Consider the following 48,334-nt stretch of genomic DNA (forward strand, 5'->3'; position numbering starts at 1 on the left):
TCACCACATCGCCTATCCAGCGAAACCCGCCTGCCTCAGCGGGCCGAAGAACTTACCGGATCAACCCGGGAAGATCAAGACCCCGCATCAGCGGCGTGGGGGGCTTTTATGCGGGGTCCGGGGGGCGGTCAACCCCCCTTTCGCCAAGAAAGGAACCATTCCGCAAAGCGAGGGATCCCGACCTCGATCGGCGTCCGCGGTTCGTAGCCGCACAGCGCATGGATCGCCTCGATATCCGCGAAGGTTTCCTCGACATCCGTGGCCGGGCGGGGCGCATCGACCACCACGGCCCTGCGGCCCAACGCCTCCTCCAGCACGGCGACGAAGCGGCGGACCTCCACGCTCCGGTGGTTGCCGATATTCAGGACCCGCGGCGCCTTCGCCGGCGCCGGATGGTCCAGGCACCCCACGACCCCCGCCACGATGTCCGCGACGAAGGTGAAATCCCGCTTCAGCCGCCCGCCGTCATAGAGAGTGATCGGCCGCCCCTCGAGAATCGCCTCGGAAAACAGCCAGGGACCCATGTCCGGTCGCCCCCAGGGCCCATAGACGGTGAAGAACCGCAGTCCGGTCTGCGGCAGGCCGAACAGGTGCCCGTAGGATTCGCTGATCAGCTCCCCCGCCCGCTTGGTCGCCGCATAGAGCGACACCGGATGGTCCACCCGGTCCGCTTCCGCGAAGGGCAGCTTGCGGTTCCCGCCATAGACCGAGGAGGAGGAGGCATAGACGAGGTGCTCAAGCCGCGGCAGCCGCCGGGCGAGCTCCAGCATCACCAGGTGCCCCATCACATTCGCCTCGACATAGGCGAAGGGGTCCACCAACGAGTACCGGACCCCCGGCTGGGCCGCGAGATGCACGATCCGCGTGACGTCGGAATGCGCCTCGGCCAGCGGCAGCATCGCCTCCCGGTCGGCGATATCCGCGTGCAGGAAGGTGAAGCCGGGCCGCCCCTCCAGCCGCGCCAGCCGGGCCCGCTTCAGCCGGACGTCATAGTAGGCGTTCAGACTATCCACGCCGATCACGCGCTCCCCGCGCGCGAGCAACGATTCGGCGACATGCATGCCGATGAACCCGGCCGCGCCGGTCAGCAGCACGCTCACGCCCGCACCAGCCTGTCCTCGAGGAGTTCCATGACGGCGTGCCCCAGGGCGATGTGCGCCTCCTGGATCCGCGCCGTCACCGGACTGGGCACCACCAGCGCATGGTCACAGAGTGCCCGGGCGGGCCCACCGTCGCCGCCAAGCAGGCCGACCGTGGCGATGCCCATCCCCCGCGCCGTCTCCAGCGCCCGCAGGACATTGGGCGACTTCCCGCTCGTGGTGATGCCGAACAGCACGTCCCCCGCGCGGCCGAGGCCCGAAAGGGGCCGGGCGAAGACCTCGTCGAACCCGTAGTCGTTGCCCCCCGCGGTCAGCGCCGTGGGGTCGAGCGTCAGGGCGATCGCCGGCCAGGATGGCCGCTCGACACTGGAACGCAGGCGGATCAGAAGTTCCGTCGCGAGGTGCTGCGCGTCTGCCGCGCTGCCGCCATTGCCGCAGAAGAACAGCCGTCCTCCACCGCGAATCGTCGTCTCGCAGGCATCCACCACCCGGATGACGGGAGCGGCGAAGTCGGTCCCGAGGCGGCGCCGCAACGCGGCGCCCTCCTCCATCATCGCCGCGAAGCGTGCAGGCTCGTCCACCTCAGCAATCCGCCGTGACGCCGTTCGCACGGATCGCGCCCGCCGGCCGGCCGGGCCACGCCCCCTGCGCGCGCAGGCCCCTCGGGATGGCAGGCCCTGCCGCACCCACGGCAAGCAATATGCGTCGGTTCATGTAGGCTTGGTCCCCCCTGGGGTCCTGTTCCTGCCCTTTACGGGCCCTAGACCGCAGATCGCACGGGCCTCCGCCCCGCTCAAGCCCGCGCGGCCGCAGCCTCGGCGAAGCCGCCCCGGATCGCCTGGGCCAGCGTCTCCACCACCGGGCCACCTGTCTGGCCTCGCAGCAGGATGATCGAGAAATCCGGCAGCGGCGGCAGGCCGTCCTCCGATCCCAGGAAGCGTAGCCCCGGCGGCAGCGGGCCGGGCAGCCCAATGGTCACCGCAAGCCCCGCCAATGTCGGCGCCAGCGTGCCCGTCTGCGAAGTGCTGGTATAGGCGACACGCCAGGGAATCCCGGCCTCGTCCAGCGCGCGGACGGCGGCACGACGCCAGACGCAGCGCGGCTGCGCCGTCGCCAGGGGCAGCGGCGACCGGCGATGCGCCGCATGCGTGGCGGAGCCGATCCAGCGCAGCCCGGCCTGCCACAGCGGCAGCCCGACAGCCTCCGACGGCTCGTTGCCGCCCGACAGCAGCGTCAGGTCGATCTCGTCCCGGTCCAGCCTCTCAACGAGCTCGTTGGAGGGGGCGCAGGTGACGACCACCTCGACGGCCGGATGCACCTCCGCGAAGCGAGCCAGGATCCCCGGCAGCCAGCGCAGCGCATAGTCGTCGGGCGTGCCGAGCCGCACCGTCCCGGCGACCGCCGGGGTGCGGAAGCTGACAAAGATCTCGTCATGCACGGCGAGCAGACGGCGCGCCCGTTCCAGCAGCCAGGCGCCGTGCGGCGTCGTCTCAACCCCCCTCGGCCCGCGGAGCAGCAGCGGTTGGCCGAGCGTCTCCTCGAGGCGACGGATCTGCATGGAGACGGCGGACTGGGTGCGCCCGACCACCTGGGCGGCGCGGGTGAAGGACCCGCCCTCGGCGATCAGGACGAAGGAACGGAGCAGATCGGGATCGATGCCCGGGGGAATGGCCAACATCGGGGCGCCCTCCGAGCCCTATTCATCAACCTTTGTGATGTTTAACGTCAATCGATTTCGTTTTCCTGATGCTGCGGTTTCAGTGATGGTCCGCCCTGGCGCAACCAGGAGGACCGCCGCCATGACGACCCGCAGCCTTCCCGCTTCCCACGATTTCCCGGCCGCCAAGGCGCCGAGCGCCGGCTGGTGCGCGTGGCTGCGCCGTACCCTGCAGGCCGTCGAGAGCCGACGCCACCTTGCCGAGATGGATGCCCGCATGCTGGCCGACATCGGCATCAGCCGGGCCGAGGCGCTGCAGGAGGCCGGCCGCGCACCCTGGGACCACGCGCCGCGCCGGGACTGACCCGGCGCGAACGCAAGACGCGGCATCCCAGGATGGCGCAGCATGGCCGGGGTCTTTCCGGAACCGCGCCATGCCCGATCCGATCAGCGCCGATTTTTGGGCCGTCCCGACCGAGGATCTACTCTCCCAACTCTCGGCCAGCCGCGAGGGACTGACACAAGGCGAGGCGCGACAGCGCCTCGCCACCGCCGGCCGCAATGCTCCCGGGCTGCCCGTGGGGCGGCGCATCGCCGCCCGCATCGCCACCCGCCTGATGGAACCGCTGGTTGCCATCCTGATCGTGGCAGCGGCCGTCTCCGGCGCAACGGGAGACTGGGCGAGCTTCGCCATCATCCTTTGCATCGTCACCGCCTCCGTCACCCTCGACGTGACGCAGGAACACCGCGCCGAGACGGCCGCCGAAGCCCTGCGCCGCTCGGTCGCCCTGCGCGCCAGGGTGTTGCGCGACGGCCAGCCTGCCGAGATCCCGGCCGAGGAAGTGGTCCCCGGCGACATCGTCGACCTCGCCGCCGGCGACCTGGTCCCGGCCGACGGCATCGTGCTGGCAGCCCGCGCTGCGCAGGTGAACGAGGCACTGCTGACCGGCGAGCCCTACCCGGTCGAAAAGCGCCCCGGGCCGAACACGGCGGAGACCCTGGCCGAAGCGGCATCAGCGCTGTTCGGCGGGACCTCGATGGTAGCCGGCGAGGCGCGCATGCTGGTGGTCGCGACCGGTGCGCGGGCGCGATTCGGCGGGATCGCCGCGGCGCTGCGGGCCGAGGCGCCGCCCTCGGCCTTCCAGCGTGGGCTGCATGATTTCGGCGTGCTGATCCTGCGCCTGACCGGCTTCCTGGTGCTGTTCGTGCTGCTGACACACTTGGCCTTCGGGCGGCCGGCGCTCGAATCCTTCCTGTTCGCGGTCGCGCTGGCGGTCGGGCTGACGCCCGAACTGCTGCCGATGGTGATGACCGTCACCCTTTCCCGCGGGGCGCTGCGCATGGCGGAGCGCCGGGTCGTGGTGAAGCGCCTGTCCGCCGTCCATGACCTCGGCGCGATGGACGTGCTGTGCACGGACAAGACCGGGACGCTGACCGAAGCGCGGATCGAACTCGTCGGCCATCCGGGCCTCGACGGGACGGACGACCCGCACGTGCGGGACCTCGCGGCGATCAATGCGGGGCTCGGCACCGGGGTGCGCGGTCCGCTGGACGCCGCCATCGTCGCCGCGGCCGCACCTGCGCCGGGCTGGCAGCACGTCGCCGACGTCCCCTTCACCTTCGACCGCCGCCGCAACTCGGTCCTGGCCGGGCAGGACGGGCGGCGCCTGTTGGTGGTGAAGGGCGCGGCGGAGGAGATCCTGCCGCATTGCATCGCCGCCGGCGCGCCGGGAACGGCGGCCGTGCCGCTCGATGCCGGGCTGCGGGAACGGCTCGCCGCGCTAGAGGAGGCGAAGGCCGCCGAAGGACTGCGCTGCCTCGCCATCGCCTGGCGCGAGATGCCGCCGGAGACCGATTCCGCCTCCGTCGAGGACGAGACCGACCTCGTCTTCGCGGGCTACTGCGTCTTCGTGGACCCACCCAAGGCCGGCGCGGCGGAAGCCGTCGCCCGGCTGACCCGGCTCGGCGTGCGGGTGAAGATCGTCTCCGGCGATGCGCCGGCGGTGGTGCGCCACCTGGTGACGACGCTCGGCCTCAAGACACGCGGGATGCTGACGGGGGTGGAGATCGCCCGGCTCTCGGACGCCGCCCTCGCCGCCCAGGTGCTGCACACGGACCTCTTCGCCCGCGTCGCGCCGGAGCAGAAGACGCGGATCATCCGCGCGCTGAAGGCACGCGGGCACCGGGTCGGCTTCCTGGGGGACGGCATTAACGACGCGCCGGCGATCCACGCCGCCGATGCCGGCATCTCGGTGGAAGGGGCGACCGACGTCGCACAGGCGGCGGCCGACCTGATCCTGCTCGACCACGACCTCGGCGTGCTGGCCGACGGCGTCGAGGAAGGGCGGCGCACCCATGCGAACATCATGAAGTACGTCCGCATGGGCACCTCCTCGAATTTCGGGAACATGCTGTCCATGGCGGCGGCCTCGCTGGTGATCCCCTTCCTGCCGCTGACGCCAATCCAGGTGCTGCTCAACAACCTGCTCTACGACCTCAGCGAGACCGGCATTCCCTTCGACGACGTCGACGCAGCCGACACGACGCGGCCACATGCCTGGGACATGGCGGGGGTGGTGCGCTTCACGCTGGTGCTGGGGCCGCTCTCCTCGCTCTTCGACATGGCGACCTTCGCCATCCTGATCTGGGGCTTCGCGGCACCGGCGGACGAGTTCCGCACCGCCTGGTTCGTGGAATCCATGGCGACGCAGATCCTGGTGATCTTCCTGATCCGCAGTGCCGCGCCGGTATGGCGGACGCGGCCGCACGCCATCCTGGCGGCGACATCCCTCGGGGCGCTGGTGGTGGCGCTGCTGCTGGCGCTGACGCCAGCGGGTGCGATCTTCGGCTTCGCGCCGCTGTCCGGGCCGTTGCTCGCGGCCATGGCGGGGCTGGTGGTGCTCTACCTGGTCGCGGCCGAGGTGCTGAAGCGCTTCGCGATGGCGCCGCCGCACCGGCGGCGGCGCAACCATCGGCGGGTCAGCGCGTCGTGACGGGCTGGCGCTCCAGTTCCGCGACCCGCGCCCGCAGCGAGGCCATTTCGGCCCGCATCGCGGCGAGCTGCTCGCCCACGGGGTCGTCCTCGGGGTGGGTGATGCCGTAGCCGACCGTCGGTTCCGCGCAGACCGAGCCGACCGGCGGCCGCGCCGGGATGCCGACCACGGTGCAGTTCGGGGCCACGTCCTTGGTCACCACGGCATTGGCGCCGACCCGCGCCCCGTCGCCGACGGTGATCGGCCCGAGCACCTGCGCCCCCGCGCCGATCGCGACGTTGTTGCCGATGGTCGGGTGCCGCTTGCCGGGCTGGCCGGACAGGCCGCCCAGGGTGACGCCGTGATAGATCAGCACGTCGTCGCCGATCTCCGCCGTCTCTCCGACCACGACGCCCATGCCGTGGTCGATGAATAGACGGCGCCCGATGCGCGCGCCGGGATGGATCTCGATGCCGGTCAGGAAGCGGCCGATATGCGAGACGAAGCGTGCGAAGCCCCTCAGCCCCATGCCCCACAGCGCATGCGCCATGCGGTGCCACAGCACGGCATGCAGCCCAGCATAGCAGAGGATCGCCTCGGGCCAGGACGGCCGCGCCGGATCGCGGGTGCGGATGGTGCGGGCGAGCTCGATGACTTCCATGGATGCCCCCGAAGCGTCAGGCGAGCCAGGGCGGCACGGGCAGGCCCTTGCCGCGCAGGAATTCCGGATTGAACAGCTTGGACTGGTAGCGGGCGGCGCCGTCGCAGAGCAGCGTCACCACCCGATGCCCCGGCCCGAGCGCCTTCGCCACCCTGATCGCCGCCGCGACGTTGATGCCCGCCGAGCCGCCGACCGAGATCCCCTCATGAATCTGCAGGTCGTAGACCTGTTCGAGCGCTTCCTCGTCCGTCACCTGCACGGCGTCGTCGATCAGCGCGCGGTCGGGTTCGAGGTTGCCAGGCACGCGCGCGGCCTGGCCGATGCCCTCGGTGATCGAATTGCCTTCCGCCTTCAGCGTGCCGGTCTTCACCCAGGAATAGAGCGCGCTGCCCATCGGGTCAGCCAGCACGATGCGCACGCCGGGCTTCTTCGCCTTCAGCGCCCGCGCCACGCCGGCCAGCGAGCCGCCCGTGCCGCAGGAACAGGTGAAGGCATCGATGCGGCCATCGGTCTGCGCCCAGATCTCGGGACCGGTCGTCGCCTCGTGCGCCGCGCGATTCGCCGGATTGTCGAACTGGTTGGCGTGGACGGCGCCGAGTTCCTCAGCGAGCCGCCGGCTGAAATGGACGTAGTTGCCAGGATCGGAATAGGGCTTCGCCGGCACCAGCCGCAGATCGGCACCGATCATGCGGAGGAAGTCGATCTTCTCCTTGCTCTGCGTCTCCGGCATCACGATCACGGCGCGGTAGCCGCGCGCATTGGCGACCAGGGTGATGCCGATGCCGGTATTGCCGGCCGTGCCCTCCACGATCGTGCCCGGCTTGCCCGGCGTCAGCAGGCCACGCTTCTCGGCATCGAGAATGATGCCGAGTCCCGCCCGGTCCTTCACCGAACCGCCGGGATTCATGAACTCCGCCTTGCCGAGGATCTCGCAGCCCGTCGCCTCGCTGGCCCGGCGCAGGCGGATCAGCGGGGTGTTGCCGACCGCCCCCTCGAAGCCGTCCACGATGCCGGTGGCGGGGGGCATGACTGCGTCCATGGGCTGGCTTCCTTGCGTTCCGGGGCATGATGGTCGGGTGCCGGCGGCAGCGGGACAAGGGGCGGGAAATCCTTTCTCCTGAGAGCGTTACCCGTGGAATTCCATGCCCGTGCAGGCGCTTTTCGTGCGAAGCCCTCCGCACGCCTTGACCTTTGGGCAGGCAATACGAGAACATAATGCGAACATCAGCGGCCCTCCCCAGGCCATGTCCGCACCCCCGATCCCCGCCCCGCTCGACCGCCCCGCCCTGATCTCCGCGCTGCGTGCCCGCATCGCGCGCATGGAGCGCGCCGGCGCGGCCGAAGCCCTGGCCGCGCGCGGGGAGGATGCCGTCCCCCTCACCCAGGCCATCGATTCCGCCCTGCCCTGGGGCGGCCTTCCGCGCGCGGCCCTGCACGAGATCCTCGCCGCCGAACCTGGTGCCGCCGCCGGCTTCGCGGCGCTGGTCCTGGCGCGCGCCGGGGGCACCGTCCTCTGGATCGCGCCGGAGCCGGACGCCTGGCCGCCGGGACTCGCCCGCTTTGGCCTCTCACCCGCGCGACTCGTGCTGGTGCGGGCACCACGCGAGCAGGACGCGCTCTGGGCGATGGAGGAAACCCTCCGCTGCCCGGCTGTCGGCGCCGCGCTGCTGGTGGCCGGCGAACTCGACCTCACCGCCGCCCGCCGGCTGCAATTGGCGGCCGAGGCCGGGGGCGTGCTCGGCCTGCTGCTGCGGCCGGACGAGGACAGCGCCGCCCCGACCGCGGCCCTGACCCGCTGGCGAATCGGCGCCGCGCCGACCGAGAGCCAAAGCCCGCACGAGATCGGCGACCCGGCCTGGAACCTGGAACTGCTGCGCTGCAGAGGCGGGCGGCCGGCCTCCTGGCGCGCCGCCTGGCACGCGGACGGGCTGGTGACGGAAGACGGCGCGGCACGGGCCACGCCGGCGCGGAGGCGGGCATGAGGCAGCGTTGCTGCAGGCCGCCGCGGATGGGGATGCCGCCGGGGGGCCAGCCCCCCGAGCCCCCCGCCGGGAGGCAGAAGCCTCCCGGACCCTCGATTCCTTTGGGGCGAGGAGAGGGAGGGGCATGGCACGCCCTTCCCGAAGGTCACGCTCACACGCCCCTCCCTCTCCTCGCCCCATTGATCGCGGGGTCCGGGGAGGCCGCCGCCTCCCCGGCGAGGGTCCAGGGGGCAGCGCCCCCTGGCCGCGCCCCCCAACCGCAGCGCCGCACCCTCGCCATCCTTCTGCCCCGCTTCCACGTGGAGCGCCTGCGCCTTCCCGGCCCTGTCGCCGTCTGGGCGCAGCGTGGCCCGCGCCGGCTGGTGCTGGCGGTCAACGCCGAGGCCGAGGCGGAGGGGCTGGAGGCGGGCCAGGCGCTCGCCGACGCGCAGGCGATCCTGCCCGAGGTCATGCTGGTGCCGGGGGACCCGGCCGGCGATGCCGCCGCGCTGGAACGGCTGGCGCTGTGGGCGCTGCGCTTCACGCCGTTGGTGGGGAAAGTGGGCGAGGACGGCCTGGTGCTCGACATCACCGGCGTCGAGCACCTCTTCGGCGGCGAGGTCGCCTTGCGCGAGGAGGTGCTGACCCGGCTGGCGCGCATGGGCCTGTCGGCTGTTGGTGCGGTCGCCAGCACGGCGGGCACGGCGGTGGCGCTGGTGCGGGCCGGATGGAGTGGGGTGGTGCCCTCGGGACAGGAGGCGGCGACCATCGCCCCCCTGTCACTCGCCGCGCTGCATCTGGAACCGGCGCTGACGGCCATCCTGCAAGGGCTCGGCCTGCGGGATGTCGGCAGTGTCGATGCCCAGCCGCGCCCCGCGCTGGTGCGACGCTTCGGCACCGGCCTGGCGCGGGCGCTGGATGAAGCCCTGGGCCGCGCCTCGCGCCCGATCACGCCCATCCGCCCCCCGCCGGAGATGGCCGTGGCGCGGGACTTCGCCGATCCGGTGGTGACGCGGGAGGGGATCGAGGCGGCCCTCGCCGGATTGCTGGAGGATCTGTGCCGCGCCCTGCGCGAGGCCGGGCGTGGCGCGCGGCGGATGCTGCTGCGGGCGCATCGCGCCGATGGCGACGTGCAGGAGATCGCGATCGGCACCGGCCTGGCGACACGGGAACCGAAGCACCTCGCGCGCCTGTTTCACGAAAAACTGGAATGTCTGGCGCCGGATTGCGGCTTCGAGCGGATCACGCTGGAAGCGGCGCGAACGGACCCGTTGACCGGCGTGCAGGACGGGCTGGGCACCGCCGGCCACACGGCGCGGCGGGAGGAACTGGCCCAACTGCTCGACCGTCTCTCGCAACGGCTGGCGGTGTGGCGCCTGGCGCCAAGGCCCTCCCATTGGCCGGAACGGGCGGCGCGCCGGGTCGGCGCCTTCGAGGAAGTGGAAGAACCGGAAGGCTGGGCCACCCGCCCGCGCCCGGTCCGGCTGCTGCGCCGCCCTCTATATATAAGTGCCGTGGCGCTGCTGCCCGACGCCCCGCCCTCCCTGTTGCGAATCGGACGGGAAACGCTGCGGGTGGTCCATGCCGAGGGGCCGGAGCGCTTCGAACCGGAATGGTGGCGCGACCGGCCGGACCGCAAGCTGCGCGACTACTACCGGGTGGAACTGGCCTCCGGCGCGCGCCTCTGGGTCTGCCGCGTCGGACTGGCCGAACCGGGAGAGGCCGCCCGCTGGGTCCTGCACGGCCATCTGCCATGACCGGCTTCGCCGAGCTCGGCGCGCTGACCAACTTCTCCTTCCTGGAAGGGGCGTCGCATCCGCACGAGATCGTCGGGACTGCGAAGGCGCTCGGCCATGCGGCGGTCGGCGTGACGGATCGCAATTCCTTCGCCGGCGTGGTGCGGGCGCATGTGGCGGCGAAGGAACAGGGGCTGCGCTTCGTCCCCGGCGTGCGGCTCTGCCTGGCGGATGGGTTCGACTACCTCGCCTGGCCGACCGATCGCGCCGCCTGGGGACGGCTGACGCGGCTGCTCTCGGCCGGGCGGATGGCCGCGCCGAAAGGCGAGTGCCGGATCGACCGCGACGCGCTGGTCACTCATGCGGAAGGCTGCGTGATGGCCCTGGCCGTCCCCGACGATATCGGCACGGATTTCGCGGCCCGGCTGCGTGCCGATGCGGCGGCGCTGCGTCCGCATCTCGCGCTGCCGCTGTTCTGCGCCGTCGCGCATCGCTTCCGCGGCGATGATCGCAGGCGACTCGATGCGCTGGCGCGGCTCGGGCCGCCGCTGCTCGCCGCCGGCGGCACGCGCTACCACGCGCCGGAACGGCGCCGCCTGGCCGACGTGCTCACGGCGATCAGGCTCCGCACGACGATCGATGCACTCGGCTTCGCGGCGGAGGCGAATGCCGAGGCGCATATGAAGCCGCCGGCCGAGATGCTGCGCCTCTTCCAGGGTCATGAGGACGCCATCGCGAACACGCAGCGCGTCGTGCAGGCATGCCGCTTCAGCCTCGACAGCCTGCGCTACGAATATCCGAAGGAGGTCCTCGATACCGGCCGCACGGCGCAAGAAACGCTGGAAGCACGCGTTGAACGGGCGCTCGCGGAACGCTGGCCGCAGGGGCCCTCGGCGAAGCTGCGCCGTCTGCTCGATGAGGAACTCGCGCTGATCGCGCAGCTCGACTACGCACCCTACTTCCTGACGGTGCACGAGATCGTCCGCTTCGCGGAGAGCAAGGGCATCCTCTTCCAGGGGCGCGGCTCGGCGGCGAATTCGGCGGTCTGCTACGTACTCGGCATCACCGCGGCGGATGTCGAGACGCACGACCTGCTCTTCGCCCGCTTCCTCTCGACCGCGCGCAACGAACCGCCCGACATCGACGTGGATTTCGAACACGAGCGGCGCGAGGAAGTGATCCAGCACATCTACGAACGCTATGGCCGCGACCGCGCCGCACTCTGCGCCACGCTCGCCCGCTACCGGCCGCGCAGCGCGATCCGGGAAGTCGGCAAGGCGCTCGGCCTGACCGAGGACATCACCGCCGGCCTGGCCAAATCCGTCTGGGGCCCACGCGGCGATCGTGACATGACGGAGATCGCCGCCGAGAAAGGGCTGGATGCGGCGGGTGATCCGCGGCTCGCCATGGCGCTGGAACTGGCGGACGAGATCCAGGATTTCCCGCGCCATCTCTCCACCCATGTCGGCGGCTTCGTCATCACCGAGGGGCCGCTCGTGGAACTCGCCGTCGTCGCCAATGCGGCGATGGAGAACCGCACCACGCTGGAATGGGACAAGGACGACATCGAGGCGCTGCGCATGCTGAAGGTGGATGTGCTCGGCCTCGGCATGCTGACCTGCCTGCGGCGCGGCTTCGGGCTGATCGAGCAGCACCACGGCACCCGCATCGGGCTGCGGGACATGACGCTGGACGACCCGCGCATCTACGACATGCTGTGCAAGGCCGACGCCATCGGTGTCTTCCAGGTGGAAAGCCGCGCGCAGATGAACATGCTGCCGCGCCTCAAGCCGCGGAAGTTCTACGACCTGGTGGTGGAGGTGGCGATTGTCCGCCCGGGGCCGATCCAGGGCGACATGGTGCATCCCTATCTGCGTCGCCGTGACGGAATCGAGAAGGCGGACATCCCCTCCCCGGCCAATGGCGACCCGGCCGAGTTGAAGGCTGTCCTGCAGCACACCTTCGGCGTGCCTCTGTTCCAGGAACAGGCGATGCGCATCGCCATCGTCGCCGCCGGCTTCACCCCGACGGAGGCGGATGCGCTGCGCCGCTCCATGGCGACCTTCCGCAACGAGGGGAAGGTGGCGGCGTTCCAGCAGAAGTTCATCACCGGCATGCTCCGGCGCGGCTATCCGCGGGACTTCGCCGAACGTTGCTTCCAGCAGATCGAGGGCTTCGGCAGCTACGGCTTCCCGGAAAGCCACGCCATGTCCTTCGCCTTGCTGGTCTATGCGAGCGCCTGGGTGAAGTGCCATCACCCTGCGGTCTTCGCCTGCGCGCTGCTCAACAGCCAGCCCATGGGCTTCTACGCGCCGGCGCAGATCGTGCGCGACGCGAAGGCGCATGGCGTCGCCGTGCGCGCGGTGGACGTGACCGCGAGCAACTGGGATTGCACGTTGGAAGCCGATCCGCGCAGTGCGGAAGGACTGGCACTGCGGCTCGGCCTGCGGCTCGTCACGGGCCTTGGCGAAGCAGAGGCGAAACGCATCATGGAGGCGCGGGCCGAGGCCCCCTTCGCTTCCATCGCGGACCTCACGCAACGGGCTCGGCTCGACCGTCAGGCGTTGGAGTCCTTGGCGCAGGCGGATGCCTTCCACGGCCTGGGCCGCGACCGCCGTGCTGCCCTGTGGGATGCGGCGGCGCTGTCGGGCCCGTCGCCGCCGCTCGCCGCGCATGATGGCGCCGAAGCCGCCCCCCGGCTGCCGCGCGCGACGGCCGGGGAGCAGACGGTGCTCGACTATGCCGCCACGGGGCTGACGCTGCGCGCCCATCCGCTGGCGCTGCTGCGACCGCAACTGGATGCGATGGGCCTCGCGAATACGCGCGCGCTGGCCACGGCGCGCCGAGGGCAAGGACTGCGCCTGCCTGGCCTCGTGCTGGTGCGTCAGCGCCCGGGCAGCGCCAAGGGTGTCGTCTTCTTCACCGTGGAGGATGAGCACGGGATCGCCAACCTCATCATGTATCCCGACATCGCCGAGCGCTTCCGCGCCACGGTCGTCGCCGCCCGCCTGATCGTCGCCGAAGGGACGGTGGAACGGCACGACGCTTCCGCCGTGCCCGTCATCCACCTGCTGGTCACACGGGCGAGCGACCATTCCCACCTGCTGGGCGACCTGCACCGGATCGACGCCGCGCGCTGGGAAGGCGCCATGGCCAGGGCGGATGAGGTACGGCACCCGGATTACCGAGGCCAGGCCCGCCCCCGGTTGCGCCTTCCGCCGAGCCGGGATTTCCATTGACGCGCGCAGTTATTGCGATTCATTCTCATTTGCCATAGCCCTGCGAAGCCGCAAGAGGAGCCCCGATGACCACGAGCGGACTTCCGGATTGGCCATGGGTCCATGCCGAGGCCGACACCCTGCCGCAGGCCGAGCGCCTGCTGCTGGACGCCCTGCGCGCCTGGCATGGAGCGGCCCGCGCCGGCCTGCCGCCCGAGCCAGCCGCAAGACTGGTCCTGGCAGCAGAGGATGCCGCCGCCGCGGCACCACCGCTGGACGCCTTGCTGCGAGCCGCGCCCGTCGCCGCGGGCTGCCGCTTCTGCCCGCGCGTCGCCGCGCCGGAGGCCGCGTTGCTCCTCGCCTGCGCCCTGGCGCAGCGCGGCGCGCGCACCGAGGCGCTGGCCGCGCTGCTCCGCCTGCTGCCGCTGCGCACCGCCTATGCCGCCATGCCGGCGGCGATCCACCTCGGTTGCGCCCTTCGTCGGGCCGGCCTGCTCCTGCGCCACCCGATCAGGGAGGCGATGCGCCATCCTCCGGCGGCGCGAGGGTGACGATCTCCGTCCCCTCCTCCACGCTGTCACCCGCCGCGCAGCCGACATGGGCGACGACGCCGTCCGCCGGCGCGGAGATGCGCAGTTCCGTCTTCATCGCTTCCAGGATCGCGACGAGCTGGCCACGCGCGACCCGGTCGCCGACGCCGACGAGAAGCTGCACGACGCGGCCGGGAATGGGGGCGGACAATCGCCCTTCCGCCGCCGCCTCTCCGCCCCGCGGGGCGTAGGGGTCGAGGAGACGCAGCGTGTAGTCCTCGCCACCGAACGTCAGGCTGGCCACGCCGTCATCGAGCGCGAGAGGCATGGGGTACCAGACGCCGTCGAGCGAAGCGCGCGGTCCGAGCGACAGATCCACCGCAATACGGATGGAAGGGCCATCATCCACCACGGCCTCCGCATGGCCGCGACGCCGACGGACGAGGACCCGCCTCTGCCGCACCTCGTCGCGCAGCAGCAGGAGTTGCTCGGCGGCACCGAACAGGCGGAATCCGTCGCTCCGTTCCCAGGGTGAATTGCCGGCGGCATCGAGCCGCGGCCGCGCCAGGTACACCGCCGTGAAGCCCGCGAGCACCTCCACCGGTGCTTCGCGCGGCGGCGGAATGAGCGCCGCCGCGTGGCGTGCCGCGAAGCCGGTGTCGAGTTCCCCGGTGCGCATCGCGGGATGCGCCACCAGCCGCCGCAGGAAGCCGAGATTCGTGGTCAGCCCGCCGAGCTGCGTTTCCGCCAGGGCCCGCGTGAGACGCTCCAGGGCTTCTGCACGATCCGAACCGGCGGCAATAACCTTCGCGATCATCGGGTCATAGAAGGGCGTGATCGTGTCGCCGGCCCGGACGCCGGTGTCCACGCGCACGCCGGCGGTCGGGGCAGGCGGAAGGAAGCGGCGGAGCGTGCCGACCGAAGGGCGGTAATCCTGTGCCGGGTCCTCGGCATAGAGCCGCACCTCGACCGCATGTCCGCGAGGTTCCGGCGGCCAGTCGGCCGGAAGGGCCTCACCCGCGGCGACCCGCAACTGCCATTCGACCAGGTCGAGGCCGGTGATCATCTCCGTCACCGGGTGCTCCACCTGCAGGCGCGTGTTCATCTCCATGAAGAAGGCGTCCTCGCCTTCGACGATGAACTCGATCGTGCCGGCATTGACGTAGCCGACCGCCTGCGCCGCGGCGACCGCGGCCACATGCAGGCGTTCGCGCAGCGCAGGAGAAAGGTCGGGCGCCGGCGCTTCCTCCAGCACCTTCTGATGCCGGCGCTGAACCGAGCAGTCGCGCGTATGAAGATGCACCGTGCGGCCGTGCCGGTCGGCGAAGACCTGCACCTCGACATGGCGCGGCTTCTGCAGGTAGCGCTCGAGCAGGACGCGGTCGTCACCGAAGGCGGCCTTGGCCTCGCGCCGCGCGCCGGCGAGTTCGTCGAGGAAATCCGCGGCGGAATGGACCGGCCGCATGCCCTTGCCGCCGCCGCCCGCGCTCGCCTTGATCAGCACCGGGAAGCCGATGCGCGCGGCTTCGGCGGCGAGGCGATCCTCCGACTGGTCCTCGCCATGGTAGCCCGGCACCACGGGTACCCCGGCGGCGACCATCAGCGCCTTGGATTCTGCCTTGCTGCCCATGGCCCGGATCGCCGCAGGCGGCGGCCCGACGAAGCTGATGCCGGCGGCGGCGCAGGCTTCCGCGAACGCGGCATTCTCCGAAAGGAAGCCGTAGCCGGGATGAATCGCCTCGGCACCGCAGGCGCGCGCGACCTCGATGATCCGGTCGGCGCGCAGGTAGGAGTCGTGTGCCGCGGCCGGACCGATGGGGTGCGCCTCATCGGCGAGGGCCACATGCAGGGCGCCGGCATCCGCCTCGCTGAAGACGGCGATGCACCGGATGCCCATGCGCCGGGCCGTACGCATGATGCGACAGGCGATCTCGCCACGATTGGCGATGAGGAGGCTGCGGAACATCGCCATCACATGCGGAACACGCCGAAGCGCGTCTTCTCGATCGGCGCGTTCAGCGCCGCCGCCATGGCGAGCCCCAGAACATCGCGCGTGTCCGCGGGGTCGATGATGCCGTCGTCCCAGAGGCGCGCGGTGGCATAGACAGGATCCCCCTCGCGCTCATACTTCTCGCGGATCGGTGCCTTGAAGGCTTCCTCCGCCTCGGCGCTCCAGGCCTCGCCGCGAGCTTCGAGGTTGTCGCGCCGGAGCGTGGCCAGCACGCTCGCTGCCTGCTCGCCGCCCATGACCGAGATGCGTGAATTCGGCCAGGTGAAGAGGAAGCGCGGCGAATAGGCCCGGCCACACATGCCGTAGTTGCCGGCGCCGAAGGAGCCGCCGGTGATGACGGTGAACTTCGGCACGTTCGCGCAGGCGACGGCTGTGACCAGCTTCGCCCCGTCCTTGGCGATTCCCCCGGCCTCGTATTTCCGCCCCACCATGAAACCGGCGATGTTCTGCAGGAACAGCAGCGGAATGCCGCGCTGGCAGCAGAGCTCGATGAAATGCGCCCCCTTCTGCGCCGATTCCGAGAAGAGGATGCCGTTGTTGGCAAGGATGCCGACCGGCATGCCCCAGATGCGCGCGAAGCCGCAGACCAGCGTGGTGCCGTAGCGGTGCTTGAATTCGTCCAGCTCCGAGCCGTCCACGATGCGGGCGATGATCTCCCGCGCATCGAAGGGCGTGCGTAGGTCCGGCGGGACGACGCCGTGGAGTTCCGCCGGATCGTAGCGCGGCGGCGCCGGATCGCGGACCTCCAGCGCCGCACGCGCCGGGCGGCCGAGATTGCCGACGATCCGCCGCACCATGCCGAGCGCGTGCATGTCGTCCGCCGCATAGTGGTCCGCCACGCCCGAAAGGCGCGTATGCACATCGGCGCCGCCGAGATCCTCGGCGCTGACGATCTCCCCCGTCGCAGCCTTCACGAGTGGTGGGCCAGCGAGGAAGATCGTGCCCTGTTCGCGCACGATCACCGCCTCATCGCACATCGCGGGCACATAGGCGCCGCCCGCGGTGCAGGACCCCATCACCGCGGCGATCTGCGGAATGCCGGCCGATGACATGCGGGCCTGATTGTAGAAGATGCGGCCGAAATGCTCGCGGTCGGGGAAGATCTCGTCCTGGTTCGGCAGGTTCGCGCCGCCGGAATCGACCAGGTAGATGCAGGGCAGGCGGTTCTGTGTCGCGATTTCCTGCGCGCGCAGGTGCTTCTTCACCGTGATGGGGTAGTAGGTCCCGCCCTTCACCGTCGCATCGTTGGCGACGATCACGCATTCGCGCCCGGAAACGCGGCCGATGCCCGTGATCAACCCGGCGCCCGGCACGTCACCTCCGTACATGCCGAAGGCCGCGAGCGAAGAGAGTTCGAGGAAGGGTGCGCCGGGATCCAGCAGTCGCTCCACGCGCTCCCGCGGCAGCAGCTTGCCACGGCCGAGGTGCTTCTCCCGCGCGGCAGGCGGGCCGCCGGCGGCGGCTTCCCGCGTGCGCGCCGTCAATCGGTCGAGCAGCGCACGCATCGTCGCCGCATTGGCGCGAAACGCGTCGGACCGCGTCTCGACGGCAGAGGTAAGGACGTGGCTCACGCGGTCTCCCGGAACAGTTCGCGGCCGATCAGCATGCGGCGGATCTCGCTGGTGCCCGCCCCGATCTCGTAGAGCTTCGCATCACGCAGCAGGCGCCCGGCCGCATTGTCGTTGATGTAGCCGTTGCCGCCGAGGATCTGGATGGCGTCGAGCGAAGCCTTGGTCGCCGCCTCCGCCGCGTAGAGGATCGCGCCGGCGGCGTCCTTGCGCGTGGTCCGCCCCTGGTCGCAGGCCCGCGCCACGGCATAGACGTAGGCCCGGCAGGCATTCAGCGCCGTGTACATGTCGGCAAGCTTGGCCTGGATCAACTGGAACTCACCGATCGCCTGGCCGAACTGCCTGCGTTCATGGACATACGGCACCACCAGGTCGAGGCAGGCCTGCATGATGCCGAGCGGGCCGGCGGCAAGCACCGCGCGCTCGTAGTCGAGGCCCGACATCAGCACGCGCACGCCGCCGCCGACTTCCCCGAGGACGTTGTCCCCCGGGACTTCGCAATCCTCGAACACAAGTTCGCTCGTGGGGGAGCCGCGCATGCCAAGCTTGTCGAGCTTCTGGGCCGGGCGGAACCCCTTGAAGTCGCGCTCCACGATGAAGGCGGTGATGCCCTTCGCGCCGGCCGCGGGGTCGGTCTTGGCGTAGACCACCATCGTCTCGGCGTAGTGCGCGTTGGTGATCCACATCTTGGTGCCGTTCAGCACATAGCGGTCGCCACGCCTGTCGGCGCGCAGCTTCATGCTCACCACATCGCTGCCGGCGCCGGGCTCGCTCATCGCCAGCGCGCCGAGATGCTCGCCGGAGATCAGCTTCGGCAGGTAGCGGCGCTTCTGGTCCTCGCTGCCGCAGCGGCGGATCTGGTTCACGCACAGGTTGGAATGCGCGCCGTAGGACAGGCCGACCGAGGCGGAGGCGCGGCTGACCTCCTCCATCGCCACGCAATGCGCAACGTAGCCCATGTTGGCGCCGCCATACTCCTCCTCCACGGTGATGCCGTGCAGGCCGAGCGCCCCCATCTCGGGCCAGAGATGGCGCGGGAACTCGTCGGTGCGGTCGATCTCGGCGGCGATCGGGGCGATGCGCTCGGCGGCGAAGGAGCGGACGCTGTCGCGCAGCATGTCCACCTCGTCGCCGAGGCCGAAATCAAGGGTGGGGATCTGGTTTGCGGGCATTGGTCACCTCGCGGTCAAGGATCGCTTTCGGCCGCGTCCTTGCCAAGCGTCTTGCGCAGGACTCCACGCATCACCTTGCCGGTGGCCGTCAGGGGCAGGGTTTCGGCGAAGAGCACGCGGCGCGGATAGAGGTGCGCCGCCAGCCGTTCCCTCACGAAAGCCTGGATCTCGGTGGCCAGGGCGGGGCCGGCCTCGATGCCGGACCGCGGGACGACGACGGCCGTCACTTCCTCCGTGCGGACGGCGTCGGGCAGCCCGACCACGGCGGCCAGCGCGACGGCCGGATGCTTCAGCAGGCAATCCTCCACCTCACCCGGGCCGATGCGATACCCTGCGGAGGTGATGACGTCATCGTCCCGGCCCAGGAAGGTAAGGTAGCCCTCCTCGTCCACCGAACCGGTGTCACCGGTCACGAGCCAGTCGCCCCGGAACTTGGCCTCGGTCGCGGCCGGGTTGTTCCAATAGCCGAGGAACATCACGGGGTCGGGCCGCCGTATCGCGATCATTCCCGCCTCGCCCGGTTGCAGCGACGTTCCGTCGGTGCCGATGATCGCAACTTCGTGCCCGGGCACCGGGCGCCCCATTGAACCGGGCCGCACCGGCATCAGGCGGGCGCAGTTGGAAACCACGAGGTTGCACTCGGTCTGGCCGTAGAATTCATTGATGGTGAGTCCGAAGGCGGCGCGGCCCCAGTCGAGGGTTTCGGCCCCCAGCGTCTCGCCCCCGCTGCCGATGCTGCGCAGGCGGTGGCCGTAGCGCACCGGATCAGCCACCTGCCGCATCATCCGCAGCGCCGTCGGCGGCAGGAAAGCGTTCCGTACGCCGTGTTCGGCCATGATGCCGAAGGCGCGTTCCGGATCGAACTTCGCCATGCGGTGCGCCAGCACGGGCACGCCATGGAACAGGGATGGCAGCAGGACGTCGAGCAAACCGCCGATCCACGCCCAGTCCGCCGGCGTCCAGAACAGGTCGCCCGGCTGCGGGAACAGGTCCTGCGGCATCTCGACGCCCGGCAGGTGGCCGAGCAGCGTCCGGTGCGCATGCAGCGCGCCCTTCGGCGTCCCCGTCGTGCCGGAGGTATAGACGATCAGCGCCGGATCATCGGCCGCCGTGGGCGCGACCGGGCATGCGTCGCTGGCGCGCTCCGCCATCTCCCACAGGGAGAGCACGCCGGGGCGCGCACCGTCCACGTTCAGGATCACCCGCAGGTCGGCCAAACGGTCGCGGACCCCCGCCAGCCTTGCCAGGCCGAGATCGTCCGTGACGATCCCCGCGGTGCCTGAATCCCGGAGACGGAATTCGAGCGCATCCGGACCGAAGAGTTGGAACAGTGGCACCGCGATCGCGCCCAACCGGTAGATCGCCAGATGCGCCAGGACAGCCTCGGGCCCCTGCGGCAGGAGGACCGCCACGCGCTCGCCGCGGCCGATACCCTGGGCCTTCAGCACATTCGCGAAGCGCGCGGAGGCCGAGCGCAGCGCATCGAAGGTGATCCGCTGCGTGCTCCCGTCCGCCGGAAGATGGATCAGCGCCACCCGTCCGCTGCCATCGGCCCAGCGGTCGCAACAGGCCTCGGCGATGTTGAAGGCGGCGGGAACCGTCCAGCGGAAGCGCCGGACGAGTTCCTCATAGCTGGCCGCCTCCGGCAGCAGCGCGCCGGTCTTCATAGCCAGCGCTTCCGGCGCTTGTAGGATTTCAGGTTGCGGAATGACTTCCGTTCGGCCCCGTGGCCACCGAGGTAGAATTCCTTGACGTCCTCGTTCTCGGCCAGCGCGGCGGCGGTGCCGTCCAGCACGACCTTCCCCTGTTCCATCACGTAGCCATAGGACGCGACGGACAGCGCCATGCGCGCATTCTGCTCGACCAGCAGGATGGTGATGCCGAGATCGCGGTTCAGCTGCCGGATGATGCCGAAGACCTCCTTCACCAGGAGGGGAGACAGGCCCATGGACGGTTCGTCCATGAGGATCAGTTTCGGCCGCGCCATCAGCGCGCGGCCGATGGCGAGCATCTGCTGCTCGCCACCGGAGAGATAGCCGGCCAGTCCCGTCCTCTCCCGCAGACGCGGGAAGTAGCCGTAGACCATATCGATGTCGCGCCGCACCTCGTTGTCGCTGCGGGTGAAGGCGCCGAGACGCAGATTCTCCAGGCAGGTCATGTCGGCGATGATCCGCCGTCCCTCCATCACCTGGAAGATGCCCCGCCGCACGATGCGGTCGGGGTCGATCCCGTTCAGCCGCTCGCCGCCGAACAGGATGTCGCCGCGCGTGACCTCTCCTTCCTCGGTCTTCAGGAGGCCGGAGATCGCCTTCAGCGTGGTCGACTTTCCCGCGCCGTTGGCGCCGAGCAGGGCGACGATCTCGCCCTTCGGCACCATGAGCGAGAGGCCGCGCAGGACGAGGATGACCTCGCTGTAGACCACCTCGATGTTCTTCACCTCGAGGAGGGGCGCGGCGGTCTCCCGCCGCGTCCCGGACTGCTGCGCGGCCGCCTCTGACATCACCAGCCCAGCCAGTCGGCGCGGCGGGGCAGTTCGACGGTGGTGACGGGCTGGAGCGACATCGTCCCTGCCGCCATCAACTCCTGCAGCGAGCCCTGTGCCGTGTTGCCGGTCACACGCGCGCGGTACAGCGCCACGCGCAGCGTCCCGCGATGATCGTTGGCGGCGAAGTTGGAGGGCTCGCAGACACCCTGGAAGCCGGCCGGCACCCAGTCGCGCCGCGCATAGAAACCATCGCGGATGCGCTCCCCCGTCACCTGGCCGCCATTCGCCGCGGCGGTCTCCATCGCCTCGACCATCAGCATCGCGCCACAGATGCCCGCCAGGTAGTGCACGGGGCGATAGGCGTTGCCCGTTTGATCGGACACGCGACTGATGGCGCGCACGGCCTCCATGCCTGGCCCAGTACCGCCCCACACGGCGCCGGTGCGCACCGGGAAGACGACGCCGTCGGCCGCAGTGCCGGCCGCCTTCATGGCGTTCTCGTCCATGCCCCACACATTGCCGAGGAACTGCACCTGCACGCCGACCGTCTGGCAGGCGCGCAGCACGGAGATGTTCGATCCGGCCGTATTCCCCAGATAGGCATAATTCGCGCCCTGGTTCTTCAGCGTCAGGCACTGCGCCGTGTAGTCGCCCGGCGTCAGCGCGAACTGGATCGCGGGCAGGACCTCGAAGCCGAGCTCGCGGGCCAGCGCCTCCCCGGCCTCCTTGGGGCTGTTCGGGTAGGGATGGTTGGCCCCCATGTGGACATAGCGCGGCCTGCCCTGCTGGCCCCGCGCGCGCCAGTCCTCCGCTGCCCATTGCAGCATGGCGCGCACGCCGTCGGAGTAGGACGGGCCATAGAAGAAGTTGAACGGAGCGGCCTCCACCCCCTGCCGGCGAGAGGTGCCCGCCGCGTCCGTGAGCGCGGCGGAATAGGATGCCGAGATATAGGGAATGCGATCCCGCGTGACGAAGCGCACCAGCGCCTCCGTATCCGCCGTCCCCCAGCCCTGGATGGCGACGACGCGCTCGCGCTGCGCCCAGGACTGGTATTGGCTGACCGCGCGCGGCGCCTGGTAGCCATAGTCGAAGCCCGAGACGGCAAGGCGCCTTGCCGCCACGCCGTTGCGCGTCTGGTTCACCCAGGCGAGTGCGTCGGCCACGCCCTGACCGTAGGGCACGCCGACATCGGAGGTCGGCCCGGAATTGTCCATGAGCTGGCCGACCGGGATCGGCGCCTGGGCGAAGGCCGGCATTGCGGCGACCAGTGCCCCGGCGAGCAGCGGCAGCGAAACCCTCATCTCAATCTCCTCCTTGCGTTATGCGGGCCGTTGGCCGGCCTCAGTGTGAGAACGGGTAGAGCTTCCAATAGGCCTTGATCATCTTCCAGCGATGCGCGAGCCCGTCGGGTTCGAAGACCAGGAACAGGATGATGACCGCGCCGATCGCCATCTCCCGCAGGAAGGAGATCGAGGCGCCGAGACGCAGGGCGCGGTCGATCGCCCCACCGGCCAGCAGGTCTGCGCCTGCCTGCACCACCTCCGGCAGCAGGACCATGAAGGCCGCGCCCATCATGCTGCCCATGATCGATCCCAGCCCGCCGATGATGATCATGGCGAGGAACTGGATCGAGTAGAGGATGTTGAACGCCTCCACGCTGACGAAGAGCAGGTAGTGCGCGTAGAGCGCCCCCCCGATCCCCGCGTAGAAGGAGGCGATGCCGAAGGAGAGGGTGCGGTAGTAGGCGAGATTGATGCCCATCACCTCGGCCGAGAGGTAGTGGTCGCGCACCGCGATCAGCGCGCGGCCGTCGCGCGTGCGCATCAGGTTCGCGGCAGCCGCGAACAGGACGACGACATGGGCCAGGACGATGTAGAAATACGTCTCCTCCCGGTCGAAGCGCAGGCCGAACAGCTCGTATGGTTCCGTGACGCGCCCCGCGACGCCGCCCGAGAACCAGCGCGCGCGGGCGAAGAAATCCTCGAGGATGAACTGCGCGGCCAGGGTCGCGATCGCCAGGTAGAGCCCCTTCAGCCGTGCCGCCGGCGCGCCGAAGACGAGGCCGACCACCGCCGTCATCAACCCCGCCCCCCAGATGGCGAGCGGCACGGGAACGTGGTGCTCGACCAGCAGCGCCGAGGAGAAGGCGCCGAAGCCGAAGAAGGCCGCGTGCCCGATCGAGATCTGCCCCGTGAAGCCGACCAGGATGTTCAACCCGAGAGCCGCAATGGCACTGAAGCCGATGGTGATGAGCAGGCCAAGCTCATACCGTCCGAAGACCGCCGGCGCGGCGCACAGGAGGATCAGCCCCGCAAGCATCGCAAGTCGCGATCCACGCGTCGGGAAGATGGTCGTATCGGCGCGGTAGGAAGTTCGGAAATCCCCCGCGGGGACCATGGAGGTCATCGCGCCGTCAGACCCGCTCGATGTTGCGCGTGCCGAACAGGCCGTAAGGCTTGATCAGCAGGATCAGGATGAGGGCATAGAACGGGGCGATCTGGTACATGTTTCCCCAGTTCAGCCATTCCGCATCGACATACTGCGCGACGTTCTCGAGCACGCCGACGATCAGTCCGCCGAGCACCGCGCCGACGACGGAATCGAGTCCGCCCAGGATGACCGCCGGGAACACCTTGATGCCGTAAAAGGAGAGCGCCGAGGATACGCCGTTCACCACGCCCACCACCACGCCGGCCACGGCGGAGACGACCGCGGAGATGGCCCAGGACATGGCGAAGACCCGCGGGACCGAGACGCCGAGCGACTGCGCGACCTGCTGGTCGAACGCCGTCGCCCGCATCGCCAGGCCGTGCTTCGAATAGGTGAAGAACCACCAGAAGCCGAGCATGATCAGCGCCGAGACGACGAGGCTCGCCAGATAGACCGTCTGCACCTCCAGCCCCAGCACACGCATGCGGTCCGCGGTGAAGATCGGCGGGAAGGGCTGCGCGAAGACACCGAACATCCACTTCATCAGCGCCTGGAAGAAGATCGACAGCCCGACGGTTGCCATGATGACGCTGATCACCGGCTCGCCGATCAGCGGCCGCAATACGATCACCTGCAGCAGCACGCCGAAGATCGTCATGAAGGCCAGTGTCACCAGGAAGCCTGCCCAGAAGGGCAGCTGCCAGGCGGTCAACAGCCACCAGCAGACCCAGGCGCCAACCAGGAGGAACTCGCCCTGCGCGAAGTTCACCACCTGGGAAGCCTTGTAGATGAGCACGAAGGACATCGCGACGACGCCGTAGAGCGCGCCGACGATCAGCCCGTTCAGCACAAGTTGGAAGAGCAGGGGCGCGTCCATTCAGGTCCTCTCTGCGCCGGCCGGCACGGGTTGCGGAGCGGCGCCTTCCATCCGGACGACGCGCAGGACGGTGCGGATCCGCTGCTTCGTGCCGTCCTGGAAGGCGATCGTCGTATCGACCGGGATGGCTTCATCCCCCGCATAGATCGCGTCGATGATGTTCCCGTATTTCTGGTTGATCACGCCGCGACGGACCTTGCGCGTGCGCGTCAGTTCCTCGTCGTCGGCATCGAGTTCCTTGTAGAGCAGGATGAAGTCATGGATGCGCTGCGCCTCGGGGAGCGTGGCGTTCACCTGCGCCACCTCGTCGCGGATCTTGGCAAGGACCTCCGGTCGCGCCGAGAGGTCGGAATAGGTCGTGAAGGCGATGCGGTTGCGCTCCGCCCATTTGCTGACGATCGGGAAGCGGATGCAGATGATGGCCGCGAGATGCGGCCGCTGGTCGCCGAGGACGACCGCCTCGGCGACGAAGGGGCTGAACTTCAGCTTGTTCTCGATGTATTGAGGCGAGAAGCGCGAGCCACCCGAGGTCGTCGCGATGTCCTTCACGCGATCGATGACGACGAGTTGCCCCCTACGGTCGAAGAAGCCCGCATCGCCCGTGTGCAGCCAGCCGTCTCGCAGGTCCGCGCTCTCCGTCGTGCCGAAATAGCCAGCGAAGATGTTGGGGTGCCGGACCACGATCTCGCCGACGCCGTTCTGGTCCGGCTCGTCGACGCGCAGCGCGATGCCTTCGTCGAAGGGTACGCCGACGGTATCGAAATCCACATCGTCGGGACGGTGCGTCGTGTAGGCGCCGAGCGCCTCGGTCTGGCCGTAGATCTGGCGCAGCGGCACCCCCATGGCCTGGAAGAACCGGAAGGTGTCCGGCCCGAGGGCCGCGCCGCCGGTGACGGCGGAGCGTAGGTTGGTGAAACCGAGCCGGTCGCGCAATGCGCGGAACAGCACTTGCTCGGCGAGCAATGAACGCTTGCCCTCCTCCAGCGCAGCGAGCCCCTTCTCCACCCCGAGGGCAAAGAGCTTCTGCTTCAGCGGCGAGGCATCCATCACCTTCGCCCGCACATCGGCGGCGATCTGTTCCCACATGCGCGGCGCCAGCAGCACGAAGGTCGGTGCGATCTCGCGGAAATCGGCCATCATCGTCTCGGGTTCCTCGACGAAGTTGACCTTCATGCGCGTCAGCAGGTTCCAGCCCAGGGCATAGATCTGCTCCATGATCCAGGGCAGCGGCAGGACCGAGACGTATTCGTCCTCCGGCCCCTTGGGATCGGCCTTCAGGTAGCTCTCGCAGTGCCGGATCAGCGCACGGCTCTGCAGCATCGCCAGCTTGGGGCGCGCCGTGGTGCCGGAGGTGGTGCAGAGCACCGCGACCTCCTCTGGATCCTGCGCCGCCAGCAGCGCGTCGAAATCCGCAGGGTCCTCAGACGCGCCGATCTTCACCAGCGCCTCGGTCGACATCAGCCGCGGGTCCTCGTGCTTCCGCATGCCGCGCGGGTCGCTGTAGATGATGCGCCCCAGGTTCGGCAGCCGGTCGGAGGCACCGAGCAGCTTGTCCACCTGCTCCTCGTCCTCGGCGAAGACGACGCTCGCGCCGCTGTGGCCGAGCAGGTAGGCCACTTCCTCCTCCAGCGCGTCGCGGTACACACCGAGACTGCGGCAGCCGATGGCATGGGCCGCGATCTCGCCCATCACCCAGTCGGGCCGGTTGTCGCCGACCAGTGCGATCACCTCCCCCCGCTGGACGCCGAGGCGCCGGAGGCCGAGGGCGAAATGGCGCGTGCGTGCGTAGTAGTCGCTCCAAGTGAAGCTGCGCCAGATTCCGAAATGCTTCTCCCGCAGCGCGATCTCCGCGCCGTGATGCCGGGCATTGTGCGCGAGCAGGCGCGGCAGCGTGTCCCGCGGCGGTTCGTTCACGCAACGCGCTCCACGGGCTCGTCCGCCTCGCCGAGATAGGCGCGCCTCACATGCTCGTCCGCCAGCACCACCTCCGGTGTGCCGTCGGCGATCCTCCGCCCGAAATCGAGCACCATGATGCGATGGGAAATGTCCATCACCACGCCCATGTCGTGCTCGATCATGAGCACGGTCATCCCCCATTCCTCGTTCAGGTCGATGATGAAGCGGGCCATGTCCTCCTTCTCCTCGAGGTTCATGCCGGCCATCGGCTCGTCGAGGAGGATCAGCTTCGGCCGCAGCGCGATCGCGCGCGCCAGTTCGACGCGCTTGCGCAGCCCGTAGGAGAGCGTGCCGGCCGTCGCCTTCCGGATGTGCTGGATCTCGAGGAAGTCGATGATCTGCTCGACCTCCCGGCGGTGCTCCAGTTCTTCCCTCTGCGCGCCGCCCAGCCAGTAGGCCATGCCGCGCAGCAGGCCGGATTTCAGCAGGTGGTGCCGCCCGACCATGATGTTGTCGAGCACTGTCATGTGCCCAAACAACGCCAGGTTCTGGAAAGTGCGCCCGATGCCGAGCGCGGCCCGCCGGCTGGTCCCCGTCCGCGTGACGTCCTGCCCGTCGAACAGGATCCGCCCCTCGGTCGGCCTGTAGCGTCCGGATACGCAGTTCACCATCGAGGTCTTGCCGGCCCCGTTCGGGCCGATGATCGAGAAGATCTCGCCGCCACGCACGGCGAAGGAGACGTCGGTCAGCGCCCGCACGCCGCCGAAGCGCAGGCTGACGCGTTCAGCCTCCAGGATTGGCGGCCCTGCCACCACGTCTCCATTCCCCCCAACTCGTCTTGTTGGAGGAAAGGTTAGGGGGCGCGCGCCGCCGCTGGCAACTTGATTGCGCGGGGGGCGCGCCTCAGGGAGGGGTCTCGGCCCGGAGGGCGATGGCCAACGGCGGATCGTCCGTGGTCAGCACGTCGATGCCGAGGCCGAGCATGCGCCGGATCGAGGGGGCATGGTTCGCGCCCCAGACCGAGATGCGGAGCCCTGCCGCCCGCAACGCCGCACAGGCTTCCGCGTCCAGCGCGGATTCATGGACGCCTATCTCGGGAAACCCGTAGGCCCGCGCGACGGCGATGGTCCCATGCGTGCCGAGGGACCGCCACGTCGCCGTCTCCAGCAGCCAGGCGACCCCCAGGAGACCGCCCGCCGCCGCAGCCTCCGCGGCCGTCGGGGCGTCGAAGGCGATGATCCAGGCGCGGTCCCGCATCGCCTGCCGCTCGAGAGTTTCGAGCACACGGGGAACGAAGCCCGGATAGGCGCGCCCCTGGCCATCGGATTTGATCTCGATGCGCGGAGCGATGCGGCTTCCCCGCAGCAGGGCGAGCATCTCGGACAGCAGCGGCACCTGTTCCCCGCGACCGCCCTTGATCCTGTGCCGGCGCAACTCAGCCGTCGGCAAGGCCGCGACGCGGCCGCTTCCGTCGGTCGTGCGGTCGAGTGTGGCATCGTGGAGGATGAGCGGGTCCCCGTCTGCCGTCGGGTGGACGTCGCACTCGGCCTGCTCGAGCGGAAGCCTCATCGTTTCACGGAATGCGGCCAGGCTGTTCTCGGGCCACAGGAAGGCACCGCCACGATGGCTGGCGATGGCGGTACGGTACTCGGACATGGACCAAGGCCTCTGACTGAGGGAGGGCTGCGACGGCTGGCGGCCCGGTGCACCGGCCCGGCACGATGCACGCGACACGGGAATCGCCGAGCGCGGCTACCAATCGTGATGCCCCTTCCTTAAGGAAAACTGTGACACTGTTCGCCCAATGGTGGCAATAACCAGCAGCCGGTGCCGCCAGGAGGTGTCAATGATCCCATCAAGGACCAGGCAGATCCTGTCCAAGGGACTCGTGGCCATGGCCATGATCCTCTCCCCCCTCGTCGCCCTCGCCCAGGGCGCGGCGCCGTCGGATGCCCCCATTCGCCTCAAGATCGTCGGCGGCCTGGCCGATGTCAGCCAGTACGTCCGCTACGAGGAACCCTTCTGGCGGCGCCGGCTGCCCGAAGCCTCGGGCGGCCGCATCCAGGCGGAGATCGCCCCATTCGACCGGAGCGGCATCCGCGCGCAGGAGATGCTGGCGCTGATGCGTCTCGGCGTCGTGCCCTTCGGCACGGCCCTGCTCGCCGTCGTCAGCACCGAGGAGCCCGAGTTCAACGCCGTCGACCTGCCCATCGTGAACCCGGACATGGACACGCTGCGGCGGACCGTCGCAGCCTATCGTCCCCATCTCGAGGAACTGCTCGCCGAGCGCTATGACGTCGAACTGCTGGCCGTCTACACCTATCCCGCGCAGGTCATCTTCTGCCGCAATGCCTTCACCGGTCTGTCGGACCTCACCGGACGGCGAATCCGGACCTCCTCGGTCGGCCAATCCGAGATGTTCGCCGCGCTCGGAGCGACGCCCGTCGTGATACCGTTTGGGGAAACCCTCGCGGCGATGCGGACGGGAGTCGTCGAATGCGCGGTGACCGGCACGCTCTCGGCCAATGCGATCGGCCTGCATGAGGTCACGACCCACATGCACGGCATGGCGATCACCTGGGGTCTGGCCGTCTTCGGTGCGAACCGGGCGGCGTGGAGCGCCCTGCCGGACTGGGCCCGCTCGCTGATCCGCCGGGAGCTCGGACAGCTCGAGCGTGAAATCTGGGAAGCCGCCGAGGTGGAGACCGGGGAAGGCATCGCGTGCAACGCCGGCCAGTCCAGCTGCCGGTCCGGACGCCGCGGCACGATGACGATCGTGCCGGTCTCCCGCGAGGACCAGGCGCGACGCCTGCGCCTGCTGACCGAGACCGTGCTGCCCGGCTGGGTCCGCCGCTGCGGCGAGCCATGCGTCGACGCATGGAACACGCGCCTCGCCCCCGTCCTCGGCGTCAGCGCCCAGCCCGACTGACGATGCAGCACACACGCTTCCTCCGGCGCGCCATCTTCATCGGCTCGATCATGCTGCTGCTCGCGCAGACCATTGCGACGCTGATGATCATCGGCCGGGCGCGGGAGGCACAAATCCGGGCCGCGGAGGAAACGGTCCAGCGCACCAGCATCGCGACCGAGGCTTCGATCAACCGCGCCTTCGTCCAGGTCGACGCCATGCTGGCCGGCCTGCCGGCGCTGCTGGCGCCCTTCGCCGTGAATGGCCAGATCGAGGTCTCTCAGATCAACCGCGTGCTGCGCCAGCTGATCAATCAGAACTTCACCTACCGCGACATCCTGCTGCTCGCGCCCAACGGGTTGCCCGCGGCGACCGCCCTGCCAGTGTCGCGCCGACGGCGCCTGCCCCTGCCGGTCGAAACGGGCTTCTCGGAACTCGCGAGCAGCAGCGGCGGCGTGTCCTTCGGCGGCCCCGTCCAGAACCCCAGCACCGGCGAATGGACGCTCTTTTTCGCCCGCAACGTGACCATCATGGGGCTCGGCCCCGTCCTGGCCGTCGCCGAGGTCCCGGTGCATTCCGTCCGGTCCCTGCTCTCGGCCTCGGGGGAAAGCCCCGGGCTGCAGACCACCCTCGAGCGCGACGACGGAACGCTGCTTGCCTCGGTCCCGCATGACGAGACCAGGATCGGCCAGCGCCTGGGCAGCCTCGGCTCCGCTGCGTTTACCACCCAGCAGCCCGGCATCGCCGTCAGCCGCTTCACCGGCCGGCCGGTCTTCGCCGCATCGCGGCCCTCGCTCTACCCGACGCTGACCATAACCGCCACGATCGAGGTGGATGAAGCGCTGGCCGGCTGGTACCGGGACCGCGTCCGGGCACTGGCGGTCTCGACCGTGCTCGGCAGCGTCATCATCCTCGTCGCCCTGGCGCTCATGATCATCCTCCGCCAGCGCGACAAGGCCGAGGAAGAGCGGGCGCGCGCACGCCGGACCCTGGAGAACGCACTGGAATCGATGTCGGACGGCTTCGTCATGTTCGACGCCGAGGATCGCCTGATCGCCTGCAACAGCCGCTACAAGGATTTCTACCGGATCAGCGCGCCCTTCATCCAGCCGGGCAACCTCTTCGAGGACATCATGCGTGAGGGCGCCAGGTGCGGGCAGTACCCGCAGGCCGGCGAGGACATCGAGGCCTTCGTGGCCGAGAGCAAGGCCTTCCACCTCGGCAATCAGCCGCCGATGGAGCGCCTCCTGCCCGACAGTCGCTGGGTCCTGATCACGGAACGCCGGACGCCGGACGGCGGCACCGTGGGCATCCGGACGGACATCACCGCCCTCAAGCGCGCGATGGAGGATCTCGCCGCCGCGCGTGACGCCGCCGCCGCGGCGGGCGAGGCCAAGAGCCGCTTCCTCGCCCGTGTCTCGCACGAGTTGCGGACGCCTCTCAACGGCGTCCTCGGCTTCGCGCAGGTGCTCCTGCAGGATCCTCGGCTCACGCCCGAGCAGCGTGAGCAGGTCCAGACCCTGCACGAAGCGGGCAGGCACCTGCTCGACCTCGTGAACGGGCTGCTCGACCTTTCGAAGATCGAGGCCGGGCGCCTCGACCTCGCGCCGCGGCCGACCGCCATCGGGCCGCTCTTCAACGGCTGCGCGACGCTGCTCGAGCCGGAGATCGCGCGCAAGGCGCAATCCTTCAGCCTCGACATCGATCCGTCGCTGCCCCCCGCGGCCCATCTGGACCCGACGCGCATCCGCCAGTTGCTGCTGAACCTCCTGTCCAATGCGGTGAAGTTCACGCCTGCGGGGGGGCGCGTGGAACTGCGCGTGCGCATGAGGCCCGGCGGCGTGATGCGCGTCGAAGTCGCCGATTCCGGGCCCGGCATACCGCCCGGTCAGCGGCACATGCTGTTCGAGGACTTCGTCCAGCTCACCCCCGCCACGGGACACGAGCAGCAGGGCACCGGCCTCGGACTCGCGATTTCGGCGAAGCTCGCGGCGCTGATGGGCGGAAGCATCGGTTGCGATCCTCCGCCGGGCGGCGGCGCGCTCTTCTGGGTCGAGATCCCGCTTCAGGAGGCCGAGATGCCGAAGGAGCCCCTCGCCCAACCCGGCGACGCCGGCTCGGCACCCGAGGCCGTTGCCCTCCACGTCCTGGTCGTCGACGATGTCCTTGCCAACCGGCAGATCGCGCAGGCCATGCTGGAAGGGGCCGGCCACCGGGTGGCGCTGGCCGAGGACGGCGCCAGCGCGCTGCTGGCACTGTCGCGCACCCGCTTCGACATCGTGCTGATGGATCTCCAGATGCCGCAGATGGACGGGTTCGAGACCACCCGCCGCATCCGCGCCCTGCCGGCCCCGGCCTGCGAGGTCCCGATCATCGCCTTGACCGCCTCGGCCCTGCCCGAGCAGGTCGAGGCCGCGAAAAAGGCCGGCATGGACGCCCACCTCGCGAAGCCGCTCGACCGCACCGCCCTGCTGGAACTGGTGCGGCGCGTGCCTCGGCACGGCGGCCAGATGCCCGAACGGAGCGAGGAGAAGGGCACCCCGCTGCTCGACGCTTCGGCTCTCGACCTCCTGGAGCGCGAGCTTGGCCACGCCGCCCACAGCATCCTGGCGGAATTCGTCGGCGAACTGCGCCGTGCCATGGCGTTGCTGACCAACGCCTCGCCGACCGAGCGCGCCGATGCCGCGCATGTCCAGCATGCGGCGCACCGGTTGGTCGGCGCCGCACGGACCCTCGGCGCGATCCGCCTGGCCCTGGAGGCCGAGGCGCTTCAGAAGGCGGCGCGGGAAGGCGACCCCTCGCCCGACCTGCAGGCCTCGGTGATCGCGGTGGCGCGGGCCACCCTGCCCAATCTCGAGCAACGGCTCGGGCTTGAGCACATGGGTCCGGGCCTGCCGCTGCAGACGATGCCCGCCGTGTAGCGACCCGCGCGCGCCCGGCAGCGGGTGGGTGGACCGCCCACGCGCCTGCCTTAGGATGCCACGCGGCAGCGAGGAAAGTGCGGCGCACATGGCGTTTGGGGAGTGGGGCAGGAATCCGGGGCGGGACGAACCGCACCCCATCCTCAAGGCAGCCGCCGAACAGGCCGCGCGCACCGAGACCCCCTGTGGCGCCGGCTCCCTGGTCTGGCGTGCCTGGGGGAAGGGCCGCCCCCTCGTGCTGCTGCATGGCGGCTCGGGGTCCTGGCGGCACTGGCTGAGGAACATTCCGGTTCTTGCGGCGCGACGCCGTGTCCTCTGCCCGGACCTGCCGGGCCTCGGCGACAGCGACATGCCGCCGCAGGGCGCCACCCCGGCGATCATCGGCGAAATACTGCGCGACGGGCTCGCGATGCTGCTGCCCGGGCAGGGCTACGACCTCGTCGGCTTCTCCTTCGGCGCGCTCTGCGCCGGGCACCTCGCCGCGGCCGACCATGATCGCTGCCTCTCCCTGACCGTCGTCGGCGCCGGCGCGCTGGGGCTGCAACGCAGCCCGACCGAACTCGTGAAGGTGCGGCACCTCGAAGGCGCGGCGAGGGAGGAAGCGAACCGCTACAACCTCGCCGAACTGATGTTCGCCGATCCGGCGCGCATCGACGAGGCGGCGCTGGCGATGCAGGACCTCCACACCCGCCGCGCCCGCTTCAAGAGCAAAGGCTACGCGAACACCGATTCCCTCAAGCAGGCGATCCTGCGCAGCCGGGCGCCGCTGGCCTGCATCTACGGGGAGCAGGACGCCATCGCCCGGCCGCATGTTCCTCTTCGCCTCGAGTTGATCCGTTCCCTCCGGGAAGGCGCGCGGACCGAGATGATCCCCGGCGCCGGGCACTGGGTCGCCTACGAGGCCGCAAAGGAATTCAACGCCGCCCTTGCCCGCATCCTGGCGCCGGAGAGTGCGGCCGCGTGACCACCCCCACTGCGCGGCCGACCCGCGCGGCGACACTCCGCGGCATGGCGTGGATGGCGCTCGCCGGCCTCCTCTTCTGCGTCCTGAACGCCATCGCGCGGCGCCTCGCGCAGGACATGGACCCGTTCCAGACGCAGTTCCTCCGCTACCTGGCGGGGCTTTTTGTGCTGCTGCCCTTCATGCTGCGGACGGGTCTCGCCGCTTGGCGGCCTCATGACCTGCTCGGGCAGGGCTGGCGGGGCGTGGTGCACACGGCCGGCCTGCTCCTCTGGTTCTGGGCGCTGCCGCATGTCCCGCTGGCGGACATGACCGCCATCGGTTTCACCGGACCCATCTTCATCATGGCGGGGGCGGTGCTCTTCCTGGGCGAACCGATGGTCCGCGCGCGCTGGGTCGCCGCCGGGATCGGCTTCCTCGGCGTCATGGTCGTGGTCGCCCCGCAGTTGACCGGGACGCAAGGGGGCTTCTGGTCCCTCGTGATGCTGGCCTCGGCGCCGCTCTTCGCCGCCTCCTTCCTCATCACCAAGGCGTTGACGCGGCGCGACAGGCCGGCGGTGATCGTCGCCTGGCAGGCGCTGACCGTCTCCGCCTTCACCCTGCCCTTCGCGATCCCGGGATGGACCTGGCCCACGGCGGAGCAATGGGGCTGGTTCCTCATGACGGGGCTGCTCGGCAGCGCCGGCCACTGGTGCCTCACGGAGGCGTTCCGCATCGCCGACATGTCGGCCACCCAGCCCGTGAAATTCATCGACATGGTGTGGGCGGCGATCCTGGGATGGCTGGTCTTCGCCGAGGTTCCGGCCGCCACCACCTTCGCCGGGGCCGCCGTCATCTTCGCCGCGACCACCTGGATCGCACGGCGGGAAGCCAGGCAGCGCTGACGCGGTGTCTTGCGCGGCGGTCGCTGCCGTCGGATCGTTGCCCCGGGTCGCCGCAACGACGGCGGGAGGAGGAACGCATGACGATCATCGCTCCGCCGCGACGACGCGGCGCCGCCCGATGCGGGATGGGCTGAGGATGCGTCGCCGCACCCTTGCCGCGATGGCCCTCGGATTCGCCGCCGCGCCCGCGGGCGCGCAGGAAGCCTGGCCGTCGCGGCCCATCCGACTCGTCATTCCCTTCGCGCCGGGCGGGCCCATCGACACGGTGGGGCGGCTGATCGCTGAGCGCCTGCGCGAGCGCCTCGGCCAGCCCTTCATCATCGACAACCGCGCCGGTGCGGGCGGCTCGATCGGACTCCGCGCGGTCGTGCAAGCGCCACCGGACGGCTACGCCTTCGTCCTGACCTCATCCTCGCTCGCCATCCTGCCGGCGATCTACGCCAATCTCGGCTTCGATCCGCGGACGGACCTCGCACCAGTCTCGCTGGTGGCGGAGATCGCGACCACCATCGTCGTCCGTGCCGACCATCGCTTCGCCAACCTGCAGGCGCTGGTGGAAGAGGCACGCACCAAGCCGGGCACAGTGACCTACGGAACCTCGGGCATCGGTTCGTCGAACCACCTCTCCGGCGCCATGCTGGCGGCAACCGCGCGGCTCGACCTCACGCACGTGCCTTATCGCGGCGCCGCTCAGGCGATGAACGCACTGTATTCCGGCGACATTGACGTCGTCTTCGCGAGCACGGTGGAGACGCTGGCCCATGCGCGCGAAGGACGGGCGCGGATACTCGCCGTCACCACCGCGCAGCGTGTCCCTGCCCTGCCGGATGTCCCGGCCGCAGTGGAAGTCGTGCCCGGCTACATCGCGCCGAACTGGTTCGCGATCGCTGCGCCGCGCGGCTTGCCGGCACCGATCCTCGATCGCCTTTCAGCCGAGCTGGCGGCGCTGCGGAGCGACCCCGACTTCCGTGCACGCTTCGCCACGCTCGGCGCCGAGCCGCTGATGAGCCCGCCGGACATCCTCGCCGGGCGGCTCGCCGAGGATGTCCCGACCTGGCGCCGCGTCGCGGCAGAGGCCGGCATCCGCGCCGAATGATTCTCTGACAACCCGGGACAGGACATGCGCAAGCTCACCATCGGCGACGTCACCATCACCAGCATCATCGAACGCGACGGCCCCTGGCGCGCGCCGGAGGCGATGTTCCCCAAGGCCGCGGCCGCGCCGCAACTGCTCGCCGAGCGCCTGAAGGAGGTCGAGCCCGAAACCTACGACATCGCCTCGGGCAAGATGGTCATCACCTACCAGACCTATGTCGTCCGCACGCCGCACCACACCATCCTGGTCGATACCTGCACGGGCGAGGACAAGGGCTACCCCGCGCCGATGGATTTCCCGAAGCAGCCCTGGCTGGAGGGTTTCAAGGCCGAGGGCCTGTCCTTCGAGGACATCGACTACGTCTTCTGCACCCACCTGCACATCGACCATTCGGGCTGGAACACGGTGCTGCGCGACGGCCGCTGGGTGCCGACCTTCCCGAATGCGAAGTACGTCTTCCACAAGCGCGAATACGCCGCATGGGAAGAAACAACGAAGGCCGGCATCGAGCGCCCGGGCGGCGGCGGGAACATTCACCGCTTCAACTGCGAGCCGATCGTCGAGGCCGGGCAGGCGCTGCTGGTGGACGATGAATTCCAACTCGATGACCGCATCACCATCCAGCCGACACCGGGCCATTCGCCCTGCCATTGCTGCGTCCATATCCGCAGCGGCGGGCAGCATGCGGTCGTGACCGGCGACCTGATGCACCACGCGCTGCAGGTCCATGAACCCGACTGGTCCACGGTCTTCTGCTGGGACCCTGCCGAGGCCGCGACCAGCCGTCGCACGTTCTTCGGCCAGGTGGCGGGCACCGACACGAAGATCCTGCCGATCCACTTCCCCGACCCGACCGTGGGGCGCGTGGAGGCACACGGCGACCGCTTCCGCTGGCGCTACACCCGATAAGAGACCGTTTGAGAATGCCGCCACCGGCCCGCACCCCCACCCGGCGACCCATCCAGGATACTGTCGTTGGGTGGCCGGGTGGGGGTGCGGGCCGGTGCCGGACTTGAGAATGCGCCATCTGGCGCATTCTCAAACGGTCTCTAAGGACCGCCACTGCCTGAGGCGAGCTGCATCCATCCGGTGCGGTTCGCGCGATACGAGGAACGCCAAGCCATGGATCACAGCCAGCCCTACGCCGCGAGCGAGGAAACCCGCATGCTTCGCGACCTCGTCGCGAAGTTCGTCGAGCGGGACCTCATGCCGCTCGAACCAGCCGTGCTGAAGCGGGAGGCACAGGGCGGCGGCTACAAGCTCTCGGAGGAGGAGGAGAAGCATCTCCTCGCCCGCTGCCGGGAACTCGGCCTGTGGGGCCTCGACGTGCCGGAGGAATTCGGCGGCGCCAACCTGCCGCTGCTTTCCCTCGCGGCAGCGGAGGAGGAGATGGGGCGCGCCTGCGTCCCCTTCGTCATCCCGCCCGACAGCCCGAACCTGCACATGATGCTATCGGTCGCGAGCACGGTGCAGCGCGCGAAGTACCTGATGCCCTACGCCAAGGGCGAGCAGCGCTCGGCCATGGCCATCTCCGAGCCCGGCGCCGGCGGCGACCCTGCCGGCATGACGACGCGTGCGGCGCGGGACGGCGACCATTGGGTGATCAACGGCCGCAAGATCTGGGTCTCCAACGTTCCGCGTGCCGATTTCATCATCCTCATGGCCCGCACCGGCGACGGGAAGCGGCAGGAGGGCGTGACCGCCTTCATCGTCGAGAAGGGCACGCCCGGCTTCATCATCGAGCGCGCCATCCCAATGATCGGCGGCCGCACGACCTACGAACTGGTCTTCGAGGATTGCCGCGTCCCGGCGGAAAACGTGCTGGGCGAGCTCGGCCGCGGCTATGCGCCGATGCAGCTGCGCCTGAACGTGCGCCGCATGCAGATCGGCGCGCGCTGCATCGGCATGGCGCGCCGCGCGCTCGAGATGATGACCGAGCATGCGCAGAACCGCGTCACCTGGGGCGTGCGCCTGGCCGACCGCCAGGCGATCCAGTGGTTCGCCGCCGAGGCGGTGATGGAGATGCACGCCTGCCGACTGATGGTGAACGACCTCGCCGCCAAGCTCGATGCCGGCGCCGACGTGCGGATGGAGGCCTCCATCCTGAAGGTGCGCGCGACGGAGATGGCGCAGTCGGTGCTCGACAACGCCATGCAGGCCTTCGGCGCCATGGGCATGACGAAGGAACTGCCGCTGCAGCTCATGCACCAGCAGGTGCGCGTCATGCGCGTCTACGAAGGACCGTCGGAGGTGCATCGCAGCGCCATCGGCCGCCGAACCCTGGGCTCGAAGGTCTGATCGTGACAACCACGCAGCGGCCGCTCGACGGCATCCTCGTCCTCGACCTCGGCCACATCTACCAGGCACCCTACTGCGCCTTCCTGATGGCGATGGCGGGAGCCACCGTCATCAAGATCGAACCGCCGCATGGCGAGCCCCTGCGGCGCCGCGCCGCGGTCGCCGGCGGCTCGGTGCCGCAGGCGATGCTGAACTCCAACAAGTTCGGCCTGTCGCTCGACCTCAAGAATTCCAAGGGGCGGGAGATTTTCCTGCGCCTGGTCGACCGCGCCGACGTGCTCATCGAGAACTTCTCGCCGGGCGCCATGGATCGGCTGGGCCTGGGGCACGAAGCGCTGCTCCGGCACAACCCGCGGCTGATCTACGCAGCCGGCTCGGGCTACGGCCAGACGGGGCCGGACCGCGACCGCCTGGCGATGGACCTGACGGTCCAGGCCGCAGTCGGCATGATGCACACCACCGGCTTCCCGGACGGGCCGCCGACCAAGGCCGGGCCGACGGTCTGCGACTTCCTCGGCGGCACGCACCTCTACGGTGCGGTGATGACCGCGCTCTTCGCGCGCGAACGTACCGGCAAGGGGACCTTCGTCGAGGTGGCCATGCAGGATGCCGCCTATTCGACCCTCGCCTCCGCGATCGGCATGCATTTCGGCGGTGAGCGCGGCAAGGCCCCGCCGCGCACCGGCAACAGCCACGCGGGCCTCGCGATGGCGCCGTACAATGTCTATCCGGCCTCGGATGGTTGGCTTGCCATCATCGTCGTCACCGAAGGGCACTGGGACCGCCTGCTGCGCGCCATGGGGCAGGAGGCACTGGTCGACGACGCCCGGTTCCGCACGAACCCCGACCGCGTCCGACATATGGCGGAGGTCGACCGCCTGGTCACGGATTGGACGTCGAAGCACAGCCGGGCGGAACTTGAGGCGCTGACCCGCGAGCACGGCGTCCCCGCCGCTCCCGTCCGCACGCTCGAGGAAGTGCTGGAAGATCCCGGCATGCACGAGCGCGGCATGCTCCGCTGGGTGGATCATCCGGAGGTGGGCCGGGTCGTGCTGCCCTCGACGCCGCTGCGCATCGCGGATGCACCGCCGCCGGACTTCGTCCCCAGCCCCTTCCTGAACCAGCACGAGGCCGTGGTGCTCGGCGACATGCTCGGCATCACGGAAGCGGAGCGGGAAGCGCTGCGCACCGCCGGCGCGCTGGGCCCCCGCTTCCGCGACAGTTGAGGTTCGGCCTGCGTCAGCTCGCCTCGATGCCGAGGCGGCGGATCAGCGCACCCCACTTTCCGGCATCGGCGCGCAGGCGCTGTCCGAAGGCGTCGACACTCTCGGCGGCGACCTCCACGCCCATGCCGGCGAGCCGGTCCTTCACCTCCGGCAAAGCCATGATGCGGTTGAATTCCGCGTTCAGCCGCTGCTGCAGCCCGGGCGTCATACCCTTCGGGCCGAAAGCGCCGTACCAGACTGCCATCTCGTAGCCGGGCACCGCCTCGGCCACCGTGGGCACGTTCGGCTGCCGGCTCCAGCGCGTTGCCTCGGTCACCGCAAGCAGCCGCAGCCGGCCGCCCTCCACATGCGACATGGTCTGCGTCGCCGCGCTGAACAGCAATTGCGTCTGGCCCGCCACGGTATCCGTCACCGCCGGCTGGCCCCCGCGATACGGGACATGGACCATGCGGATGCCGGTCATGCTCTCGAACAGCGCGGCGGAGAGGTGGTTCGTGGAGCCCGGCCCCGCCGAGGCATAGGCGATCTTCTCCGGGTTCGCGCGCGCATGATCGATGAACTCGGACAGCGTCTGCGCCGGGACGGACGGGTGCACCACCATGGTGTTCACGGCGAAACCGAGCATGGCCAGAGGCGTGAAGTCGGCGACTCCGTCGAACGGCATGCTGCGCATCAGCGCGTGGTTCATGGCGTGGGTGCTCATCGAGCCGAACAGCAGCGTGTGCCCGTCCGGCGCCGCCTTGGCCACGACGTCGGAGCCGACATTGCCGCTAGCGCCCGAGCGGTTCTCCACCAGCACCGGCTGGCCCAGTGCCTGGCCAAGCGGCTCGGCGACGATGCGGCCGAGGATGTCCGTCGTCCCGCCCGGCGCCCAGGGTACGATCAGGCGGATGGGCCTGGTGAATGTGGCCTGGGCACCGACCGAGGTGGCCGCGATCACGGCCGGCGCGGCGAGCAGGACCACACGGCGGGGCAGCGGGGTCATCGGGACCTCCTTCATCTCACGTGGCATCCATGGTGAGCAGCGCCGGTGCGGCGAGGGCAGCGAACACCAATCCGAGTTCGGCATCCGCCTCGGTGAAGTGCCCGGCCCCGTGCAGCAGGTTCACGGTGCCGAGCGTTCGCCCGGCCCAGCGCACCGGCAGGTTCATCGCGCTCTCCAGGCCAAGCGCGGCGATCTTCTCATGATCGGGGTAGGCCCAGGCGATATCGGCAACGTTCCGGCCGATCCAGGGCCGCCCCTCGACCAGCACGCGGCGCGTCCAGGGGTGCTCCCAGTTCACCGGCTTGTAGCCTGAGATCGGATAGGACACCGCATCGCCGCTGTGGACGCGGCGGTTGCGGCCGCCGGCCGCGTCATGGCGCATGATGGTGAAGAGGCGATGGCCGATGGCGGCATCCATGGCGGCCTCGAGCGCGGCGAAGAGCGCCGCAGGCTGCCCGGCGTCCGCCTGAGCGGCGGCGACGCGGCGAAGCGCGGGAAGGGGATCGATGCGGGACATGCACCACACATAGCGCAAGCGCACCGGAAGCCCATCCCGTCCCGGCAAGGCGGCCGCCGGCAGGGCGGCGAGGCAGACGACCCGGCCCCACAGGCTTCCTCGCGCCACCGGGCATGGCCTTCGGCAACTTGCTGTCCAGGGCCGCACCGCCGCAGGATGCCACCTGGTCGACCAAGAAGACGAACCAACAGGGAGGGTGCCTCGGCGCCTCGACGGCCATGATGAAGCTGCATTGGTCCCCGCGCTCGCCCTTCGTGCGCAAGGTCATGGTCGCCGCGCACGAGCTCGACCTCGCGGACCGCATCTCCATGACGCGCACCGTGGTGGCGATGACCACCCCGAACCGCGAACTGCTGCCCGAGAACCCGCTCGGCAAGATCCCGACCCTGGTGCTGGAGGACGGGACGATCCTTTACGACAGCCAGGTCATCATCGAGTACCTGGACCACCTCGCCGGCGGGGGACGGCTGATCCCGCCGCCCGGTCCCGCGCGCTGGCTGGAATTGCGGCGGCATGCGCTGGCCAACGGCTTCCTCGACCTGCTCATCCTGTGGCGTTATGAGCGTGGCAAGGCGCAGCCCCTGCCTGCCCTGATCGACTCCTTCACGCTGAAGACCGGCGCAGTGCTCGCGGCACTGGAAGCGGAGGCCGACGCCATCGCGCGGGCGCCGGTCGGCCTCGCACAGATCACACTGGCCATCGCCGGCGCCTATCTGGATTTCCGTTTCGGCGATCTCGGCTGGCGGGACCGCTGCCCGCGTTTCTCCGCCTGGCAGAGGCGCTTCGAAGAGCGCCCCTCCATGCGCGCGACGCCGGTGGTGGACGACTGAGCGTGCCGCGCATCCCCCTGCCCTCGACGCGGGAGGAGTTGGAAGGGTCGCCACGCGCCGTGCGGGACAAGGTCGTCTCCGGCCTGCGCGGCCGCAGCAGCGGCCGGTTGCGCGCCGCGAACCACCCTGCAGAGCTCACACGCAACGGGTCGGCGCTCGGCGAATCCCCGCGCTTCGGCACCAGCCTCAACGAGGCGCCCCGCTGCCGCTTTCCGTGCCGCCGCAGGGCCTGTTCGATCTGCCACCGGCGGAGATGACGGGAAAACCGCGCTCGCCGGCGTGACACGCACCAAGGGAGGAACGACACATGATCCGCCGCAGGACCGCGCTCTCCGTGCTGATGCTGCCGGCCCTGGTCGGGCACGCGCGAGCACAGGCCTTCCCCGAACAGCCCGTGCGCCTGATCATTCCCTTCGCAGCCGGCGGCCCGGCGGACTTCATCGCGCGCATCATCAGCCGTGTGATGGCCGATCGCCTGGGCCGGCCCGTGGTCGTGGAGGCGCGCGCCGGCGCGGGCGGCCTCATCGGCGTGGAGGCAGCGGCGAAGTCGCGGCCCGACGGGCACACCATCGTCCTCGCCAGCAGCGGGGCGCTGGCCATCCTCCCGAACCTGCGCCAGGACATGCCCTTCGATCCGCTGAAGGATCTCGCGCCCATCACGCAGGTCCTGGCAGTGCCGCAGATCGTCTCGGTCACGCCGGGGCTTGGCGTACGCACGTTGCGCGAACTCGTCACGCTCGCGAAGGCTCGGCCGGGGCAGCTCGCCTACGGCTCGGCGGGTATCGGATCCTCCCTGCACATGGCGAGCGAGATGCTGAAGTGGCGCGCCGGCATCGACATCACCCATATCCCGTTCCGCGGCGCCGCTCCCGCAGTGACGGAGTTGCTGGCCGGACGCATCCAGATCCTTTGTGCCGACGTGCCGGCGCTGCTCGGCCAGGTCCGTGCCGGCGCGCTGCCTGCCCTCGCCATCACCGCAACCGAGCGCCTGGCGCTGCTGCCCGAGGTGCCGACGGCGGAGGAAGCGGGCGTCCCGGGCTTCGTCAGCGAGACCTGGTACGGGCTGCTCGGCCCAGCCGGCATTCCGGCGGACCGCCTGAGCGTGCTGGCCGCCGCGGCGCGGGCGGCCCTCGGGGACACGGAGACGCGCACCGCGCTGGCGGACCAGGGCGGACGCATCGTCGGCAGTTCGCCCGCGGAGTTCGCCGCGTTCATGCGCGCCAATATCAGCGTCTGGGGCGAGGTCGTGCGCGCGACCGGCGTACGCCTGGAATAACTAGAACTCGGCATGGATGGGGGACGAAGGGCGAATGACGGGCAGTACTACCGTTGCGTATTCTGTTGTTGTTGGTGCGCGCGCCCGAACGCGGAGCATAGCCGAGCCGTCCCTTGAAGGACGCCGGCTCGTGCACCCTCCCGGGAAGCGCTCCGGACCATGCCGCAACGGGCATGGCCTCGCCCCTTCCATCCAGGAAAAGCGAAACGGAGCCTCAAGCAAACCGCAGCTACAGCACTAACTCTGTGGGGCCGCCTTCGGTGCCGGCGGCGGCAGCGCCCTCAGCAGCCAGACCATGATGCCCATGGCCGGCAGCGCGGCGGCCGTGGTGAGCAGGAAGAAGTTCGACCAGCCAAGGGCTGCCGCCAGCCCGCCCGCGCTTGCCGCCAAGGTGCGCAGCGGCAGCGCCGCGAGGGACGACAGCAGCGCGTACTGCGTCGCCGTGAAGGCCCGGCTCGTCAGCGCCGAGAGCCAGGTCAGGAAGGCCGCGTCGGCCAGCCCGTCGGTGAAGCTTTCGACCCCCACCTGCGCCCACAGCATCGGCATGGAATGCCCCGCCTGGGCGAGCGCGACATACATCAGGTTCGACGTCATCTGCCCTACGCCGGTCCAGACCAGGGCACGGCGCATGCCGATCCGGCCGACCAGCCAGCCCCCCGCCAGCGCGCCCGCCAGTGTGGCGACCATGCCGAACCCGGTCGCGACCAGCGCCAGGTCCTCCCGCGTGAAGCCGAGCGAGCGGTAGAACGGCGTCGTCATCACCCCCGCCAGCGCCTCGCCGAGCTTGTAGAGCGAGATGAAGAGCAGGATGGCGAACCAGAGCGGCCGGCCCATGAAGTCCCGGAAGGGCTCGACCACCGAAACCCGCAGCCGCGCCCGCCACCCCGAGACGTCGGGCACCGAGTGCTGCGCGTCCGGCGCCGCAAGGGCGGCGACCAGCCCCACCACCAACAGTGCCGCGCCGTAGAGATAGGCGCCCGACCAGCCGATATGCCCGACCAGCAGCAGCGTGCCCGCCCCGCTCGCGAGCAGCGCGAGGCGATAGCCCCAGACATAGGCCGCGAGGCCATAGGCCTGCGCGGCGTTGTCCTCGCCCAGCATCTCGATGCGGTAGGCGTCGATGACGATGTCCTGGCTGGCCGAGAGGAAGGCCACCAGCACCGCCAGCACGACCGTGGGCATGGGGTCGGCGTTCGGGTCGGTCAGCGCGATGGCGCCGATCGTCGCGACCAGCGCCACCTGGATGCAGACGAGCCAGCCCCGCCGCTGGCCGAGCCGCCCCAGCACGGGCGGGCGCAGCCCGTCCAGGGCCGGCGACCACAGGAACTTGTTGGCGTAGGAGAGACCGATCAGCGCCGTCATGCCGATGGCCGAGAGCGAGAGCTCGCTTTCCGCGAACCATTGGCGCAGCACCTGGCCGGCGACGAGCGGCAAGGGCACGCCGGCCGAGAAGCCGAGCGCGAGCAGAACGAGGAAGCGGCGGTCGCGCCAGCGTGGAAGGGCCGATTCGGGCATGGCCGGCAGGCTGGCAGAAGCCCCGCCGGGCCGCCAGCGCCCCCGGCTCTTGCCGCCGCACGATGCGCCTGGGCAGTATCGGCGCAGCAACGAGGCCTGAAGGGGACCGCATGGAACAGCTGATCGCGCGCGTGAAGGGGATGATCCTCTCCCCGGCGGAGGAGTGGCGCACCATCCAGCGGGAGCCGGTCGAGCTGGTGCCGCTGTTCACACGCTATGTCATGATCCTCGCGGCGATCCCAGCGATCGCCGGGATGCTGCTGATGATGGCGTTCGGCCTTTTCTTTTCCGCGATCAGCAGTGCGATCGTGGGCTACATCCTCTCGGTGGCCGGCGTATTCGTCATCGCCAAGATCATCGAGGTCCTCGCGCCGAACTTCGGCGGCCCGCAGGATGCGGATGCGGCACTGAAGCTCGCGGCCTTCGCGCCCACCGTGGCCTGGGTGGCGGGGGCGGCGATCATCATCCCGATCCTCGGCGGCATCATCGCGCTCGCGGGTGGCATCTATTCGCTCTACACGCTCTACATCGGCGTGCCGACGGTGATGCGCGTGCCGCAGGAAAAGGCGCTGACTTTCACCCTCGCGGTGGTCGGCGTCGCCATCGTGGTGAACATCGCGGTCCGCTTGCTGACCGGCGTCTTCGTCTAGCACTACTTCGGCAGGCGTCATCGATCGCTGATCGAGTTCGGACTCCGCCGGCGTGCGTTGCGCGGGGTCACGCGCGGCTCGGCATCAGGCAGGATTGGGCGCGCAGCCGATCTTCCGGCAAGGGAGACCGGCTCTCGGTTTCCGCAGCAGGATCGCCCATGGGTGGTGCCGGCGGGGTGAACGGACCTCTCGCCGGCACGAAGATCACATTACCGTCCCGCCACACGGGGTTGTGAGAACCCGCCACCTTTGTTCCGTGCGTAGACTGAAGTTGAGCGGCACCACTCGGCCGCAACCGTGTGGCGAGTGACCCGGCTGCAAAAACCTGGGGGAAGGCCATGGCGCGCGTTCTGGTTGTGCCCGGCGTTTCGGTGGAAACCCGCTTCGATGTCCCCCCGCCGCTCCCCTCCCGGTCCGGCATCCTCGGTGCGGTCGGGGTCGTGGACCGTGCCCCGCCTCCCGGCGAACTGACCGGCATCACCACCTCCACCGAGTTGTTCGAGCGCTTCGGGCCGGCCAGCCGGTATTCCTTCCCCGAACTCCTCGACGCCATCGCCAATGGCGTGTCGGAGGTCTTCGTCTCGGCCGTCGATCCGCGCTCGGGCGCGCCGGCGGAACTGACGCTGCGCGACGACGAGAACCAGCCGGTAGCCCTGCTCCGCGCCCGTGCCGTCGGTCCCTGGGGGAACGACCTCGGCGCGCGCGTCGTCCGCACCATGGCCGAGGACGGCGTCACCGTCCGCCGCCTCTCGCTCGAGATCGCGCTGCGCGGCACGCCGGTCGAACGCTTCGACAGCCTGGTCTTCGACGCGACGCAGGAACGCGATTTCTTCGCCACCATCAACCGCGAGAGCACGCTCGTCGTCGCCATCGATCCGGACCTGATGACCGACCTTCCGGCGACCGACGCCGACGTGGTCGCCTTCACGGACAGCGCGGCGCAGCCAGCGCGCGGGCGCCTCGCGGCGGGGAACGACACCCTCGTCAACGTCACCGCGGCGCAGCCGGGCGGGCGGGGCAACCGCGCCTCGCTCCGCGTCGCGGCAGGCCATGCGAGCCGTTCCTTCCCCGGCGCCGCCGACGCCCCGAGCATCCGCGTCAGCGCGCGGGAGGCCGGGGATGCCGGCACCGCCATCTCCTTCGGCATCACCGGCGATGCGGCGGCCGTGACGGTGCAGGTGCAGGATGGCGCGGGCAATGTCCGCACCTATGGCGGCGCTGGCCAGGTGCTGGACAGCGTCGCCGCCCTGGTCGCCGCGCTGTCCGCCGATCCTGCCGTGCGCGTGGTCCGACTGGGCGACGTGCTTCCCGCGGCGACCGCGGGGCGCCAGCCGCTGCTGCGGACGGTGAGCGTGACCTTCGCCGAGGAAGGCGCCGCCACCACCGAACTCGCGGACCTCGAAAGCGCGACCGCCATCGCCGCGGCGCTGGATGCCCTGCCGCAGCTCGTCGCGGCTCTCGCGCCCGGCGCGGACGGCACGCGGCTGCCGGATGTGGGCGCGCCGAATGCGCGCTTCCTGGATGGCGGACGCGATGCGGGTCCCGCGCGTGCCTGTGCCGGCCAGGACAATCCGGCCGCCACCGTGCTGGAACTGCGCCCTGCGCCGGGTGCCGATGCCGCCGCCGCGCGCTTCCGGGTGCTCGCGGGCACCACGGCCGGCACGGTGCGGATCAGCGTCGGCCGGCTCGATGCCGGCGTCTATGCGGAGCAGGAAAGCTTCGACAACCTCACCATGGACCCGGACGACCCGCGCTACCTGCCGGCCGTCCTCGCCGCCGGCAGCAACGTCCTGCGCGCCGCCGACACCTTCCTGCGCCGCGGGGCGAGCCACCTGCCGACGGGCAGCCTCGCGCCGCAGCGCTTCACGGGCGGGGCGATGCCGTCTCTCGCCGCTTGGCAGAACGCGACCGACGCATTGGCCGGCGTCCCGGATGTGGACCTGGTGATGGCCGGGCTGCAAGGCTGGCGCGACCCTGCGCTGGACCATGCGGCGGTGCAGACGGCGCTCGGCGCGCATGCCGCGCAGCAGGCGGAGTTGGCGCGGCCACGCATCGCGCTCGGCGGGGTCAATCCGGCGACGCAGCGCGACACCTCGGCCATCCTGTCGCAGGCCGCGATCGTCGCCGGACGGCGCTTCGTGCTGGTCGCGCCAGGCGGCGCGGAAGGCGCGGTCGCCGGCCTGCTGGGGCGACTCGACGTGTTCCAATCGCCCACCTTCAAGACGCTGGGCTCCCTCTCCGCGGCGCTCGTGCCCTACACGGATTCCGACCTCAACCGCCTGGTCGGGCCGGACGGCAATGTCTGCGTCGTCACCTCGCGGCGCGGCCGCGGCACCATCGTGGTCAAGGGCATCGCCGCCGACGGCTTCCAGATCAGCGTACTGCGCACGGCCGACCGCTGCGTGCGGGAGGTCAGCAAGATCGCCGACCGCTTCATCGGCCAGCTCAACAACAGCGAGCAGCGCGGCGCGCTGCGGCAGATGATCGTGGACACCTTCACCCAGATGGAGCGCGACGGCGCGCTGGTGCGCAGCATGGACGGGAAGGACCCGGCTTTCCTCGTGGAGGTCTACGGCAGCCAGACGGATTTCGCCGCCGGCATCCTGCGCGTGGACATCGCGGTCCGGCCGGTGCGCGCCATCGACTACGTCTATGCGACCATCCGGGTGCGCAACTAGGCCCCAGCGGCCAGAGCGGGAGGAACGCGCATGGCTTCCGTCTTCACCGCGAATTCCTCGGCCGTCCTCATCGGCGGCGAGCGCGTCGGCGGCGTCCGCAGCATCGACTACCAGCACCGCCGCGCGCAGGAGAGCGTCTATGCGCTCGGCTCGGCCGAGCGTGTGGCGGTCATCTACGGCGGCACGTCGGTCGCCGGACGGATCATCATCGCCTCAGCGTCCGACGCGCTGGATGCGCTGCTCGCCTCGGGCGAGACCTTCCAGGTCGTGGCGAACCTCTCGGCGCGCGCGGATCTGGAACCGGAGCGCAGCGTCGCCTTCGACGGCTGCTTCATGACGGGCAAGACCTTCGCCCTCTCCGCCGGCGGCCATGCCGAGGCCGTGTACGAATTCACCGCGACGCGCATGCGCGAGGAGGCGGCCGCCTGACCGGCATTCCCGATGATCCCCGTTCCCAGCCCTGTCGCGCATGTCTCCATCGGCCTCGATCCGGGCACTGGCACCTGGCGGGTGGAAGCCGATGTGCCGCGCACGCTGCGCACCTGGCGTTGGGGCGAGCGCCGGCGGCTCGTCGCCGCCTGCAGCCGCGGCGGCCGGCTTGACGGGAACGCCTTCGCCGCCGCTGTCGCGACGACGCTCTACGATCCGCCGCCGCCGCCGGACCTGATCGCGCTGCATGCGCTGGTCGCGCTCGACCTGCTCGGGCTCGGGCACGGGGCGGCGCCGTCGCCGCTCGGCGCGGCGGAGGCGCGGCTTGCGGCCCGCTTCGGATGGTTGCCGAGCGCGATCGCGGAGGAGCCGGCGCCGGCCCTGGACAGCCTGCTGGCCAATCTCGACCCCGACTCGCCATCCGCGCCCGGCGATGGCTGGAGCAGCATCCGTGTCGTGGAGGGGCCCGATGGCTGACGCGCCGGCTGCCCTCCTCGCCGAACAGGACCGGAAGCGGCCGATGCTGGACCGGCTGCTGGCGCTGGCCGCGCTGTGGGCGGACCCGGAGGCGGCAGGCGACGGAGTGGCGGAACCGGGCGAGGCGAAGGCCTGGCGGTTTGCGAAACCGATGGACATGACGGCGGCCGCGATGGGACCGAACGCGGCGACGGCGCCGGCTGCCGCCTCGGCGCCCGGCTTCGCGGCGCCATCGTCTGGCCGGCCGGTCGGAAGGTCCTCTCCGTCCGCCTCCATGTCGTCCTCACCCGTAGCGTCCGCGGTGACCGCCCGCGGCGCGGTGGCTCCGTTCCCCGCCGGCAGCGCGGGCGCTGCGCCCGATGCAACGCGCATCGCGGGGCACCCCCGCCCGGCAGGCGCCCTCGCGGCG

The 48,334-nt window shown here is 70.2% G+C and carries 39 protein-coding genes and 1 pseudogene; 21 read left to right on the forward strand and 19 right to left on the reverse strand.

Annotated features, from left to right (window positions below):
* Positions 1 to 128: 128 nt before the first annotated feature.
* The 3 genes from GXW76_RS12465 to GXW76_RS12475 all read right to left on the reverse strand — a co-directional run bounded on the left by GXW76_RS12465 (position 129) and on the right by GXW76_RS12475 (position 2,778).
* Positions 129 to 1,100, reverse strand: a complete 972-nt coding sequence (locus GXW76_RS12465) for an NAD-dependent epimerase/dehydratase family protein (RefSeq protein ID WP_211862353.1) — start codon at positions 1,098 to 1,100, stop codon at positions 129 to 131.
* Positions 1,097 to 1,681, reverse strand: coding sequence for a D-sedoheptulose-7-phosphate isomerase (locus GXW76_RS12470; protein WP_338150951.1), 585 nt, complete (start codon positions 1,679 to 1,681; stop codon positions 1,097 to 1,099). Before GXW76_RS12470 ends, GXW76_RS12465 begins: the two co-directional genes overlap by 4 nt.
* Before the next feature lie 212 nt (positions 1,682 to 1,893).
* Positions 1,894 to 2,778 carry a LysR substrate-binding domain-containing protein gene (locus GXW76_RS12475; protein ID WP_211862354.1) on the reverse strand — a complete coding sequence of 295 codons (885 nt, stop codon included), beginning with the start codon at positions 2,776 to 2,778 and terminating at the stop codon, positions 1,894 to 1,896.
* Between the two features lie 121 nt (positions 2,779 to 2,899).
* Between GXW76_RS12475 and GXW76_RS12480 the strand changes: the two genes are divergently transcribed.
* Both GXW76_RS12480 and mgtA read left to right on the forward strand, forming a co-directional pair.
* Positions 2,900 to 3,121 carry a DUF1127 domain-containing protein gene (locus tag GXW76_RS12480; RefSeq protein ID WP_211862355.1) on the forward strand — a complete coding sequence of 74 codons (222 nt, stop codon included), beginning with the start codon at positions 2,900 to 2,902 and terminating at the stop codon, positions 3,119 to 3,121.
* 70 nt (positions 3,122 to 3,191) lie between these two features.
* Entirely contained in the window at positions 3,192 to 5,750 is a 2,559-nt protein-coding gene (mgtA, locus tag GXW76_RS12485) for a magnesium-translocating P-type ATPase (RefSeq protein ID WP_211862356.1), read from the forward strand.
* On the opposite strand, the gene cysE is transcribed toward mgtA, so the two are convergent.
* On the reverse strand, positions 5,737 to 6,390 hold the full coding sequence (cysE, locus tag GXW76_RS12490) for a serine O-acetyltransferase (protein ID WP_211862357.1): 654 nt from the start codon (positions 6,388 to 6,390) through the stop codon (positions 5,737 to 5,739). The genes mgtA and cysE overlap by 14 nt on opposite strands.
* Positions 6,391 to 6,406: 16 nt before the next feature.
* On the reverse strand, positions 6,407 to 7,429 hold the full coding sequence (locus GXW76_RS12495) for a cysteine synthase A (RefSeq protein ID WP_246514200.1): 1,023 nt from the start codon (positions 7,427 to 7,429) through the stop codon (positions 6,407 to 6,409).
* A 205-nt stretch (positions 7,430 to 7,634) separates the two neighbouring features.
* Between GXW76_RS12495 and GXW76_RS12500 the strand changes: the two genes are divergently transcribed.
* The 4 genes from GXW76_RS12500 to GXW76_RS12515 all read left to right on the forward strand — a co-directional run bounded on the left by GXW76_RS12500 (position 7,635) and on the right by GXW76_RS12515 (position 13,856).
* Positions 7,635 to 8,372: an ImuA family protein gene (locus GXW76_RS12500; protein ID WP_211862358.1), complete on the forward strand. Its 738-nt coding sequence runs from the start codon at positions 7,635 to 7,637 to the stop codon at positions 8,370 to 8,372.
* Between the two features lie 299 nt (positions 8,373 to 8,671).
* Positions 8,672 to 10,108 (forward strand): Y-family DNA polymerase, encoded by a 1,437-nt coding sequence (locus tag GXW76_RS12505; RefSeq protein WP_211862359.1) that lies wholly within the window; start codon positions 8,672 to 8,674, stop codon positions 10,106 to 10,108.
* Complete coding sequence (locus tag GXW76_RS12510; protein WP_211862360.1) at positions 10,105 to 13,326, forward strand: error-prone DNA polymerase; 3,222 nt, start codon at positions 10,105 to 10,107, stop codon at positions 13,324 to 13,326. Before GXW76_RS12505 ends, GXW76_RS12510 begins: the two co-directional genes overlap by 4 nt.
* Before the next feature lie 65 nt (positions 13,327 to 13,391).
* Positions 13,392 to 13,856, forward strand: a complete 465-nt coding sequence (locus GXW76_RS12515; protein ID WP_211862361.1) for a hypothetical protein — start codon at positions 13,392 to 13,394, stop codon at positions 13,854 to 13,856.
* On the opposite strand, the gene GXW76_RS12520 is transcribed toward GXW76_RS12515, so the two are convergent.
* From GXW76_RS12520 to GXW76_RS12570, 11 genes are all read right to left on the reverse strand, one after another.
* Positions 13,816 to 15,801 (reverse strand): acetyl/propionyl/methylcrotonyl-CoA carboxylase subunit alpha, encoded by a 1,986-nt coding sequence (locus GXW76_RS12520; RefSeq protein WP_211862362.1) that lies wholly within the window; start codon positions 15,799 to 15,801, stop codon positions 13,816 to 13,818. The genes GXW76_RS12515 and GXW76_RS12520 overlap by 41 nt on opposite strands.
* Positions 15,802 to 15,806: 5 nt before the next feature.
* Entirely contained in the window at positions 15,807 to 17,351 is a 1,545-nt protein-coding gene (locus GXW76_RS12525; RefSeq protein ID WP_211862387.1) for a carboxyl transferase domain-containing protein, read from the reverse strand.
* Positions 17,352 to 17,413: 62 nt separating this feature from the next.
* Positions 17,414 to 18,586, reverse strand: coding sequence for an isovaleryl-CoA dehydrogenase (locus GXW76_RS12530; RefSeq protein WP_211862363.1), 1,173 nt, complete (start codon positions 18,584 to 18,586; stop codon positions 17,414 to 17,416).
* A gap of 14 nt (positions 18,587 to 18,600) precedes the next feature.
* On the reverse strand, positions 18,601 to 20,253 hold the full coding sequence (locus tag GXW76_RS12535; RefSeq protein WP_246514201.1) for an acyl-CoA synthetase: 1,653 nt from the start codon (positions 20,251 to 20,253) through the stop codon (positions 18,601 to 18,603).
* Positions 20,250 to 21,086, reverse strand: coding sequence for an ABC transporter ATP-binding protein (locus tag GXW76_RS12540; protein ID WP_211862364.1), 837 nt, complete (start codon positions 21,084 to 21,086; stop codon positions 20,250 to 20,252). Before GXW76_RS12540 ends, GXW76_RS12535 begins: the two co-directional genes overlap by 4 nt.
* The gene (locus GXW76_RS12545; RefSeq protein ID WP_211862365.1) at positions 21,086 to 22,372 is read right to left on the reverse strand and encodes an ABC transporter substrate-binding protein; all 1,287 of its coding nucleotides are present in this window, start codon (positions 22,370 to 22,372) and stop codon (positions 21,086 to 21,088) included. The genes GXW76_RS12540 and GXW76_RS12545 overlap by 1 nt, the downstream gene beginning before the upstream one ends.
* A gap of 40 nt (positions 22,373 to 22,412) precedes the next feature.
* Positions 22,413 to 23,477, reverse strand: a complete 1,065-nt coding sequence (locus GXW76_RS12550; protein WP_211862366.1) for a branched-chain amino acid ABC transporter permease — start codon at positions 23,475 to 23,477, stop codon at positions 22,413 to 22,415.
* Positions 23,478 to 23,484: 7 nt separating this feature from the next.
* Positions 23,485 to 24,378 carry a branched-chain amino acid ABC transporter permease gene (locus tag GXW76_RS12555; protein ID WP_211862367.1) on the reverse strand — a complete coding sequence of 298 codons (894 nt, stop codon included), beginning with the start codon at positions 24,376 to 24,378 and terminating at the stop codon, positions 23,485 to 23,487.
* Positions 24,379 to 26,292: an AMP-binding protein gene (locus tag GXW76_RS12560; RefSeq protein ID WP_211862368.1), complete on the reverse strand. Its 1,914-nt coding sequence runs from the start codon at positions 26,290 to 26,292 to the stop codon at positions 24,379 to 24,381.
* Positions 26,289 to 27,086 (reverse strand): ABC transporter ATP-binding protein, encoded by a 798-nt coding sequence (locus GXW76_RS12565; RefSeq protein WP_408904347.1) that lies wholly within the window; start codon positions 27,084 to 27,086, stop codon positions 26,289 to 26,291. The genes GXW76_RS12560 and GXW76_RS12565 overlap by 4 nt, the downstream gene beginning before the upstream one ends.
* Positions 27,087 to 27,177: 91 nt before the next feature.
* Positions 27,178 to 27,930 (reverse strand): glycerophosphodiester phosphodiesterase, encoded by a 753-nt coding sequence (locus GXW76_RS12570; protein WP_211862370.1) that lies wholly within the window; start codon positions 27,928 to 27,930, stop codon positions 27,178 to 27,180.
* Positions 27,931 to 28,120: 190 nt separating this feature from the next.
* Here GXW76_RS12570 and GXW76_RS12575 point away from each other — a divergent pair, with 190 nt between their 5' ends.
* From GXW76_RS12575 to GXW76_RS12610, 8 genes are all read left to right on the forward strand, one after another.
* On the forward strand, positions 28,121 to 29,203 hold the full coding sequence (locus GXW76_RS12575; RefSeq protein ID WP_211862371.1) for a TRAP transporter substrate-binding protein: 1,083 nt from the start codon (positions 28,121 to 28,123) through the stop codon (positions 29,201 to 29,203).
* Between the two features lie 2 nt (positions 29,204 to 29,205).
* Positions 29,206 to 32,103, forward strand: coding sequence for an ATP-binding protein (locus tag GXW76_RS12580; RefSeq protein WP_211862372.1), 2,898 nt, complete (start codon positions 29,206 to 29,208; stop codon positions 32,101 to 32,103).
* Positions 32,104 to 32,191: 88 nt separating this feature from the next.
* Complete coding sequence (locus tag GXW76_RS12585; protein ID WP_211862373.1) at positions 32,192 to 33,067, forward strand: alpha/beta fold hydrolase; 876 nt, start codon at positions 32,192 to 32,194, stop codon at positions 33,065 to 33,067.
* Positions 33,064 to 33,948 carry a DMT family transporter gene (locus tag GXW76_RS12590; protein ID WP_338150952.1) on the forward strand — a complete coding sequence of 295 codons (885 nt, stop codon included), beginning with the start codon at positions 33,064 to 33,066 and terminating at the stop codon, positions 33,946 to 33,948. The genes GXW76_RS12585 and GXW76_RS12590 overlap by 4 nt, the downstream gene beginning before the upstream one ends.
* A gap of 136 nt (positions 33,949 to 34,084) precedes the next feature.
* Complete coding sequence (locus tag GXW76_RS12595; protein ID WP_211862374.1) at positions 34,085 to 35,044, forward strand: Bug family tripartite tricarboxylate transporter substrate binding protein; 960 nt, start codon at positions 34,085 to 34,087, stop codon at positions 35,042 to 35,044.
* 24 nt (positions 35,045 to 35,068) lie between these two features.
* On the forward strand, positions 35,069 to 35,953 hold the full coding sequence (locus tag GXW76_RS12600; RefSeq protein WP_211862375.1) for an MBL fold metallo-hydrolase: 885 nt from the start codon (positions 35,069 to 35,071) through the stop codon (positions 35,951 to 35,953).
* 213 nt (positions 35,954 to 36,166) lie between these two features.
* The gene (locus tag GXW76_RS12605) at positions 36,167 to 37,342 is read left to right on the forward strand and encodes an acyl-CoA dehydrogenase family protein (protein ID WP_211862376.1); all 1,176 of its coding nucleotides are present in this window, start codon (positions 36,167 to 36,169) and stop codon (positions 37,340 to 37,342) included.
* Positions 37,343 to 37,344: 2 nt separating this feature from the next.
* The gene (locus GXW76_RS12610) at positions 37,345 to 38,568 is read left to right on the forward strand and encodes a CaiB/BaiF CoA transferase family protein (RefSeq protein ID WP_338150953.1); all 1,224 of its coding nucleotides are present in this window, start codon (positions 37,345 to 37,347) and stop codon (positions 38,566 to 38,568) included.
* A gap of 13 nt (positions 38,569 to 38,581) precedes the next feature.
* Here GXW76_RS12610 and GXW76_RS12615 read toward each other — a convergent pair whose 3' ends face one another.
* Both GXW76_RS12615 and GXW76_RS12620 read right to left on the reverse strand, forming a co-directional pair.
* Entirely contained in the window at positions 38,582 to 39,553 is a 972-nt protein-coding gene (locus tag GXW76_RS12615; RefSeq protein ID WP_246514203.1) for a Bug family tripartite tricarboxylate transporter substrate binding protein, read from the reverse strand.
* A 16-nt stretch (positions 39,554 to 39,569) separates the two neighbouring features.
* Complete coding sequence (locus tag GXW76_RS12620) at positions 39,570 to 40,070, reverse strand: GAF domain-containing protein (protein WP_211862378.1); 501 nt, start codon at positions 40,068 to 40,070, stop codon at positions 39,570 to 39,572.
* A 218-nt stretch (positions 40,071 to 40,288) separates the two neighbouring features.
* On the opposite strand from GXW76_RS12620, the gene GXW76_RS12625 reads away from it, so the two are divergent.
* Positions 40,289 to 40,900, forward strand: a complete 612-nt coding sequence (locus tag GXW76_RS12625) for a glutathione S-transferase family protein (protein WP_246514205.1) — start codon at positions 40,289 to 40,291, stop codon at positions 40,898 to 40,900.
* 307 nt (positions 40,901 to 41,207) lie between these two features.
* Positions 41,208 to 42,176, forward strand: coding sequence for a Bug family tripartite tricarboxylate transporter substrate binding protein (locus GXW76_RS12630; RefSeq protein ID WP_211862379.1), 969 nt, complete (start codon positions 41,208 to 41,210; stop codon positions 42,174 to 42,176).
* 237 nt (positions 42,177 to 42,413) lie between these two features.
* Here the strand turns inward: GXW76_RS12630 and GXW76_RS12635 are convergent, their stop codons facing one another.
* Positions 42,414 to 43,691 carry an AmpG family muropeptide MFS transporter gene (locus tag GXW76_RS12635; protein WP_211862380.1) on the reverse strand — a complete coding sequence of 426 codons (1,278 nt, stop codon included), beginning with the start codon at positions 43,689 to 43,691 and terminating at the stop codon, positions 42,414 to 42,416.
* A gap of 110 nt (positions 43,692 to 43,801) precedes the next feature.
* Between GXW76_RS12635 and GXW76_RS12640 the strand changes: the two genes are divergently transcribed.
* The 5 genes and pseudogenes from GXW76_RS12640 to GXW76_RS12660 form a co-directional block, all read left to right on the forward strand.
* Complete coding sequence (locus GXW76_RS12640) at positions 43,802 to 44,341, forward strand: Yip1 family protein (protein ID WP_211862381.1); 540 nt, start codon at positions 43,802 to 43,804, stop codon at positions 44,339 to 44,341.
* A 338-nt stretch (positions 44,342 to 44,679) separates the two neighbouring features.
* A complete protein-coding gene (locus GXW76_RS12645; RefSeq protein ID WP_211862382.1) occupies positions 44,680 to 47,019 on the forward strand; it encodes a hypothetical protein in 2,340 nt (779 codons plus the stop codon).
* Between the two features lie 30 nt (positions 47,020 to 47,049).
* Positions 47,050 to 47,448: a hypothetical protein gene (locus tag GXW76_RS12650; RefSeq protein WP_211862383.1), complete on the forward strand. Its 399-nt coding sequence runs from the start codon at positions 47,050 to 47,052 to the stop codon at positions 47,446 to 47,448.
* A 12-nt stretch (positions 47,449 to 47,460) separates the two neighbouring features.
* The gene (locus tag GXW76_RS12655) at positions 47,461 to 47,925 is read left to right on the forward strand and encodes a hypothetical protein (protein WP_211862384.1); all 465 of its coding nucleotides are present in this window, start codon (positions 47,461 to 47,463) and stop codon (positions 47,923 to 47,925) included.
* Positions 47,918 to 48,334 (forward strand): annotated as a pseudogene (locus GXW76_RS12660) (hypothetical protein); the annotation flags it as partial. The gene GXW76_RS12655 and the pseudogene GXW76_RS12660, both read left to right, overlap by 8 nt.

The sequence above is a fragment of the Neoroseomonas soli genome (assembly GCF_018129065.1).
Lineage (GTDB): Bacteria > Pseudomonadota > Alphaproteobacteria > Acetobacterales > Acetobacteraceae > Neoroseomonas > Neoroseomonas soli.

Bases quoted from the DNA above. Each gene is read 5' to 3' on its own strand.
- GXW76_RS12475 (WP_211862354.1), bottom strand. From the start codon at position 2,778: ATGTTGGCCATTCCCCCGGGCATCGATCCCGATCTGCTCCGTTCCTTC.
- GXW76_RS12480 (WP_211862355.1), top strand. From the start codon at position 2,900: ATGACGACCCGCAGCCTTCCCGCTTCCCACGATTTCCCGGCCGCCAAG.
- mgtA (WP_211862356.1), top strand. From the start codon at position 3,192: ATGCCCGATCCGATCAGCGCCGATTTTTGGGCCGTCCCGACCGAGGAT.
- cysE (WP_211862357.1), bottom strand. From the start codon at position 6,390: ATGGAAGTCATCGAGCTCGCCCGCACCATCCGCACCCGCGATCCGGCG.
- GXW76_RS12495 (WP_246514200.1), bottom strand. From the start codon at position 7,429: ATGGACGCAGTCATGCCCCCCGCCACCGGCATCGTGGACGGCTTCGAG.
- GXW76_RS12500 (WP_211862358.1), top strand. From the start codon at position 7,635: ATGTCCGCACCCCCGATCCCCGCCCCGCTCGACCGCCCCGCCCTGATC.
- GXW76_RS12510 (WP_211862360.1), top strand. From the start codon at position 10,105: ATGACCGGCTTCGCCGAGCTCGGCGCGCTGACCAACTTCTCCTTCCTG.
- GXW76_RS12515 (WP_211862361.1), top strand. From the start codon at position 13,392: ATGACCACGAGCGGACTTCCGGATTGGCCATGGGTCCATGCCGAGGCC.
- GXW76_RS12520 (WP_211862362.1), bottom strand. From the start codon at position 15,801: ATGTTCCGCAGCCTCCTCATCGCCAATCGTGGCGAGATCGCCTGTCGC.
- GXW76_RS12525 (WP_211862387.1), bottom strand. From the start codon at position 17,351: ATGCGTGCGCTGCTCGACCGATTGACGGCGCGCACGCGGGAAGCCGCC.
- GXW76_RS12530 (WP_211862363.1), bottom strand. From the start codon at position 18,586: ATGCCCGCAAACCAGATCCCCACCCTTGATTTCGGCCTCGGCGACGAG.
- GXW76_RS12535 (WP_246514201.1), bottom strand. From the start codon at position 20,253: ATGAAGACCGGCGCGCTGCTGCCGGAGGCGGCCAGCTATGAGGAACTC.
- GXW76_RS12540 (WP_211862364.1), bottom strand. From the start codon at position 21,086: ATGTCAGAGGCGGCCGCGCAGCAGTCCGGGACGCGGCGGGAGACCGCC.
- GXW76_RS12545 (WP_211862365.1), bottom strand. From the start codon at position 22,372: ATGAGGGTTTCGCTGCCGCTGCTCGCCGGGGCACTGGTCGCCGCAATG.
- GXW76_RS12550 (WP_211862366.1), bottom strand. From the start codon at position 23,477: ATGACCTCCATGGTCCCCGCGGGGGATTTCCGAACTTCCTACCGCGCC.
- GXW76_RS12555 (WP_211862367.1), bottom strand. From the start codon at position 24,378: ATGGACGCGCCCCTGCTCTTCCAACTTGTGCTGAACGGGCTGATCGTC.
- GXW76_RS12570 (WP_211862370.1), bottom strand. From the start codon at position 27,930: ATGTCCGAGTACCGTACCGCCATCGCCAGCCATCGTGGCGGTGCCTTC.
- GXW76_RS12575 (WP_211862371.1), top strand. From the start codon at position 28,121: ATGATCCCATCAAGGACCAGGCAGATCCTGTCCAAGGGACTCGTGGCC.
- GXW76_RS12580 (WP_211862372.1), top strand. From the start codon at position 29,206: ATGCAGCACACACGCTTCCTCCGGCGCGCCATCTTCATCGGCTCGATC.
- GXW76_RS12585 (WP_211862373.1), top strand. From the start codon at position 32,192: ATGGCGTTTGGGGAGTGGGGCAGGAATCCGGGGCGGGACGAACCGCAC.
- GXW76_RS12595 (WP_211862374.1), top strand. From the start codon at position 34,085: ATGCGTCGCCGCACCCTTGCCGCGATGGCCCTCGGATTCGCCGCCGCG.
- GXW76_RS12600 (WP_211862375.1), top strand. From the start codon at position 35,069: ATGCGCAAGCTCACCATCGGCGACGTCACCATCACCAGCATCATCGAA.
- GXW76_RS12605 (WP_211862376.1), top strand. From the start codon at position 36,167: ATGGATCACAGCCAGCCCTACGCCGCGAGCGAGGAAACCCGCATGCTT.
- GXW76_RS12615 (WP_246514203.1), bottom strand. From the start codon at position 39,553: ATGACCCCGCTGCCCCGCCGTGTGGTCCTGCTCGCCGCGCCGGCCGTG.
- GXW76_RS12620 (WP_211862378.1), bottom strand. From the start codon at position 40,070: ATGTCCCGCATCGATCCCCTTCCCGCGCTTCGCCGCGTCGCCGCCGCT.
- GXW76_RS12625 (WP_246514205.1), top strand. From the start codon at position 40,289: ATGATGAAGCTGCATTGGTCCCCGCGCTCGCCCTTCGTGCGCAAGGTC.
- GXW76_RS12630 (WP_211862379.1), top strand. From the start codon at position 41,208: ATGATCCGCCGCAGGACCGCGCTCTCCGTGCTGATGCTGCCGGCCCTG.
- GXW76_RS12635 (WP_211862380.1), bottom strand. From the start codon at position 43,691: ATGCCCGAATCGGCCCTTCCACGCTGGCGCGACCGCCGCTTCCTCGTT.
- GXW76_RS12640 (WP_211862381.1), top strand. From the start codon at position 43,802: ATGGAACAGCTGATCGCGCGCGTGAAGGGGATGATCCTCTCCCCGGCG.
- GXW76_RS12645 (WP_211862382.1), top strand. From the start codon at position 44,680: ATGGCGCGCGTTCTGGTTGTGCCCGGCGTTTCGGTGGAAACCCGCTTC.
- GXW76_RS12650 (WP_211862383.1), top strand. From the start codon at position 47,050: ATGGCTTCCGTCTTCACCGCGAATTCCTCGGCCGTCCTCATCGGCGGC.
- GXW76_RS12655 (WP_211862384.1), top strand. From the start codon at position 47,461: ATGATCCCCGTTCCCAGCCCTGTCGCGCATGTCTCCATCGGCCTCGAT.